The organism is Duganella sp. (assembly GCF_039595735.1).
In the GTDB taxonomy this organism is placed as follows: Bacteria; Pseudomonadota; Gammaproteobacteria; order Burkholderiales; family Burkholderiaceae_D; genus Rugamonas.
In genome coordinates this window covers 281,172-327,474 of the sequence record NZ_JBCNLB010000005.1, presented here as the reverse complement: position 1 = coordinate 327,474, position 46,303 = coordinate 281,172, and the positions used below count along the sequence as shown (strand labels likewise).

General features: G+C 63.8%; 39 protein-coding genes, 3 tRNA genes and 1 riboswitch (1 of these 43 running past the window's edge). Of the genes, 20 read left to right on the top strand and 22 right to left on the bottom strand.

Annotation, left to right across the window (positions count from 1 at the left end; translation table 11 throughout):
- The 4 genes from ABDW57_RS13025 to ABDW57_RS13010 form a co-directional block, all read right to left on the bottom strand.
- Positions 1-376 (bottom strand): GTP-binding protein (locus tag ABDW57_RS13025; RefSeq protein ID WP_343730615.1); only part of this gene is annotated, 376 nt, incomplete at its 3' end.
- A gap of 88 nt (positions 377-464) precedes the next feature.
- Positions 465-539 (bottom strand) — tRNA-Thr (locus ABDW57_RS13020).
- Between the two features lie 45 nt (positions 540-584).
- Positions 585-658, bottom strand: a tRNA-Gly gene (locus tag ABDW57_RS13015).
- Positions 659-717: 59 nt separating this feature from the next.
- Positions 718-802, bottom strand: a tRNA-Tyr gene (locus tag ABDW57_RS13010).
- 196 nt (positions 803-998) lie between these two features.
- On the opposite strand from ABDW57_RS13010, the gene ABDW57_RS13005 reads away from it, so the two are divergent.
- Entirely contained in the window at positions 999-4,259 is a 3,261-nt protein-coding gene (locus ABDW57_RS13005) for an EAL domain-containing protein (protein WP_343730614.1), read from the top strand.
- Between the two features lie 75 nt (positions 4,260-4,334).
- Here ABDW57_RS13005 and ABDW57_RS13000 read toward each other — a convergent pair whose 3' ends face one another.
- The 3 genes from ABDW57_RS13000 to ABDW57_RS12990 form a co-directional block, all read right to left on the bottom strand.
- On the bottom strand, positions 4,335-5,918 hold the full coding sequence (locus ABDW57_RS13000) for a DUF3369 domain-containing protein (protein ID WP_343730613.1): 1,584 nt from the start codon (positions 5,916-5,918) through the stop codon (positions 4,335-4,337).
- A 77-nt stretch (positions 5,919-5,995) separates the two neighbouring features.
- A complete protein-coding gene (locus ABDW57_RS12995) occupies positions 5,996-7,018 on the bottom strand; it encodes a J domain-containing protein (protein ID WP_343730612.1) in 1,023 nt (340 codons plus the stop codon).
- A gap of 106 nt (positions 7,019-7,124) precedes the next feature.
- A complete protein-coding gene (locus ABDW57_RS12990) occupies positions 7,125-8,267 on the bottom strand; it encodes an SAM-dependent methyltransferase (RefSeq protein WP_343730611.1) in 1,143 nt (380 codons plus the stop codon).
- Positions 8,268-8,294: 27 nt separating this feature from the next.
- On the opposite strand from ABDW57_RS12990, the gene ABDW57_RS12985 reads away from it, so the two are divergent.
- From ABDW57_RS12985 to ABDW57_RS12970, 4 genes are read left to right on the top strand one after another with little or no spacing between them, the layout of a single operon-like run.
- Positions 8,295-9,071 (top strand): SDR family oxidoreductase, encoded by a 777-nt coding sequence (locus ABDW57_RS12985; protein WP_343730625.1) that lies wholly within the window; start codon positions 8,295-8,297, stop codon positions 9,069-9,071.
- A gap of 24 nt (positions 9,072-9,095) precedes the next feature.
- The gene (locus tag ABDW57_RS12980; protein WP_343730610.1) at positions 9,096-9,494 is read left to right on the top strand and encodes a dihydroneopterin aldolase; all 399 of its coding nucleotides are present in this window, start codon (positions 9,096-9,098) and stop codon (positions 9,492-9,494) included.
- Positions 9,491-10,402: a tRNA 2-thiocytidine(32) synthetase TtcA gene (gene ttcA / locus ABDW57_RS12975; protein WP_343730609.1), complete on the top strand. Its 912-nt coding sequence runs from the start codon at positions 9,491-9,493 to the stop codon at positions 10,400-10,402. The genes ABDW57_RS12980 and ttcA overlap by 4 nt, the downstream gene beginning before the upstream one ends.
- 60 nt (positions 10,403-10,462) lie before the next feature.
- Positions 10,463-10,819, top strand: coding sequence for a hypothetical protein (locus ABDW57_RS12970; RefSeq protein WP_343730608.1), 357 nt, complete (start codon positions 10,463-10,465; stop codon positions 10,817-10,819).
- Here ABDW57_RS12970 and ABDW57_RS12965 read toward each other — a convergent pair.
- From ABDW57_RS12965 to ABDW57_RS12955, 3 genes are read right to left on the bottom strand one after another with little or no spacing between them, the layout of a single operon-like run.
- Complete coding sequence (locus tag ABDW57_RS12965) at positions 10,816-12,585, bottom strand: M14 family metallopeptidase (RefSeq protein ID WP_343730607.1); 1,770 nt, start codon at positions 12,583-12,585, stop codon at positions 10,816-10,818. The genes ABDW57_RS12970 and ABDW57_RS12965 overlap by 4 nt on opposite strands.
- 51 nt (positions 12,586-12,636) lie before the next feature.
- Positions 12,637-14,172, bottom strand: coding sequence for a S41 family peptidase (locus ABDW57_RS12960; RefSeq protein ID WP_343730606.1), 1,536 nt, complete (start codon positions 14,170-14,172; stop codon positions 12,637-12,639).
- 51 nt (positions 14,173-14,223) lie between these two features.
- A complete protein-coding gene (locus ABDW57_RS12955) occupies positions 14,224-15,141 on the bottom strand; it encodes a LysR family transcriptional regulator (RefSeq protein ID WP_343730605.1) in 918 nt (305 codons plus the stop codon).
- A gap of 100 nt (positions 15,142-15,241) precedes the next feature.
- Between ABDW57_RS12955 and ABDW57_RS12950 the strand changes: the two genes are divergently transcribed.
- On the top strand, positions 15,242-16,447 hold the full coding sequence (locus ABDW57_RS12950) for an MFS transporter (RefSeq protein WP_343730604.1): 1,206 nt from the start codon (positions 15,242-15,244) through the stop codon (positions 16,445-16,447).
- Here ABDW57_RS12950 and ABDW57_RS12945 read toward each other — a convergent pair.
- Positions 16,444-19,143: a TonB-dependent receptor gene (locus ABDW57_RS12945; protein ID WP_343730603.1), complete on the bottom strand. Its 2,700-nt coding sequence runs from the start codon at positions 19,141-19,143 to the stop codon at positions 16,444-16,446. The two genes, ABDW57_RS12950 and ABDW57_RS12945, sit on opposite strands and share 4 nt — an antisense overlap.
- A gap of 285 nt (positions 19,144-19,428) precedes the next feature.
- Here ABDW57_RS12945 and ABDW57_RS12940 point away from each other — a divergent pair, with 285 nt between their 5' ends.
- Positions 19,429-20,244, top strand: a complete 816-nt coding sequence (locus ABDW57_RS12940; protein WP_343730602.1) for a transposase — start codon at positions 19,429-19,431, stop codon at positions 20,242-20,244.
- Between the two features lie 52 nt (positions 20,245-20,296).
- On the opposite strand, the gene ABDW57_RS12935 is transcribed toward ABDW57_RS12940, so the two are convergent.
- Positions 20,297-23,863 carry an indolepyruvate ferredoxin oxidoreductase family protein gene (locus tag ABDW57_RS12935; RefSeq protein WP_343730601.1) on the bottom strand — a complete coding sequence of 1,189 codons (3,567 nt, stop codon included), beginning with the start codon at positions 23,861-23,863 and terminating at the stop codon, positions 20,297-20,299.
- Between the two features lie 160 nt (positions 23,864-24,023).
- On the opposite strand from ABDW57_RS12935, the gene ABDW57_RS12930 reads away from it, so the two are divergent.
- Positions 24,024-24,545, top strand: a complete 522-nt coding sequence (locus ABDW57_RS12930) for an Lrp/AsnC family transcriptional regulator (protein WP_155466326.1) — start codon at positions 24,024-24,026, stop codon at positions 24,543-24,545.
- Here the strand turns inward: ABDW57_RS12930 and ABDW57_RS12925 are convergent, their stop codons facing one another.
- The 4 genes from ABDW57_RS12925 to ABDW57_RS12910 are packed head-to-tail and all read right to left on the bottom strand — an operon-like array spanning position 24,546 to position 29,112.
- On the bottom strand, positions 24,546-25,148 hold the full coding sequence (locus ABDW57_RS12925) for a GNAT family N-acetyltransferase (RefSeq protein ID WP_343730600.1): 603 nt from the start codon (positions 25,146-25,148) through the stop codon (positions 24,546-24,548).
- A complete protein-coding gene (locus ABDW57_RS12920) occupies positions 25,145-26,395 on the bottom strand; it encodes a multifunctional CCA addition/repair protein (RefSeq protein WP_343730599.1) in 1,251 nt (416 codons plus the stop codon). The genes ABDW57_RS12925 and ABDW57_RS12920 overlap by 4 nt, the downstream gene beginning before the upstream one ends.
- 3 nt (positions 26,396-26,398) lie before the next feature.
- The gene (locus tag ABDW57_RS12915) at positions 26,399-27,118 is read right to left on the bottom strand and encodes a glutathione S-transferase family protein (protein WP_343730598.1); all 720 of its coding nucleotides are present in this window, start codon (positions 27,116-27,118) and stop codon (positions 26,399-26,401) included.
- A 26-nt stretch (positions 27,119-27,144) separates the two neighbouring features.
- On the bottom strand, positions 27,145-29,112 hold the full coding sequence (locus ABDW57_RS12910; RefSeq protein WP_343730597.1) for a transglycosylase SLT domain-containing protein: 1,968 nt from the start codon (positions 29,110-29,112) through the stop codon (positions 27,145-27,147).
- Between the two features lie 29 nt (positions 29,113-29,141).
- Between ABDW57_RS12910 and ABDW57_RS12905 the strand changes: the two genes are divergently transcribed.
- Positions 29,142-29,726 (top strand): 5-formyltetrahydrofolate cyclo-ligase, encoded by a 585-nt coding sequence (locus ABDW57_RS12905; protein ID WP_343730596.1) that lies wholly within the window; start codon positions 29,142-29,144, stop codon positions 29,724-29,726.
- Here the strand turns inward: ABDW57_RS12905 and metF are convergent.
- The 4 genes from metF to metK all read right to left on the bottom strand — a co-directional run bounded on the left by metF (position 29,723) and on the right by metK (position 33,697).
- The gene (metF, locus tag ABDW57_RS12900; protein ID WP_343730595.1) at positions 29,723-30,550 is read right to left on the bottom strand and encodes a methylenetetrahydrofolate reductase [NAD(P)H]; all 828 of its coding nucleotides are present in this window, start codon (positions 30,548-30,550) and stop codon (positions 29,723-29,725) included. The two genes, ABDW57_RS12905 and metF, sit on opposite strands and share 4 nt — an antisense overlap.
- Entirely contained in the window at positions 30,537-30,893 is a 357-nt protein-coding gene (locus ABDW57_RS12895; RefSeq protein ID WP_343730594.1) for a phage holin family protein, read from the bottom strand. Before ABDW57_RS12895 ends, metF begins: the two co-directional genes overlap by 14 nt.
- A 58-nt stretch (positions 30,894-30,951) precedes the next feature.
- Positions 30,952-32,379: an adenosylhomocysteinase gene (ahcY, locus tag ABDW57_RS12890; protein ID WP_343730593.1), complete on the bottom strand. Its 1,428-nt coding sequence runs from the start codon at positions 32,377-32,379 to the stop codon at positions 30,952-30,954.
- 28 nt (positions 32,380-32,407) lie between these two features.
- A riboswitch (S-adenosyl-L-homocysteine riboswitch) is annotated at positions 32,408-32,476 on the bottom strand.
- Positions 32,477-32,530: 54 nt separating this feature from the next.
- Positions 32,531-33,697 (bottom strand): methionine adenosyltransferase, encoded by a 1,167-nt coding sequence (gene metK, locus ABDW57_RS12885; protein ID WP_343730592.1) that lies wholly within the window; start codon positions 33,695-33,697, stop codon positions 32,531-32,533.
- Positions 33,698-33,872: 175 nt separating this feature from the next.
- On the opposite strand from metK, the gene ABDW57_RS12880 reads away from it, so the two are divergent.
- The 3 genes from ABDW57_RS12880 to dapF are packed head-to-tail and all read left to right on the top strand — an operon-like array spanning position 33,873 to position 36,479.
- Positions 33,873-34,733 (top strand): lysophospholipid acyltransferase family protein, encoded by an 861-nt coding sequence (locus ABDW57_RS12880; RefSeq protein ID WP_343730591.1) that lies wholly within the window; start codon positions 33,873-33,875, stop codon positions 34,731-34,733.
- Positions 34,730-35,608 carry a lipid A biosynthesis acyltransferase gene (locus tag ABDW57_RS12875; RefSeq protein WP_343730590.1) on the top strand — a complete coding sequence of 293 codons (879 nt, stop codon included), beginning with the start codon at positions 34,730-34,732 and terminating at the stop codon, positions 35,606-35,608. The genes ABDW57_RS12880 and ABDW57_RS12875 overlap by 4 nt, the downstream gene beginning before the upstream one ends.
- 7 nt (positions 35,609-35,615) lie before the next feature.
- On the top strand, positions 35,616-36,479 hold the full coding sequence (dapF, locus tag ABDW57_RS12870) for a diaminopimelate epimerase (RefSeq protein ID WP_343730589.1): 864 nt from the start codon (positions 35,616-35,618) through the stop codon (positions 36,477-36,479).
- Between the two features lie 10 nt (positions 36,480-36,489).
- On the opposite strand, the gene ABDW57_RS12865 is transcribed toward dapF, so the two are convergent.
- Entirely contained in the window at positions 36,490-38,043 is a 1,554-nt protein-coding gene (locus tag ABDW57_RS12865) for a hypothetical protein (protein ID WP_343730588.1), read from the bottom strand.
- 361 nt (positions 38,044-38,404) lie between these two features.
- Between ABDW57_RS12865 and ABDW57_RS12860 the strand changes: the two genes are divergently transcribed.
- From ABDW57_RS12860 to hslU, 8 genes are all read left to right on the top strand, one after another.
- Entirely contained in the window at positions 38,405-39,457 is a 1,053-nt protein-coding gene (locus ABDW57_RS12860; protein ID WP_343730587.1) for a porin, read from the top strand.
- Positions 39,458-39,573: 116 nt separating this feature from the next.
- Positions 39,574-40,242, top strand: coding sequence for a DUF484 family protein (locus ABDW57_RS12855; protein ID WP_343730586.1), 669 nt, complete (start codon positions 39,574-39,576; stop codon positions 40,240-40,242).
- Between the two features lie 11 nt (positions 40,243-40,253).
- Positions 40,254-41,189, top strand: coding sequence for a tyrosine recombinase XerC (gene xerC / locus ABDW57_RS12850; protein ID WP_343730585.1), 936 nt, complete (start codon positions 40,254-40,256; stop codon positions 41,187-41,189).
- 112 nt (positions 41,190-41,301) lie between these two features.
- On the top strand, positions 41,302-42,363 hold the full coding sequence (locus ABDW57_RS12845) for a GTP-binding protein (protein WP_343730584.1): 1,062 nt from the start codon (positions 41,302-41,304) through the stop codon (positions 42,361-42,363).
- 57 nt (positions 42,364-42,420) lie between these two features.
- A complete protein-coding gene (gene dksA, locus ABDW57_RS12840; RefSeq protein ID WP_176646018.1) occupies positions 42,421-42,867 on the top strand; it encodes an RNA polymerase-binding protein DksA in 447 nt (148 codons plus the stop codon).
- A gap of 71 nt (positions 42,868-42,938) precedes the next feature.
- The gene (locus ABDW57_RS12835) at positions 42,939-44,240 is read left to right on the top strand and encodes an STAS domain-containing protein (protein WP_343730583.1); all 1,302 of its coding nucleotides are present in this window, start codon (positions 42,939-42,941) and stop codon (positions 44,238-44,240) included.
- A gap of 69 nt (positions 44,241-44,309) precedes the next feature.
- Positions 44,310-44,852: an ATP-dependent protease subunit HslV gene (gene hslV / locus ABDW57_RS12830; protein WP_179675163.1), complete on the top strand. Its 543-nt coding sequence runs from the start codon at positions 44,310-44,312 to the stop codon at positions 44,850-44,852.
- Positions 44,849-46,183, top strand: coding sequence for an ATP-dependent protease ATPase subunit HslU (gene hslU / locus ABDW57_RS12825; protein WP_343730582.1), 1,335 nt, complete (start codon positions 44,849-44,851; stop codon positions 46,181-46,183). Before hslV ends, hslU begins: the two co-directional genes overlap by 4 nt.
- A 39-nt stretch (positions 46,184-46,222) precedes the next feature.
- Here hslU and ABDW57_RS12820 read toward each other — a convergent pair whose 3' ends face one another.
- A protein-coding gene (locus tag ABDW57_RS12820; RefSeq protein ID WP_343730581.1) for an outer membrane beta-barrel protein crosses the window boundary here: on the bottom strand, positions 46,223-46,303 show its 3' end. 495 nt of this gene lie beyond the right edge of the window; 81 of the gene's 576 nt are visible here — the last part of the coding sequence; its start codon lies beyond the right edge, outside the window — the gene reads right to left on this strand; the stop codon is at positions 46,223-46,225.

The following is a 46,303-nucleotide window of genomic DNA, read 5'->3' as shown; positions in this document are numbered from 1 at the left end:
CCTGACGGGCCAGCAGGATGTGCTCGCGGGTCTGTGGCATTGGGCCGTCAGCGGCGGAGCAAACCAGGATCGCGCCGTCCATCTGCGCGGCACCGGTAATCATGTTCTTGATGTAGTCGGCGTGGCCCGGGCAGTCAACGTGAGCGTAGTGACGGCCGGCGGTTTCGTATTCAACGTGCGCGGTGTTGATGGTAATGCCGCGTGCTTTTTCTTCTGGAGCAGCGTCGATCTGGTCGTAAGCTTTAGCTTCGCCGCCGAATTTTTTCGACAGAACGGTTGCGATCGCAGCGGTCAGGGTGGTCTTGCCGTGGTCGACGTGGCCGATGGTGCCGACGTTAACGTGCGGCTTGGTCCGCTCGAATTTCTCTTTTGCCATTTTAGACTCCTAACGATTTGGTGTGATTGGCAGGGAACCCTGCCCAACTGTCTTTGATAGTGCTGCCGTACTGCCGTATTGCGTATTCTGGTGCCCTTGACGTGGATTGAACACGTGGCCTCTCCCTTACCAAGGGAGTGCTCTACCACTGAGCTACAAGGGCTTGTTTTACTACCGTTGATGCCTGCGCATCGGATTGCAACAACACTGGAGCGGGTGAAGGGAATCGAACCCTCGTCATAAGCTTGGAAGGCTTCAGCTCTACCATTGAGCTACACCCGCGAGGTATTGGTTCAATTCAATTCATCGTTACTGCGCCACTCAGTCTTCTTGCAAAAACTTGGTGGAGGGGGCTGGATTCGAACCAGCGTACTCATAGAGAACGGATTTACAGTCCGTCGCCTTTAACCACTCGGCCACCCCTCCGCGAGGAACCGCAGAGTATGAAGCAATTTTTCTGACCTGTCAACTGGTTTTTCATCTTGTCGATGCGGCGTTGACAGTTCGTCTGCTTCGGGGCGAGATTTTAAACGCACCAACTGCAAAAGTGCAAGTGTTGTTTTTACGTTGCATGTTTTCCTATACAATCGTCCGCACCCACCGGACTTTTGGAGCCCTGCGTTTGAACAATCGAAGCGGTCGCTGGCAAACCTTCCTGCTCGCCAATCTGGCCCTGTGGGCCGTGTACGTTCTGGCCGGGCGCCTGGGCCTGCTGCTGGCCCTGCCGCCGGGCTACGCCTCCCCCATCTTCCTGCCGGCCGGCATCGCCCTGGCCGCCTGCGTGGTGGGCGGCGCCCGCCTGCTGCCGGCTGTCGCGCTGGGCTCGCTGACGGTCAACCTGGTGATGCCCTTCCTCAGCCATGACGGCATCACCCGCCTGGCCGTGCTGGGCGCCTGCGCCCCGGCCGTCGGCGCCGCGCTGCAGGCCTGGGTCGGCAGCACCCTGTTCAACCGCTACATCGACCAGGCCCTCGGCTCCGGCCGCGACGTGGTGCGCTTCATCCTGCTGGCCGCCAGCGTGACGCTGGTGTCGAGCACGGTGTCGCTGTCCGGCATGCTGCTGCTGGGCATCCTGCAGCGCGACACCCTGGCCAGCGACTGGCTGGCGTGGTGGATGGGCGACACCATCGGCATCCTGCTGGCGGCGCCGCTGAGCTGGATCGCGATCGGCCGCCCGCGCTCGCTGTGGGCGCGCCGCCGCACCCTGGTCGGCCTGCCGCTGGTGCTGTCGGCGGCCGCCTTCATTGCCATCTACCTGCAGGCCGACCGCTGGGAAAGCAGCCAGCAGCTGCAAACCTTCCGCCTTAAGGCGCAGCAGACCGGCGATTTGCTGCAAGCCCAGTTCAGCGAGCACGAGCGCTTCATCTACGCCATGGCCAAGGCCCTCAACGACCCGCGCCGCAGCATCTCCGCCGACGACTTTGGCAACCTGGCGCACGGCTATCTGGACCAGCGCCCCGAGCTGCTGTCGATGGGCTGGCTGATGCCGGTGGCCGGCAACGAGCGCGCCGCCTTCGAGGCGTGGGCCCGGCGCCAGGTCGATCCGCAGTTTGCCATCCGCGAGCGCAGCGGACCGGACGGGACGCTGCAGGTGGCCGGCCTGCGCCAGCACTACTTCGCGGTCACCTTTGTCGAGCCGACCGCCGCGCGCGACTACATCGGCCTGGACTTCCTGTCCGAGCAGCGCCGCCGCGACGCCCTGGAGCGCGCCATCCAGTCCGGCCAGCCGACCGCCACCGCGCCGCTGCAGTTTGCGCGCGCCCTGCCCGGCACCGGCCTGCTGCTGCTGCAGACCGTCCACCCCAGCAACAACCACCGGCAGGCCGTGGGCTCGCTGCTGATCGCCATGCAGTTCGAGGCCTACCTCAGCCAGGCGCTCAAGCGCTCCGAATTCCCGCATTTCCTGCTGCGCTTTGAAGACACCGACGACGACCAGCGCCGCGTGGTGCAGGACACGCTGCGCCGTCCGCCGCAGCCGGGCGACTTCCAGCGCCAGCTGCACTTTGGCGGCCGCATCTACGAGCTGACCCTGGCGCCGACCCCGGCCTATCTGCAGCAGCAGCGCGGCTGGCAGAGCTGGACCGTGCTGACCTGCGGCCTGCTGCTGACCGGCCTGCTGGGCACGCTGATGATGCTGATCTCGGGCGAGCGCGCCCGCATCCAGGCCGAGGTCAAGGATTCCACCTCGCGCCTGCGCCAGCGCGAAGCGCGCCTGCAGGCCATCCTCAACAAGGCGGCCGACGCCATCCTCACCATCGACAGCAATGGCGTGCTGATGTCGGCCAACGCCGCCGCCGGCCGCCTGTTCGGCTACGCGCCGGAAAAAATGAGCGCGCTGCCGCTCGACAAGCTGATCCCGGTGGGCGTGGGCGAAGCGGCCGGGCTGGACGCGGCCGGCCTGCTGCGCATGATCGCCTGCGGCGTCACCCACGAATACGAACTGCCCGGCTGGCGCAGCGACGGCAGCGAATTCCCGCTGGCGATGTCGGTGTCGGAAGTGGAGCTGCCGGACGAGCACCTGTTCGTGGCCATCCTGCACGACCTGACCGAGCAGCACCTGGCGCAGGAGCGCATCCACCGCCTGGCCCACCACGACACCCTGACCGGGCTGGCCAACCGCCTGTCGCTGAATCTGCGCCTGGAGCAATTGCTGGCGCAGACGCGCCGCGGCGGCGGCCACGCGGCCGTGCTGTTCATCGACCTCGACCACTTCAAGAAAATCAACGACACCCACGGCCACGCCACCGGCGACCTGCTGCTGGTGGCGGTGGCGCAGCGCCTGCAGGAACTGCTGCGCGAAGTGGACACCATCGCCCGCCTGGGCGGCGACGAATTCATCGTGGTGACCGACGGCGCGGTGACGCCGGACGATGCCTCCAACATTGCCGTGCGCATCGTCGACGCGCTGAGCGCACCCTACCACCTGCAGGGCAAGACCGTGCACAGCGGCGCCAGCGTGGGCGTGGCCATGTTCCCCGACGACGGCGAGGATGCCGGCACCCTGATGCGCCACGCCGACACCGCCATGTACGCGGCCAAGAGCCAGGGCCGCGGCAACTTCCAGTTCTTCTCGGAAGACATGAACACCGCCACCCACGAGCGCCTGATGCTGGAAAACCGCCTGTGGCAGGCGCTGGAGCAGAACGAGTTCGAGCTGTACCTGCAGCCGCAGGTCGAGCTGGCCACCCAGCGCATCATCGGCGCCGAGGCGCTGCTGCGCTGGCACCATCCGGAGCTGGGCATGGTCGGTCCGGACCGCTTCATCCCGATTGCCGAGGAATCCGGCCTGATCCTGCCGCTGGGCGACTGGGTACTGCAGCGCGCCTGCAGCCTGCTGCATTCCTGGCGCACGCCGGCGCTGGCGCATCTGCGGCTGGCGGTCAATCTGTCGGCGCGCCAGTGCCACGGTCCGGGCCTGCTGCCGCACCTGGACCGCATGCTGCACAGCCATGGCATCGATCCGGCCCTGCTGGAGCTGGAGATCACCGAATCGGCGGCGATGCAGGACCCGGAACGCAGCCGCGCGCTGCTGGTGGAACTGCGGTCGCGCGGCATCCAGGTGGCGATCGACGACTTCGGCACCGGCTATTCCTCGCTCAGCTACCTCAAGCTGTTCGAGCTCGACCGCATCAAGATCGACCGTGGTTTCGTCAAGGATATCGAGAGCGATCCGGACGATGCGGTGATCGTGGCGGCCACCATTGCGCTGGCCCACTCGCTGGGACTGGAAGTGATTGCGGAAGGGGTGGAAACCGAAGCGCAGCGCGACTTCCTGCGTTCCAAGCAGTGCGATGAAGCGCAGGGTTATCTGTTCGCGCGGCCGATGCCGGTGGCGCAGTTCGAGGCCATGGTGCGCAGCGCGAATGCCGCCGTTCCGGCGTAGGCGGACGGTCGGCCGCTGCGGCCTGTGGAACGCCAGCTCAGCATGGGTCCCGGCGGCGGCCGGGACGACGCTAGTCTAGTCGGGGGTGCGGCCGATCGACGGGTCGCGTTCGATCATGTCCAGCAAGGCTGCCACCACTTCCGGATCGAACTGCTTGCCGGCGCGGTCCTTGATGTAGGTCACCGCCTCGGTGTGCGGCCACGGCTCCTTGTACGGCCGCTCGTGCAGCAGCGAATCGAACACGTCGATCACCGCCACGATGCGCGCCGCAATCGGAATCTCGCGCCCCTTGAGCTGGTTCGGATAGCCGTTGCCATCCCAGTGCTCGTGGTGGCCGCCGGCGATCTGCGCGCCATAGGTCAGGTAGCTGACGCCATCGACCATATTGGCCGCGCGCTCCAGGATGGTCCGTCCCACCGCCGCATGCTGCTGCATCTCGGCGCGCTCTTCCGGCGTGTGGATGCCGGGCTTGAGCAGGATATGGTCCGGCGTCGCCACCTTGCCGACATCGTGCAGGATGGACGCCAGGCCGATCATCTCCAGCAGCTGCGGCGTCACCTCGTCCGGATAGGCGCCGCGCTCGTGCAGGCGCTGCGCCAGCGTCGACGACAGCAGCTGCACCCGGCGCACATGGCCGCCGGTGCCGCTGTCGCGGAACTCGGCCAGGTCGGCCAGCGCCACCACCGTGGCTTCCTGCGCCTTGCGCAGCTGGCCGAACATGTACAGGTTGTCAAACGCGGCGGCGATGCGCTGGCAGAACACTTCCAGCAGGTCGCGCTGGATTTGCGCCAGCGGCCACGGCGGCGTCACTGAAATCGCCACCTCGCGGTTTTCCTGGGTGTGGATGAACAGCACATTGGCCGGATGCTCGAACTGCGATTTCTTTTCGTGGAACGCCTTGACGATGGTCGGCCACAGCGGGTGGCTGGTCGGCATCAGTTCCGACTCGTTGAGCGCGGCGTAATTGCCGGTGGCCGCCACCACGGTGGTGACGCCGGTGTCGCCCTGCATCAGGCACAGCACGCCGTCCGAACCGACGTCCAGGATGGCGCTCACCTGGTTCAGCACGCCGGAGGCGAACTCGCGCAGCGAATGGATCTGGTACAGATTGGTGGCGCCGGCCAGGATCTTGCCGAGCCCGACCCGGCTGCGCTCCAGCATGTTCAGGCTCTCGTAGGCGCGCAGCGCCGAGATCACCGTGGTGAACAGCTTTTGCGTGGTCAGCTCGGTCTTGGCCTTGTAATCGTTGATGTCGTATTCGATGATGACGCGCTGCTCGGGCGCCTGGCCCGGCTGGCCGGTGCGCAGCACCACGCGCACGATGGCATTGTGGAGTTCCTCGCGGATGCGCCGCGCCAGCAGCAGGCCGGCGTCGTCGGTTTCCATCACCACGTCCAGCAGCACCAGCGCGATGTCGGGGGTGTCGCGCAGGATCTCATAGGCTTCGCGCCCGCTGTAGGCCGAGAACAGCTCCAGCTCGCGGCCCTTGAAGCTGACGTTGCGCAGCGCCAGCCGCGTGACGGCGTGGACATCGACATCGTCGTCCACGATCAACACCCGCCACAAGCGCTGGTCCGGCGCACCGAGGCCACTGGCGGGAAGCTCGTCTTCGTCTTCGTCGATCAGCCAGTTGTCGTCGGCCGCGTTGGAATCGGTCATACATCATCTCCTGTTGTTACCTTAGGATAATCAGATTCCCCCACTGTGACAACACTTATCGAAGATGCACCACAGCACTAGTTGTTGACGGGTGACGCCCCCAGTTCGGCGGCGGCGGTGGCCGTGCGGTTGGCTGCCGCGCAGGCGCCCGGATTGGCGCCCGCATCCAGGTTCTGGTAGCGGATTTCGTACTTGCCGTTGGTCAGTTTGTCGACCAGCAGCTTGTCGTGCGCCTGCACATAGGCGTAGCGCACATTGGCGCGCCGCTCCATGTCATACACCTTGATGAACACCGCCGAGCTATTGCCGGCGTTGTCCAGCGTCAGCTGCATATCGTCGCCGCGGTTGCCGATCGGGAAGCCCTCCATGTAGCCGGAACGCACCGGCCACGGCTCGCCGTTGGGCGCCAGCAGGGTCTGGGTCTGGGTTTCGCTGTCGCACTCGGCGCCGGCGCTGGGCAGCACCACCTGCGACATGGCCACCACCTTGATCGGCGCCGGCTTGACCGCGTGCGCCTCGCTCAGGCGCGCGGTGGCCCAGGCATCGCGCATTTCAGCGCGGGCCTCGGCGCGCGGATCGTGCAGGCCGGCGGGCGGCGGCGTGTCGGCGGTGGCCGCATTGGCGTTGATGCCCTTGCCGCCCCAGGCCGAACTGAGTATCGACGACACCAGCTGCGGCTCGGCCACCATGGTGGCGCCGCCGATCCAGCCCAGCGCCAGGCACACCGCCAGCCCGCCCCACACGCGCCAGTCGCGGCGGCGGCGCTGGCGCGCGCGCGGCGCCTCGTGCACGTGCTCGGGATGCCATTCGTGCTTGTGCTTGTCGACGCGGTGGCCGTCCTCGTTGCGGGTGCTTTCCAGCCACTCGATTTCCCACTCTTCCGAGGCGATCCACTCGTCATGCTCCTTGCGGCGCTGGGGATCGGACAGGGTCTCGTAGGCGCTGTTGAGAATGGCCATGATGCGCGCAGCCTTTTCATCACCCGGATTTTTGTCAGGGTGGTATTTTTGGCTGAGCGCCTTGTAGGCGGCTCGTATGACCTCCTGTGGCGCCATGCGCGACACCTTCAGGTTGTCATAGTGAGTGTGTATCTTTCCCATAGCACGAAATCGACGCAGAATCAGTCATCATAGCCCATCTTACCCCATCAAACCCGGCGCCCATGCAAGGAATTGACTTGCTTTTCTGGCTATTGTGTTTTTCTGTCTACAGCCGATGGCTGCGGTCCTGGGCGACGATGGGCTCCGGCAGCTCGACCGCCTTGCCCACCACCAGCACCTTGAACAACTCGCCCATCTCGGCCGGCGACACCAGCTTTTGCATGGCGCGGGCCTGCGGCAGGTAGGCGGCGGCATCGGCCGGATCGGTGCGCAGCAGCAGCGCGCCGATGCCGGCGCCCAGCAGGAAGCCGGACTGGTTCAGATAGCCCAGCACCTCGGCGCCGGCATCCTGGGCCGCCAGTGCCATCGCGGTGAAATCGACGTGGGCGGTGATGTCCTGCAGGCCCGGGTAATAAAACGGGTCCGGGTGGGCATGGTGGCGGTAGTGGCACATCAGGGTGCCGGCGGCGCGCTGGTCAAAATAATACTCGCGCGCCGGGAAGCCGTAATCGAACAGGAAAGCGGCGCCCTTGCCGATCATGCGCGCCAGCGTTGCCATGAAGCCGCAGGCCACGCCGTGCAGCTCGGTCACATAACCGACCGGCAGCAGCGCGTGTTCCGGGATCTGGCGCTCGACCTGGGCCAGCAGTTCCGCGCTGGCCGGCACCTCCAGGTACTGGAAGCGGCCTTCGCTGACGGTGACGTGCAAGGCCTGCCAGCCCTGCGGATTCTTGATCACCAGCTCCACCGGCATCGCATCCAGCACCTCGTTGCCGAATACCACGCCGTCAAACCTGTCCGGCATGGCGTCCAGCCACTCCACCTGCGGAAAATCGCGCAGCTTTTCCTGCTGGCGCTGGCGCAGCTCGCCCGACAGTTCGACAATGCTGTAGCGCGCCACCGCCACCCCGGCGGCGCGCAGCTCGGTCAGCAGGTCGAACGCCAGCTTGCCGGTGCCGGCGCCGAATTCGAGGATGTTCGGCGCGCTTTGGGCGATAATAGCGGCTGCAACCCGCGCCAGCGCGGCGCCGAACAGCGGCGACAGCTCGGGCGCGGTTGTAAAATCGCCATCTTTGCCTAATTTGGCGGAGCCGCCGCTGTAGTAGCCCAGACCGGGCGCATACAGGGCCAGCTCCATATAGCGGGCGAAGGAAATGGCACCTGCATGGCTTTCGATGTCGGCGGCGATCAGGTGTTGCAGGGCGTGGGACGCGGCCAGCGCGTCGCTAGAAGGTACGGGTAAGGACATCCCGGCATTATATCCAGTTCAAACATGATGACAGCTCAGGACAATACCGGCCCTCGCGTGGCCCTCGTTACCGGCGCCGGCCGCCGCCTCGGCCGCGCCATCGCGCTCGGCCTGGCGCAGGCCGGGTGGGACGTGGCCATCCATTACCGCGCCTCCGAAGCCGCGGCGCGCGAGGTGGCCGCCCAGATCACCGCCATGGGACGGCGCGCGGCGCTGCTGCCATGCGAACTGGCCGACGAAGCGGCCACGCGCCAGCTGCTGCCGCGCGCCATCGACGCGCTGGGCGCGCTGCACTGCGTGGTCAACAGCGCCTCGCTGTTCGAATACGACAGCGCCGACGCCTTTTCCCCCACCCTGCTGGAAGCCCACATGCGCGCCAACGTGGCGGCGCCGCTGCTGCTGGCGCAGGCGCTGCACGCGGCCACGCCGGCGGGCCAGCAGGCGGTGGTGATCAATCTGCTGGACCAGAAGCTGTACAATCTCAATCCCGATTTCTTGTCGTACACCCTGTCCAAGGCTGCGCTGCACACCGCCACCACCATGCTGGCGCAGCAGCTGGCGCCCAGGTTGCGGGTGGTCGGCATCGCGCCGGGACTCACCATGGTGTCCGGCGACCAGACCGAAGCCGGTTTCGCCAACGCGCACCAGCAAACGCCGCTGGGCCGTTCCAGCACCCCACAAGACATTGTCGACGCCGTGTTGTATGCGGCCAGCGCGCGCGCCGTCACCGGCACCACGCTGCTGGTCGACGGCGGCCAGCATTTGATGCCGCTGCCGCGCGACGTGATGTTTTTGGCTAAATAATTTATATCGAAAGAAGGTTCTTCCATGCTGTCCGCTTTGATACACCCGCAACTGAACGACTGCCGCCGCCTGTTCCTGCGCAACTACGAAGTCATGATCAACATCGGCGTCTACGAGTTCGAGAAAAAAGGCGAGCAGCGTCTGCTGATCAACGTCGACCTGTACATCCCGCTGGCGGTGTCGTCGCCGCAGCACGATCAGCTGGAAGAAGTGGTGGACTACGACTTCATCCGCAACACCATCGCCGCCCGCATGGCGCGCGGCCACGTGCAGCTGCAGGAAACCCTGTGCGACGACATCGTGCGTGAAATGCTGGCGCATCCAAGCGTGCGCGCGGTGCGCGTATCGACCATGAAGCCGGACGTGTATCCGGATTGCGAAGGCGTGGGCGTGGAAGTATTCAAAATCAAGGAAGCAGCATGAACGCGGTGATCGACAATGTGAAGGCGGCCGAGAAGATCGCCCACGAAAACAACAAACTGCACAAGCGCCTGTGCCGCCTGGTCGGCCAGGCCATCGGCGACTTCAACATGATTGAAGACGGCGACAAGGTGATGGTCTGCCTGTCCGGCGGCAAGGATTCCTATGCCCTGCTGGACATCCTGATGACGCTGCGCGAACGGGCGCCGATCAACTTCGAGATCGTCGCAGTGAATCTGGACCAGAAGCAGCCCAACTTCCCGGCCGACGTGCTGCCGGCCTACCTGGAAAAACTGGGCGTGCCGTTCCACATCGAAAACCAGGACACCTACAGCATCGTCAAGCGCCTGATCCCGGAAGGGAAGACCACCTGTTCGCTGTGCTCGCGCCTGCGCCGCGGCATCCTGTACCGCGTGGCCGATGAACTGGGCTGCAACAAGATCGCCCTCGGCCACCACCGTGACGACATCCTGGAGACCTTCTTCCTCAACATGTTCTTCGGCGGGAAAATCAAAGGCATGCCGGCCAAGCTGGTCTCGGACGACGGCAAGCACATGGTGATCCGTCCGCTGGCCTACGTCAAAGAGGAAGACACCGAGCGCTATGCGGAAGTAAAGCAGTTCCCCATCATCCCGTGCGACCTGTGCGGCTCGCAGGAAAACCTGCAGCGCAAGCAGATCAAGGCCATGATGCGCGACTGGGAAAAGAAATTCCCGGGCCGGGTGGAGAACATCTTCTCGTCGCTGTCGACCGTGGTGCCATCGCACCTGATGGACCGCGACCTGTTCGGCTTCAAGGACATCAAGGCCGACGGCATCGCCAACCCGCAGGGCGACATCGCCTTCGACGAAGAGCCCTGCTCCACGCCCGCCACCGTTCCGGGTATCATTCCGCTGCAGCGCGAAGAATGATGATCTTCCTTTGCCCCCGGCTAGGAAGAGACGTGACTAACCATGGGTAAAGGAATGCAGATGAAAATCGAAACGAAGGCGCTGAACGACTCGATGCTGGCCAGCTTCTCGCCAAAGAAGCATGGCGATGGCGGTGATTTTGGAGCGCTGCTGAATGTCGCGCAGACCAAACAGTCCGACGCGGCGGCCGAGCTGGAAAAGTATCTGAAGATGACGCCTGAACAGCGCGTCGCCATCGCCATGCGCAAGCAGCTTGGCATCTCGGAGGACGAATACGCCGCCATGTCGCCGGAACAGAAAAAAGCCGTCGACGCCAAGGTCGCGGAACTGCTCAAACAGAAAATGGATGAGCAGCTCGCGCAACAGCAGGCCAAGGCGACGGCGGCCGGCCTGAAAGCCGGCCTCGCGCCGCTTTAAAACTTCTGCGCGGTGCGCATCACCGGATAGAGGTTGTAACGCTCATCCCACGAGGCGTGGCGCCTGGCGAAGAACTCCAGGCGCTTCTCCGGGCTCTTGTTGAACTCCGCATCGCTGTCCAGCTTCTTGCGGAATTCCTCGCGCAGAGCCGGACTGGCTTCCAGCTGATCGCGCGCCACCTCCTCCGCCACATAATCCTCCATATACTCCTTGCGCTCAAAGGCGTTATTGAACTCGCCCCACGCCAGCAGGCCATCGGCGCCGCGCGGCTCCAGCATGGTCATCACCAGGCGCGCCTTCGGCTGCGCGATCGGCACGAACAGCGCGCCCTTGGCCACCGCGCGACGCTCGCGTCCCCAGTCGCCTTCCACCGCCAGCGACTGGTGGCCTTCAAACGACTGCTTGCCAAAGGTGGTCTTGGTGGCGCGGAAGGTCTCCACCTCGGCCGCCATCTGATCGGCGGCGATCACCTTGAAGCTGATGCCGTGCTGTTTCAGCTTGGCGCCGACCCAGCCGGCATCGGCCGCCGGCACGATGTAGCCGCCCAGCGGCGCCGCCACCTTGAAGTCGGGCACGATCTCGTCGCGCAGCGGCACAGTCCAGATCTGCGGCCTGGTCTCGTCATAGCGCGTCCACAGGCCGCCGGAAATCTCCGAATACTCGCGCGTGTACTGGTAACCGGGGAATTCGATGGTCTTGGCGTTGAAGGTGGTGCGATAGCTGAGCGGGAACTCGCTGCCGCCCATGTTCAGCGCGCGCGCATCAGCTTCCTGCGTCAGCTTCTGCCACTCCTTGCCGTGCTGCGCCACTTGCGACAGCAGCGACACGATGGTGTTGCGGGTGATGCGCACGCGGGTCGGATAATCCTTCCAGGAGTGGGTTTCCACCAGCATGGCAAAGCGGTTACGCATCGGGAAGTAGCCGGTCGAGAAGCGCGGCGCCGCCATGGCGTCGATGAAACCGGAGGCCGGGTCGTCTTCCTTGGCGAATGAAATATAGAACTGCTGCGGATCGGAACCCTGCGCCTTCAGATCGGCCATGACATTTTTCTGCAGCGCCGCGCCGGCCACTTTCAGGGCCTCGTCGCCGCCGTGCACCGGCTCCACCTGGATCGAGATATCGGGCTGGAACTTGGCGCCGTCGGTCACGTGCAGGTCAACGTAGGCCAGCGGGTCCCACGCGTTCACCAGCGCCAGCATGGCTTGCATCTCCGGCGCGTCGGCTTTCACGTAATCGCGATTCAGGTTGTAATTCTGCGCCGTGGTGCGCCAGCCCATTTCCACCGGGCCGCGCTGGTTCGGGCGATTGTTCTTGCCGAAGCGCTCGTGGCCATCGACATTGAACACCGGGACGAACAACAGCACCTGCTTGTCCAGCGCCCCCGGTGCCGCCTTGTTCTCCAGTGCCTCGCGCAGCGCCAGGAAGCCGGCGTCCTTGCCGTCGATTTCACCGGCGTGGATGCCGCCTTGCACCAGCAGCACCGGCACGCCCTTCTTCTTCGCCTGTTCGGCGCTCAGCGCGCCGGTGCGCGACACGGCCAGCGCCAGCATCGGGCGGCCCTCCGGCGTGCGCCCGAATTCAAAGCAGCGCACCTGTTTCGGATAAGCCTTCTGGAACTGCGCGCACAGCGCGATCACCTCATCATAACGGCCGGTGCTCTGGAAACCGGAACGTTCGGAGATAGTCGTCAACTGGGCTGCGGTGGGAGCGGCGTGGGCCAGCGTGGTGCTGGCGGCAAAAGCAAGCAGAATGGCGGAACGTATCATGAGGTCACTTCCAGCGTAAGATTGACGAAAAATTATAGACCGCTTTACGAATCAGCGATTACGTATCGATATTTCCTGCACCTCGTGACGCCATGGCGTCAATGGCCCCACAGCGGCGCCGCTGCGCAGCGCCTTGGGCGCCACAGGGCACATGCCGGTGCTGCGGTAACTGAGGGCCGCCGCCAGCATCCCTTCCGCAGGATCGCCCTGCGCATGCGTCAGATCGTCGCTGACACGGCAAGTCGGCGTGAAACCATCGGCGTAATCACCAAAGCCCTTATCATTGACGCCCTGCAGCTGGATCGCGAAGTAAGTGGTGCCGCAGTTGGCGGCCGGCGTAAAGGCATACGGCTTGCCGCAGGTCTCGCCGCCGATCAGGTTCACCGTCACGTCCACGCCGCGCAAGCTGTTGATGACCGACTCGCTGGCCGAGCAGGTGCCGGCCGACGTCAGCACTGTTACCTGTTTCAGGTTCAGGTACGGCAGCGAGGTGCCGGCCTTGATGGTGTTATCCGACTTGTAGCCCAGCGCCGCTGCCTGGAACATGAATGGCGCTTGCGGCGTGGTCTTGTCGTTGTAGATCGGCCGCTCGAAAACACGGCCGACGGTGGCTTGCGGGCCGGCGATCATGTAAGCCAGTTCGCTGGCAATGGTCAGCAGGCCGCCGCCGTTATAGCGCATGTCCAGCACCAGATCCTTGATGCCCGCATCCTTGAAGGACTGGATGGCCTTCACCAGCTGCCCCTCGGCCACCGCATTGTGTTCATTGAAATGCAGGTAACCGACCTTGCCGTCATCGGTATCCAGCACCTTGGCCATGCGCACCGGCGGGATGGCCAGGCTGCGTGCGGCCAGCGTGGCCTGCATCACCGTGCCGTTGCGGCGCCACGCCAGCACGTGCGTTTCGCCGGCCGCCTTGGGCGCCAGCGCCGCGTTGACCGCGGCCACCGAGCCGCTGCTGGTATCGGTGACAGAAATGCCGTCGGCCGACACCAGACTGTCGCCACGCTGCATGCCGGCCAGCGCGGCCGGCGAATCCGGCTCCACCATGCCGACCGTGAGGATGCGCGACAACGCGGCGTCGTTATTGCGCAGCCAGGTCAGGCCGTAACCCAGCGCCACGCCGGCGGAATTCAGCGCCTCCCAGGTGGCGGTGGGGTAAGTGAAATGGAAGCGGTCCTTGGGTCGGCCGGAGGCGGTAACGGCCGATGTCTTCAACTGCATGAAGTAATCGATGGCGGTGCTGTAGTTCGCCATATTCAGGTTGGCCGGAATCTCGCGATACCATAAATAAGTCGCATCGAAGAAGGAATGCAGCCAGCGCATCTCCTCGTTCAGCGTTCCCTGCACGTCCGGATAACCGGCGCCGCGCGGCGCCGCGCAGTGATTGAGCAGCGTATGCCACTCTGGCAGGTCCGGCGTCACCGGCGGCTCGGTCGGCGTGACGGGGGGCGTGACCACGGGCGGTTCCACCGGTGTGACTGGCGGCGTGACAGGCGTTTGCGCCGTCCCCGACGAGCCGCCGCCGCAGCCCGTCAGCAACGCGGCTGATACCGCCGCGCCAGACAAAAGAATGTGAAATTTCATCGAAGCATTATATGCGTGTGGCGGCCGCTGCTGCCAAGTTCGCAATATTTCTTACAATTTCGCCTGCAGGTCGGGATCGGCGCGCAACAGCGCGGCCAGCCAGTCGGCAAACACGCGCAGGCGCGGCGACGACATGCGCCCCTGCGGATACAGCAGCGAGATCGGCATCGGCGTCGGCGGCGTGGCGGCCAGCACCTCCACCAGCGCGCCGCTGGCCAGATGCTCGCGCACCTGGTAGCGCGCCACCTGCGCCAGGCCCATGCCCTGCAGCGCGCAGCTGGCATTGGCGTCAGCGTCGCTGACGGCGATGGCGCCGCGGATCTCGGTCGTCACCACGCTGCCATCGACCACAAAGTCCCAGTCATACGGCCGCCCGGTGCGGCCGGAAAAATGCAGCACGCCGCGATGCTCGCGCAACTCGCTCCAGGCCTGCGGCGTGCCGTGCGCCGCCAGATAGTCCGGGGCAGCGCAGGTGAGACAGTCCATGCCGCCGAGCGGCCGGGCGACCATCGCGGAATCCTGCAGCACGCCCACGCGCAACGAACAATCCAGCCCCTGCTCGGTCAGATCCTGAAAGCGCTCATTCAGGCTGAGCACCAGATCCAGCTCCGGGTAGGCGCGGCAAAAGCCGGCCAGATGCGGCACCACCACGCGGCGGCCAAACGTGCCGGGCAGCTCCACCCGCAGCTTGCCGCGCGGCTGACCGCCGCCCTGGCCGCGATACGTGCCCTCGGCGTCATCCACCGCCTGCAGAATCTCCAGACACTTGCGGAAGTAATCGGCGCCATCCGGCGTCAGCGACAGACGGCGCGTGGTCCGCTGCAGCAGCTGGGTGCCAAGAAAGGCTTCCAGCTTCTTGATGGTGGCAGTGAGCGCGGCGCGCGGCAGATCCAGCGTCTCGGCGGCCTTGGTAAAACTGTTGGCCTCGACGATGCGGACAAAGGTCTGCATGGCCTTGAGTCGGTCCATTGTTCATTTAATGTGAAAAGTATAGGTGCATTATGCCCTAATTATCTTGGCAAAGCTTTTCCCTACAATGGGCTCATCGATATTCCCACTGGAGTGAATCATGAGCAAACAAGAAGACATCAGCCCCGGCATGGTCATGCTGCTGGCCACTGCGACCGGCCTGATCGTGGCCAGCCTGTATTACGCGCAAACGCTGGTCGGCCCGATCAGCGCCTCCACCGGCCTGTCGCCCGAAGCGGCCGGCCTGATCGTGACGCTGACGCAGATCGGCTACTGTATCGGCCTGCTGTTCATCGTACCGCTGGGCGACCTGCTGGAAAACCGCCGCCTGATCTTCACCGGCCTGCTGTTCACCGCCGCCATGCTGGTGCTGGCCGCGATCAGCAGCAGCGCCTGGATGTTCCTGACGGCGGCGCTGGGCATCGGCCTGGGTTCGGTGGCGGCGCAGATCGTGGTGCCGTTTGCAGCCCACCTGTCGCAGGAAGCCACGCGTGGCGTGACGGTAGGTAAAGTGGTCAGCGGCCTGCTGCTGGGGATCATGCTGTCGCGTCCCGCGGCCAGCCTGATTGCCGACGCCACCAGCTGGCACGTGGTGTTTGGCGGCGCCGCCGTGGTGGTGACCATGGTGGCCTTCGTGCTGCGCGCCAAACTGCCGGTGCGCGTGCCAAACCACCACATCACCTATCCGAAACTGCTTGGCTCGCTGTGGCAGCTGTTCCTGCAAACGCCGGTGCTGCGCCGCCGTGCCGCTTACCACGCCGGCCTGTTTGGATCGTTCAGCCTGTTCTGGACCGTGACCCCGCTGATGCTGGCCGGCCCGACCTTCCACCTGTCGCAAACCGGCATCGCCATCTTCGCGCTGGTCGGCATGGCCGGTGCGGTGGCATCGCCGGTGGCCGGCAAACTGGCCGACAAAGGCCACACGCTGATGGCAACCGCCGCCGCGCTGGCACTGGGTGTGATTGGCTTTGCGCTGCCAATGATCGTGCCGGGCTCGCGCAACGTCGCGCTGGCGGTGCTGGTGATCGCATCGATCGTGCTGGATATGGGGGTGGCGGCCAATCTGGTGCTGGGCCAGCGCGCCATCTTCACCCTGGGCGCGGAAGTGCGCAGCCGCCTGAATGGCGTCTACTTTGCGCTGTTCTTTGCGGGTGGCGCCCTGGGTTCGGCGCTGGGTGGCTGGATGTTTGCCACCCACGGCTGGCATGCCGCGCTGCTGACCGGCATGGCCTTCAACGGCGCCGCGCTGCTGTACTGGGTGACCGAATACATCGGCCACACCAGTGAGCGGAAGGCGGTGGCTTAACCGCCGAAGTGGTAATTCAGCTCCAGCCAGGCCTGACGGCCTGCCGGGCTGTAATTACCGACCGGGTAGTAAGGCCAGCCGGCGCTGCTATCCGCCTTGACCTGATTGAACAGATTATTCACCGCCACCGACAAGGTGGCGCGTTCATTCAGGCGGTACACCACGCTGGCGTTGACCAGGGTGGTCGGCGTCAGATAGGCATCGCCGGCGGCGTTAGGCACCTTGCCGTAGCGCTGAAAGAACACCGTGTTCGACCATTTGCCGACATTCCAGGTCACACTGGCATTGAGCTTGTCGCGCCAGTCGTAATTGGTCAGGTCTTCCAGATCGTCATTGAGCGGATCGCCGGCAAACTGGCGCGAGTGCTTGTTGAGCGTCCTGGAGTAATTGGCCTTGGTGATGACATTGCCGTAGTCCCTGGTGCGGAACACCCACTTGCCCGAGATATCGACGCCATCCACGCTGGTGGTGGCCGCGTTGATCGGATTCACCAGGATCGACTTGATCTCGCCGGGGCGGTTCAGCGCATTGTCCGGGAAGCGGGTGATGCGTGAAATGGCGTCAGCGCAGGTCGGCGACGTCAGATCGCCGCGGATGCGGCAGTCCGCTTCATCACGCAGCAGATTATCGGCGCTCAGATTGGTCACCAGATCGCTGATCTTGATGTTCCAGTAATCCAGCGTCAGATCGAAGTCCGCGCTTGGCGACCACACGATGCCGACGCCGCTGGACCGCCCCTTCTCCGAACGCAGATCCTTGCTGCCGGTCTGCACATAATCCGCGCCTGGCGAATAGTTGGCGAACTCGCAGTCGGCCACCGGCTGGCCGGCCTTGGCGCAGCGGTAGTAATCCGTGGTGGACGAGTAATAGCCGGTGCCCTTCGCCTTGAAGATGTAATTCATGTCGGGCGCGCGGAAGCTGGTGGCGTAATTACCGCGCACCAGCAGCTGCTGGACCGGGCGCCATTCGATGCCGCCGTTGTAGGTGAACTTGCCATCATCGCGGCCGGCAAAGCTGTACTTGTCATAGCGGCCAGCCAGCGTTGCGTTGACCGACTTGATCACCGGGATATTGGTCTCCACGCCGACCGCGTAACGCTTGCGGGTGCCGGCGGTAACGTCAGCGCCGGTGGCGGCGTTGAAATAACCCTGGTTGATGCGCGCATCCGGCGTATTCGAAAAGCCCTGTTTGCCCAGCTCCGCCACCGCCGCCACCTTGACCGGGCCGGCCGGCAGCTCAAAGGCGTCGCCATTGGCGGTCAGGCTCAGGGTATTGGTCCACGACTTATCGTTGCTGACCGAATTAGCGGTGATGGAATCGAATTCCTGCGGCGTCAGGCGCCTGGTCAGGCGGGCCGGATCAGGCGCGTAGATCGCCACGCCGTTGTTGTCCACGCCCAGCTGCTGGCCGAGGAAAAAGCTGTCGATATTGGCCAGCGCGCGCGGACGATGGTCCTCGCTCTTGTACAGCGACGCGGTGTAGCCGGCTTCATAATTCCAGCTGGTGCCCGGAATGATGCCGCGCGCGCCGAAAGACAGCGAGCTGGCCTGATCATCCCAATAGCGGTTATAACGATCCACGCCGCCGATCTCCTCAGGCGAGATATAGCGGTTCCAGGCCTCATAGGCATTGGTATTCTGATTCCAGAAATAGCTATCGGTCAGCGAGCGCGAGGTCCAAGACGGGCCGCGGGTATTCTGCGTGCTGCGGTTCTGGCCATACAGCGCTTCCGCGTACAGCGTGGTGTCCGGCGACAGCTCGTAATTGGCGCTGCCGAACAGATTCTGGCTGCTGTTCTTGGTCTGCGTGGTCCAATAGGTCGGACCGACTTTCGGGCTGGCGCAATAGCTGCCCGCCTTGGCGGTGTACTTCACCGTGCTGCCGCCAAACAGATCGCTGAGCGACGAGCAGGCATCGCCCAGATCGACATACTTGCCGGTGCTGACGTTCTTGCGGCCGAGGACAGAGGTGGGCGCCACGCCGGTCCTGGACGCCATGAAATCGCGGTCGGCGCTCCACAGCGGCTCGCGTTCCAGCAGCTCCACGCTGAACAGGGTGTTGAGCTTATCGAAGCTCTTACCGCCGGTGAACTGCAGGCGCTGGTCTTGCGCGCCGCCGCGCGAAGTGCCGCCGGCCTTGAGGTTGACGTCGTAGCCGTCGACCTTTTTCTTGAGGATGATATTGACCACACCCGCAATCGCGTCCGAGCCGTAGACGGCGGAAGCGCCGCCGCTCAGAATCTCGATGCGATCGACCACGCTGGAAGGGATATTGGCCAGATTGGTGAAATTGACCGTGCCTTCATAGGCGACCGGAAAATCGGCCATGCGGCGGCCGTTGAGCAGCACCAGCGTGTGATTCGGCCCGAGGCCACGCAGGCTGATGGCGTTGGCGGACGGCGTAAACGTATTGCCGTAATCGGCGCCCTGCACGAAGCCGCTGTTCTGGGTCTGATTGGTGAGCGCGTCGAAGACATTGCGGTAGCCCTGCTTGGTGATGTCGTCGCCGGTGATCACGGTGACTGCCGAAGGGCCTTCGGTGCCGGCGCGCGGGATGCGCGAACCGGTGATGACGACAGCGGGCGGCGTGGTGGCCGCCACCGCATCCTGCGCCAGTGCCGCGGTCGGGCCGGCAGCGCCGCACAGCAGCGCGATAGCGCCTGCCGCCGGCGGGTTCAATTTAAATTTTATTTGCATTGAAGTGGTCCAGGTTTGAAAAGGCTGCCACCTTAACAAGGCGGACCACAATACTGAACGAATGTTTTCTTACTAGCTTATACATTTATGCACTATTTCGGTGCGCTCAACAATTCGGGGTCAGCTCTGACATTCGGACACTCACGAACGAAGTTTGAGAAATATCAATACGGTTCGCAAATCTCTTTTACTTGAATCTGATTGTGGCAGCGCAATTACGCGCAAAGTATCGGGGCATAAACTCACCAGATGAGTCGTCCATTACGCATCGAACACAGCGGAGCCTTGTACCACGTCACCGCGCGGGGGGACCGGCAGGACCATATCTACCGCTCAGATAACGACCGCCTGGTATGGCTGGCGATTTTGGGCGAAACCTGCGCGCGTTTCGATTTCGTGATTCACGCTTATTGCCAGATGACCAATCATTATCACCTGCTGGTGGAAACGGTCGCTGGCGGCCTGAATCGCGGAATGCGCTACCTCAATGGCAACTATTCCCAATATTTCAACCGCACGCACAATCTGGTAGGCCATGTCTACCAGGGCCGGTACGACGCCATTCTGTGCCAGCGCGAAAACTACATGCTGGAGCTGTCGCGATACATCGAGCTGAATCCGGTGCGTGCACGCATGCGGTCGTTGCCGGAAGAATGGCCGTGGAGCAGCTACCGCGCAAAGATGGGCATGCAAAATTCCCCGGTATGGCTAGGGCCTGAAGCCGTGCTGCTGTACCTCGCCAGCAACCAGGAAGAAGCGCGACAAGTTTATCGGCAATTTGTTCTGGCGGGGATGCATGGGCCAAATCCGCTTCGCGCAGTGAAAAACCAGATGTTCCTTGGCGACGAGGCGTTTTGCCAAAGTGCCGTTGATAAAGCCGTGCCAGGAGACTTGTTTGAAATAAAGCGCGACCAGCGAAAGGTGCTCGTCGCGCCGTTGCCGGAATACTTCCGCCAATACCGTGATCCTAAAGAAGCGATGGCACACGCTTACCTGTCCATGGGCTATACCATGCCGGAAATTGCCCAGTTTGCACGCGTTTCGGTCAAGACCGTCAGCCGCGCGGTAAAAAGCTTCGTCGACGGGCAGCGAGCATCTTGAGAAATATCAAAAGTGCTCGCTGCGTGTCCGAATGTCAGAGCTGACCCCGAATTCAGGCGGCGACGGTGCTGGCTTGCTTGCCGAATGCTGCCAGCAGGGCCGCTTCTTTTTGCTTGGCGGCTTGCAGGTGGCGCTCTTTGACGTGGCCGTAGCCGCGGATGTCTTCCGGGATGCTGGCGATGGCCACCGCTTGCGCCAGGTTGTCAGCGGTCAGCTTCGGCAGCAGGCTGCTGACGGTGTTGCGGTATTCACCGATCAGCGCACGCTCCATCTTGCGCTCTTCGGTGTAGCCGAATACGTCCAGCGCCGTACCGCGCAAGCCTTTGAATTTGGCCAGCACGCCAAACGCTTTCATCATCCACGGGCCGTATTCTTTTTTGATCAGGCGACCCTGCGCATCGTGCCTGGCCATCAGCGGCGGCGCCAGGTGGAATTTCAGCTTGATGTCGCCATCGAACATGCCGGCGATTTTCTGCTGGAAGGCGCCGTCGCTGTACAGGCGCGCGACTTCGTATTCGTCCTTGTACGCCATCAGCTTGTAGTAGTAGCGCGCCACGGCTTCGGTCAGGCGGGTGGCCTTGCCCAGCTTGGCCTCTTCCGCACGGACCATGTCGACAAACGATTTATACTGTTTAGCATAATTCGCATCCTGATACACCGTCAGCAGTTCCATGCGCCTGGCGATGACGTCGTCCAGCGTCTGGATGCGCTTGAATTCGATGACCTTGGCCGGCGTGGTCAGTTTGGTGACCGAACCCAGGTCATGCGCGGCCGTGCGCCCCCAGTGGAACGCGGCTTTGTTGAAGCCGACCGAGACGCCGTTCAGTTCAATCGCTTTCACCAGCGCCGCTTCGCTCAGCGGCACGTGGCCTTTCTGGAAGGCGTAGCCCAGCATGAACATATTGGTCGCAATCGAGTCGCCCATCAGCGCGGTGGCGATCTGGCCGGCATCGATGAAGTCGACGTTGTCGTTGCCGCAGGCGCGGAGGATTTCGTTGCGCGAGCCGGCATCCGGGAATTGCCAGTCGGGGTTTTTGACGAAGGCCGCGGTGGTGGCGTTGCTGGAGTTGATCATGGCGTGCGTGCGGCCTTCACCCATGCGCGACAAGGCGTCGCGCGAGGCGGTCACGATCAGGTCGCAGCCGATCACCAGATCGGCGCTGCCGGTGCCGACGCGGGTCGAGTGCAGGTCGCTCTGCTTGTCCGCCAGCCGCACGTGCGACATCACCGGGCCGCCCTTTTGCGCCAGACCGCTCATGTCCAGCACCACCGCGCCTTTGTTTTCAACGTGCGCGGCCATGGCCAGGATCTGGCCCACGGTCACCACGCCGGTGCCGCCAATGCCGGTGATCAGGATGCCGAACGGTGTCGCGGTCGATGGCAGCACCGGCGCCGGCAGCACGGCTTGTGGCCCGTCGCCGACCGCTGCTTTTTTCGGCTTCTTCAGCGCGCCGCCTTCCACCGTCACGAAGCTCGGACAGAAGCCGGTGGTGCAGGAGAAGTCCTTGTTGCACGAGGATTGGTTGATCTGGCGCTTGCGGCCCAGATCCGTCTCCAGCGGCTCCACCGACAGGCAGTTGGACTGCACCGAGCAGTCGCCGCAGCCTTCGCACACGGCTTCGTTGATCACGGCGCGCTTGGCGGGGTCCGGATACTCGTTGCGTTTGCGGCGGCGGCGTTTTTCGGATGCGCAGGTCTGGTCGTAGATCATGGCCGATACGCCCGGCTTGTCGCGCAATTCTCGCTGCACGTCCATCAATTCGCTGCGATGGCGCACGGTGACGCCCGGCGCCCAGTTGTAGTCCGCCGGGTATTTATCCGGTTCGTCGGTCACCACGATGATCGGCGTCACGCCCTCCGCTGCGATCTGGCGCGAGATCATGCCCGGGTCGAGCGGACCGTCAAACGTCTGGCCGCCAGTCATGGCCACCGCATCGTTGAACAGGATTTTGTAGGTGATGTTGACTTTGGCCGCAACCGCCGCGCGGATCGCCAGTATCCCCGAGTGGAAGTAGGTGCCGTCGCCAAGGTTGGTGAAGACGTGCTTTTCGTTGGTGAACGGCGCCTGCCCTACCCAGGTCACGCCTTCCGCGCCCATGTGGGTGAAGGTGGAGGTTTCGCGGTCCATCCATAGCACCATGTAGTGGCAGCCGATGCCGGCCAGCGCGCGCGAACCTTCAGGCACTTTGGTCGAGGTATTGTGCGGGCAGCCGGAGCAGAAGAACGGCGTGCGGTCGGTCTGCGGATTGGATTTCACAGGCAGGGTTTTCAGCGCCGCCTCTTTCGCTTCCAGGTATGCGACGCGCTCCTGCACCCGCCTGGCCACAGGATGACCGTCGCAGTAGTGCGCAATGCGCGAGGCGATGGCGCGCGCGATCTGCGCCGGATTCAGTTCATAAGTCGCCGGCAGCAGCCAGTCGCCGTGGCCGGTCTTGCCATGGTTGCTCCACTCGCCGGTGTCGTCGAATTTGCCGACCACGCGCGGACGCTGGCCGTCCGGCAGGTTGTACAGTTCTTCCTTGAGCGCGTATTCGAGAATCTGGCGTTTCTCTTCCACCACCAGGATCTCGTCCAGGCCTTTGGCGAATGCCTGCACGCCCTCCGCTTCCAGCGGCCAGGTCATGCCGATCTTGTACAGGCGGATGCCGATGTCGGCGGCGGCTTGCTCGTCGATGCCCAGGTCGGCCAGCGCCTGGCGCGTGTCGAGATACGATTTGCCGGCGGTGATGATGCCGATCTTTGGTTTCGGCGAATCCCAGATAATCTTGTTCAGCTTATTCGCACGGCAGTAGGCCAGCGCGGCGTACCATTTGTAGCTGTTCATGCGGACTTCCATGTCCAGCACGGTGTCCGGCCAGCGGATATTCAGGCCGCCTTCCGGCAGTTCGAAGTCGGTCGGCAGTTCGATCTGCACGCGGTCCGGGTCGAAGTCCACCACGGCGCCCGATTCGATAATATCGGTCACGCATTTCATCGACACCCACAAGCCGGTGTAACGGCTCATGGCCCACGCGTGCAGACCGTAGTCGATATACTCCTGCACCGACGAGGGATACAGCACCGGGATGCCGCAGGCATTCAGGATGTGGTCCGACTGGTGCGCGGTCGAGGAAGATTTGGCCGCGTGGTCGTCGCCAGCCAGCACCAGCACGCCGCCGTGTTTCGCGGAGCCGGCGTTGTTGGCGTGCTTGAAGACGTCGCCGCAGCGGTCCACGCCCGGGCCTTTGCCATACCACATGGCGAATACGCCGTCGTACTTCGCGTCCTTGAACAGATTGGTTTGCTGCGTCCCCCAGACGGCGGTCGCCGCCAGATCCTCGTTCATCCCGGGGTGGAATTTGACGTGATGCTGGTCGAGGTACTTCCTGGCTTTCATGGCCGTCATGTCGACGCTGGTGACCGGCGAACCACGGTAGCCGGTGATGTAGCCGGCGGTGTTCAGGCCTGCTTTCAGGTCGCGCTCACGCTGCATCATCGGCAGGCGGATCAGCGCCTGGGTGCCGGTCATGAAGGCGCGGCCGCGCTCCAGCGTCCATTTGTCGTCGAGGGTGATCTCATCCGGCGCAGTGGTCAACTGGTTGGCCGGATCTAGCTGCGTACCTTTGTGAGGTGCATTCATTTTGTCTCCAATATTCTGTGCCGGCGCTCGGTCTGTCGCTTTGCTGCCGTTCTTCGGCACAGTATAGACCTGCACCGGCGGCAGAAAATTGCAAACAATTCGCATGCGCGCGCAATTTGAGCAATAATATTGCCCTCAACACCGAATTCCCGAGGTATTTATGACCAAGATCGCGCTGGATAAAACCGATCGTAAAATTCTGTCCATATTGCAGTCCGACGGCCGCCTGTCGAATCAGGACGTGGCCGAGCTGGTCGCCCTGTCGCCGTCGCCCTGCCTGCGCCGCATCAAGCGGCTGGAAGAAGCTGGCGTGATCCGTCAATACGTCGCGCTGCTGGACCCGGACAAGATCGGCCTGGGCCTGCTGGCGTATGTGAACGTGCGGCTGGAAAAGCACAATGAAGCCTCGGCCCACAGCACCGCGCGTGTGCTGGGCGCCGCCAACACACAGCCGTCGCCGCGTGCCGATTTTGCGGAATCGGTGGCACAGTGGCCTGAAGTGGTGGCCTGCTATGCAATGACCGGCGAGATGGATTACCTGCTGCGCGTGCACGTGGAAGACATGGAGCACTTCTCGCGCTTCATGATGGCGACGCTGCTGCGCCACCCGGCCGTGCTGGACGTGAAATCCTCGTTCGCCCTGCAGCGCGTCAAGGACACCACGGCGCTGCCGCTGGTCTGATTATTTGCGGCCCAGCAGGCGGTTGAGCCATTTGCTGGCGATGCGCTTGTTGGCCTTGAGGGTGTAGTCCAGCACCGCGATCTGTTCGTGCAGGGCTTCCTGCAGCACGCTGGCCGGGTCGGCCGGCAGCAGTTTGAGGTAGGCGTCGGCCTCGCCGTAGTCGCGGTGGATTTCCATGCCGGCCTTTTTCGCGATGTGCATCATGGTCTTGTTGGACGACAGGCAGTGCATGTACAGCGTGTCGACGTCGTTGTTGCGGCAGGAGATGGCGGCGCGTTCGAACAGTTTTGAGCCGATGCCCAGCCCGCGCGCCGAACGGCTGACCGAGAGGCCGAATTCCGCCACCCCCTCTTTTTCGGTGACGCTGCTGTGCTCATCACGCGGTGCGAACGCCAGGTGCCCCACCGCCACCAGCTTGAACATGCGGTTGTAGACGCCAAACACCATGTCACGCGAGAAGTCGATGCGGTTGACGTAGTTGGTCACCTGCTCATCCGGCAGCACGGAACCAAAACGCAGCAGACGGTCGCTGTGTTCCAGTCCAAGGAAATGCTTGAGCATGCGGCGACGGTCACGCTGGCGCAGTTCCTTCACCAGTATCATTCTCCCTCTTCCTCTTCGGGGACGTTCAGCGCCAGCTTGACGGCCTTGACGCGCGCGCTGTGCACGCGCTCTGGGATGCGCTGCGGATTGTCGGCGCAGGACGCGGCGATTTCGCCGGCGTTGACGCCGCGCGCCGCCGCCAGCGCTCTCTCCAGATGTTCCAGTTGCGGAAACGGCGCGTCGGCATAGCTGGCGTCCGGCCCGATGCGGCCGCGCGCATCGCATTCAGTCGCCAGCAGCATTTGCGTGAAGCGCGCCGGCTTGCGGAAGGCGTCGCAACGTTCAAACAAGGTGACGATGGTGTTGGCGCGCAGTTGTAAAGCACGGCCGACGTTGCCGTGTTCACGTGCGGTCATCACGGCCAGGTCGCGGCATTCGGTCGGCACCTTGAGGCGTTTGCTCACTTGCTCCACCAGCTTGACGCCGAGGCCTTCATGGCCGTGGTGCGCAGGCCAGTTCTCCGATGGGGTGGCGCCCTTGCCCAGATCGTGCATCAGGCAGGCGAAGCGGGTCGGCAAGTCGCGCTCCAGTTGCGCCGCACAGTCGATCACCTGCAGCACGTGGATGCCGGTGTCGATTTCGGGGTGCCATTTCTCCGGCTGCGGCACGCCCCACAACGCGTCCAGCTCCGGCAGGATGCGCGCCAGCGCACCACAATCGCGCAGCACTTCCAGCATGCGCGATGGCTTCTGCTCCATCAGCCCGCGCGACAGTTCCTGCCACACGCGCTCCGGCACCAGCGCATCGACTTCGCCCTGCTCCACCATCTGCCGCATCAGCGCATTGGTTTCGGGCGCGACGCGGAAGTCGGCAAAGCGCGCGGCAAAGCGCGCCACGCGCAGGATGCGTACCGGGTCTTCGGCAAACGCTGCCGATACATGGCGGAAGATGCGCTGCTCGATGTCGCGCTGGCCGCCGTATGGGTCGGTCAGCGTGCCGTCTTCGGCGCGCGCGATGGCGTTGATGGTCAGGTCGCGCCGGATCAGGTCATCTTCCAGCGTGACGTCCGGCGAGGTGTGGAACACAAAGCCTTTGTAGCCGGGCGCGGTTTTGCGCTCGGTGCGGGCCAGTGCATATTCTTCCTGCGTTTGCGGATGCAGGAATACCGGGAAATCCTTGCCGACCGGGCGGAAGCCCCTGGCCACCATCTCGTCCGGCGTGGCGCCGACCACCACGTGGTCGTGGTCTTTGACCGGCAAGCCAAGCAGCGCATCGCGGACCGCGCCGCCTACGACGTAAGTCTGCATGATTTAGTCCGGCATTTCCGCGTCGTGCTTGGGCGCCGTTTCGGTTTCGGCCAGGGCTTCGTCCACCCAGCGCGCGACGGCGGGATGAGCCAGCACGCGCTGGCAGTAGGCGTCCAGCGCCGGCGCCAACGCCACGCCATAGGTGCGGAAGCGGCACACCACCGGTGCGAAGTAGGCGTCCGCAATCGAGAACTCGCCAAACAGGAACTGGTGATGGCCAAAGCGCGACAGGCACTCTTCCCAGATTTCGCTGATGCGGCCGATGTCGGCCTGCGTGCCGGGCGTGCGGCCCTTGCCCGGATAGCTGGCGCGGATGTTCATCGACATCGAGTTGCGCAGGTCGCTGAAGCCGGCGTGCATTTCGGCGCACACGGAACGCGCCATGGCGCGCGCGGCCACGTCCTGCGGCCACAGGTGCAGCTCAGGGAACTGCTCGGCCAGATATTCGCAAATCGCCAGGCTGTCCCAGATGGTCATCTCTTCGCCGGCCAGCAGCACCGGCACCCGGCCCGAGGCCGAGTAGCTGCAGATGCGGTTGGCGGTGTCGTCCTGATCCAGCAGCACGCGCACTTCCTGGAACGGGATGCCGAAGGCGGTCATCGCCACCCATGGGCGCATCGACCACGACGAGTAGTTCTTGTTGCCGATGACGAGGGTCAGGCCGGGCGAACGCGCGGCGGCCAGGGTTTGCGACAAGCTGGGATCAAGTTGGGTAGTCTGCATGATGGTACGTGTCCTGTATTGAGGGATCAGCGTGGAACGAAGCTGGTTTCCTGTTCCTCGGCTTCGGTATAGCCTTTCGGCGCCACGCTGCCGAGGCGCGCTTTCAGCGATTGCGGCCGTCCTTCAAACAGCGCCGCGTAGTAGGTGGCATTCGACATCACGTTTTTGACGTAGGTGCGCGTCTCGACGTACGGAATCGATTCGATGAAGACGGTGCTGTCCATCGGTTTGGTCAGCGTGGCGCGCCAGGTGCGCAGGCGCCCCGGCCCGGCGTTGTAGGCGGCGGTGGCCAGCACCTGCGAGCCGTCCATATTCCCCAGCACCATGTTGAGGTAATTCGTCCCCAGCAGGATGTTGGTGCGCACGTCGCTCAGCATCTCCTGCGCAAAATCGGTGAGGCCGATTTTCTTGGCGATCCAGCGGCCGGTGGATGGCATCACCTGCATCAGGCCGGAAGCGCCAGCATGCGATTGCGCGTCCATGATGAAGCGCGACTCCTGCCGTATCAGGCCGTACACCCATGCCTTGTCGAGGCCCAGCGTTTGTGTCGCCGGATGCATGACGTCGTTGTGCGGCGACGGGAAGCGTTGCGTGTAGTCGACCTGGATGCGGGTCCGCTCCGAGGTGTTGACCATGCGGTCAAGGATATTGTTCTGGCGCGCGAATTCGGCGGCGGCCAGATGTTCGCGTTCGCTCAGGCCGCGCAAGCCCCAGTTCCATTCGCGCGTGCCTTCAAAGCGCAGGCGCATGCTGAAGAATTTCAGCGCGCGCTGGAAGTTGGGGTTGGCCGCTATCGGCACGATCTCGGCCTGCGAGATCGGTGCGCCGGCAGTCGGGATGGTGATCAGGCGGCCGGTTTCTTCCAGCGCCAGCTGGCCGTAGTAGTTCGACTGGTCAGAGATGCTGCGGAACAGTTGCAGCGCTTCGCCGGTCGGCTGGCTGGTCACGCCGTCGCGCGCCATCAGCGCGCGTCCCAGCCAGTAGACCCAGGCCGGTTCGCCGCGCAGCGCGGCCGGCATGGCGCGGATGGTGTTTTCGACCAGGCGCCAGTCGCCATTGCGCAGCGCGATGCGCGCCTTCCATTGCGCCTGATCGATCGACAGCGGCGCGCCGTTGGAGCGCTTCCAGTAGTCGGTGGTCTCCGGCGCCAGCGTGTACGACGATTGCAGCGCGATCGCCGCCCAGCCCTGCTGCTGCTCTTGCGGCGTCATTTTCGGCAGCGCCTTGTTCAGCGCCAGCGTCGCCAGCTTGATGCTGGTCTTGGCCAGGCGGCCGATGGCGACGATGTAGATCTGGTGTTCGACCTTGCTCGGCCCCATGCCCTTGGCCACCGCCACCGTCGGCAAATCCACCGCTTGCACGGCTTTCTTCTCCGGGCCGTCCAGCAGCGCGACGATGCGGCGCGCCTGGCCGGTGGCGTTGTACTCGCCGGACAGGCGCAGTTGCGCGTACAGGTCTTCGGTGCTGAACTGGCCGTTCTGGTACAGGGTGGCGATCAGGCCGGCGCAGGGTTCGCCGTAGACGCTGGGCGCGGTCAGCAAGGCGCGCGCTTCGTCCGCGACTTTCTGGCCTTTGAGCGCGCGCGAGGTCAGCGCGTAGCATTTGACCTGCGTGTCATCGTTCAGGACAAACAACGGATACTGCTCGTCGAAGGTGGCCCAGTCGCGTTTGCGGCCGAGATCCAGCAGCCAGTCATTGCGCAGGCGGTCGACGATGGCCTGGCCGTCGTAGCGTTGGAAGAAGTCGCGGATTTCGGACTGCGGGACGTCCTTCAGGCGTGATTTCAGCCGATAATAATCGACGTAGGATGGAATGGAGTAGTTGGTCAGGCGCGCCGCGTAGAAATCCGCTTTGGACGCATCGTCCTGGCGCACCGCGTCGCGCAGCAGCAGGAAGGAATCGTCATCCCTGCGGCTATCGGCGTCGTCGGCGTGGGCAAACGAGGTTAAGGCAACGACGAGGGCGCCGGCTATCCATTTCGAAGCAGAAATCAATGTGCAACTCTCTTAAGACTTGAATCAATATGACCAGCATTCCTAGAATACCACGCAGCGACGCCGGATCACCAGTAGGTAAGGCGGATTTAAGGAAGCAGCTGCTGGCCGCGCGGCGCGCGCTCGATAGCGGCACACGCGCCGCGTGGGATCGCGCGATCGGAGAACAGGTGGTGGCCTGGTGGAAGGCGGAACAGCCGGCCGCGCTGGGGGTGTATTGGCCGCTGCGCGATGAGCCGGACCTGCACGCAGCCTACGCCGAACTGGCGCGCCTTGGCGCGCGCCTGCTGCTGCCGGTGGTGGTGCAGAAGGATGCGGCGCTGGAGTTTGCCGAATGGTCCCTGGGCGAGGAAATGGTGAAGGATAAGATGGGCGTGGCGGTGCCGGCCGCATTACGCCTGCAGACGGCGTATCCGCCGGCGCTGCTGGTGCCTTGCCTGGGTTTCAACCCGCAAGGTTATCGGCTGGGCTATGGCGGCGGTTTTTACGACCGCACGCTGGCGCGCCATACACCGCGCCCGCAGACACTGGGAATCGCTTACCAGTGCCTGCAGGTGCCGTTTGCCAGCGATGATCATGATGTGGCGCTGGACCACATCATTACCGAGGCTTAAACCAGTCGTTGCCACAGCGCGGTGGTGGCCGCTGCCTGGTTCATGCTGTAGAAGTGCAGGCCCGGTGCGCCGCCTTGCAGCAGGCGCTCGCCCAATGCCGCCACCACGTCCAGGCCGAAGGCTTTGATCGATGCAGTGTCGTCGCCAAAGCTGGCCAGCTTGAGCCGTACCCAGCGCGGGATCTCGGCGCCGCACATGTCGGAGAAGCGCATCAGCTGCGTGTAGTTCGTGATCGGCATGATGCCCGGCACGATCGGTACATTGATGCCCAGCTTCTGCGTCTGCTCGACGAAGTTGAAGTAGGCGTCGGCGTTGTAGAAGTACTGGGTGATGGCCGCATTGGCGCCGGCCTTCACCTTGCGCTCGAACGCCAGCAGGTCATCCTGCGGCGACCTGGCTTGCGGATGCACTTCCGGATAGGCCGCCACCTCGATATGGAACCAGTCGCCGGTCTCCTGGCGGATGAATTCCACCAGCTCATTCGCATAACGGAATTCGCCGGCCGCGCCGTAGCCGCTCGGCAGGTCGCCGCGCAGCGCGACGATGCGCTTGATGTTGTGCGACTTGAATTCGGCCAGGATGTCGCGGATCGACTCGCGCGTGCCGCCAACGCAGGACAGGTGCGGTGCGGCGTCCTCGCCGGCATTGAGGATCTCGACCACGGTGTCCAGCGTGCCGCGCTGGGTGCTGCCGCCGGCGCCAAAGGTCACGGAAAAATATTTCGGCTTGAGTTCGGACAGCCTGGCGCGCGTGGCGCGCAGCTTCTCCGCACCTTCCGCCGTTTTCGGCGGGAAGAATTCGATACTGAAGTTAGGATTGTCCATCTGGGGTCTTCAAAAGTAAGGTCGACAAAGCCCAGGAAATCACGCTGTACAACACTGCGCCGCCAACCGCCGACAGGAAGCTGTCGACATGGAAGCCATCCACCCATTGCGCCACCAGCCAGAACATGAAGCCGTTGACGATGAAGATGAACAGGCCCAGTGACACCAGCGTCACCGGTAAGGTCAGCAACAGCAGGACCGGACGTATCAGCGTATTCACCAGGCCCAGTACAAGAGCCGCGACGAGGGCTGCGCCTATGCTTGTGACATCGACGGAATGCATCAGGTAAGGCACTGCCAGCAAGGCAACGGCATTGATTAACCAGGTAAGGACCAAACGCATAAGAAGTTCTCGCTGCAGAAGCTGTCATTCCGGCGTACGCCGGAATGACGCGGTGGTTTTAGTAACGATAGTGGTCTGGCTTGTACGGACCTTCCTGCGTCACGCCGATGTAGGCCGCTTGCTCGGGGGTCAGCACGGTCAGTTGCGCGTTCAGTTTTTTCAGCTGCAGGCGCGCCACTTTTTCGTCCAGGTGCTTCGGCAGCACGTACACGCCGACCGGGTACTTGGCGGTGTTGGCGAACAGCTCGATCTGGGCAATGGTCTGGTTGGCGAACGACGACGACATCACGTACGAAGGGTGGCCGGTGCCGCAACCCAGGTTCACCAGACGGCCTTCTGCCAGCAGGATGATGCGCTTACCGTTCGGGAAGATCACGTGATCCACTTGCGGCTTGATGTTCTCCCAGGTGTACTTCTTCAGCGCGGCGACGTCGATCTCGTTGTCGAAGTGGCCGATGTTGCAGACGATGGCCTGGTCCTTCATCTTGAGCATGTGCTCTTCGGTCAGGATGTGGTAGTTGCCGGTGCAGGTGACGAAGATGTCGCCGTGCTCGGCGGCGTAGTCCATGGTCACCACGCGGTAGCCTTCCATCGCCGCTTGCAGGGCGCAGATCGGATCGATCTCGGTCACCCACACTTGCGCCGACAGGGCGCGCATGGCCTGGGCCGAGCCCTTGCCGACGTCACCGTAGCCGGCGATCACGGCGATCTTACCGGCGATCATGACGTCGGTGGCGCGCTTGATGCCGTCCACCAGCGATTCGCGGCAGCCGTACAGGTTGTCGAACTTGGACTTGGTGACCGAGTCGTTGACGTTGATGGCCGGGAAGGCCAGCTTGCCTTCCTTGTGCATCTGGTACAGGCGGTGCACGCCGGTGGTGGTTTCCTCGGTCACGCCGAGGATGTGCGGCAGGCGCTTGGAGTACCAGCTCGGGTCTTTGGCCAGGTGGGCCTTGATGGCGTTGAACAGGCAGATTTCCTCTTCCGATCCTGGCGCGGCCAGCACCGAGATATCTTTTTCAGCGCGCGCGCCCAGGTGCAGCAGCAGGGTGGCGTCGCCGCCGTCGTCCAGGATCATGTTCGAATAGACCGGGTTGCCGGCGGCGTCGTTCGGCCATTCGAAGATGCGGTGGGTGTAGTCCCAGTATTCGTCCAGGGTTTCGCCCTTGATGGCGAACACCGGGGTGCCGTTGGCGGCGATGGCGGCCGCCGCGTGGTCCTGGGTCGAGTAGATGTTGCACGAGGCCCAGCGCACCTGCGCGCCCAGCGCTTCCAGGGTCTGGATCAGCACGGCGGTCTGGATGGTCATGTGCAGCGAACCAGTGATGCGCGCGCCCTTCAGCGGCTGGGCGGCGGCGAATTCCTCACGGATCGCCATCAGGCCAGGCATTTCGGTTTCAGCAATCTTGATTTCTTTGTTACCCCACGGTGCCAGGGAAATGTCGGCAACCAGGTAATCTTGTGCGGATTTGAGTACGGCGTTCATCACGCCCTCCTTTCATGAGTTGAAAAAAGTAACGTGAGCGCGGTTGGAGATCTCCGAGCCTGGCGAATGAACATTCGTCGCAGCGCTCCTCGGAGCGAGGATTTTAGCAAAAAAAAACGCCCCGCAGGGCGTTTTTGTTGAGGCGGCGCGCTTACTTCAGGCCAGCGGCGGCGCGCAGGATGGCGGCTTTGTCGGTACGCTCCCAGCTGAATTCCGGCTCTTCGCGGCCGAAGTGGCCGTAGGCGGCGGTTTTGCCGTAGATCGGACGCAGCAGGTCCAGCATCTGCACGATGCCTTTCGGACGCAGGTCGAAGTGTTCCATCACCAGCTGGGCGATTTTCTCGTCCGGGATCACGCCGGTGCCTTCGGTGTAGACCGTGATGTTGATCGGACGGGCCACGCCAATCGCGTACGACACCTGCACCTGGCACTGGCGCGCCAGACCGGCCGCCACCACGTTCTTGGCCACGTAACGCGCGGCATACGCTGCCGAACGGTCCACCTTGGACGGGTCCTTGCCCGAGAACGCGCCGCCGCCGTGCGGCGAAGCGCCGCCGTAGGTGTCGACGATGATCTTGCGGCCGGTCAGGCCGCAGTCGCCCTGCGGACCGCCAATCACGAAGCGGCCGGTCGGGTTGACCAGGTATTTGGTGTCCTGCAGCCACTCTTTCGGCAGCACCGGCTTGATGATCTCTTCGATGACGGCTTCTTCAATCGCCTTGTGCTGCATTTCCGGCGCGTGCTGGGTCGACAGCACCACGGTGTCCACCGCCACCGGACGGCCGTTGACATAACGCAGCGTGACTTGCGATTTGGCATCCGGACGCAGCCACGGCAGGCGGCCATCCTTGCGCAGTTGCGACTGACGCTCGACCAGGCGGTGCGCGTAGTGGATGGCAGCCGGCATCAGCTCGGCGGTTTCGTCGCAGGCGTAGCCGAACATCAGGCCCTGGTCGCCGGCGCCCTGGTCCAGATCGATACCGGCGCCTTCATCCACGCCCTGGGCGATGTCCGGCGATTGCTTGTCGTAAGCGACCAGCACCGCGCAACCACGGTAGTCGATACCGTAGTCGGTGTTGTCGTAACCGATGCGCTTGATGGTTTCACGCGCGACTTGAATATAATCAACGTTGGCGTGGGTGGTGATTTCACCGGCCAGCACAACCAGACCGGTATTGCACAGCGTTTCGGCGGCAACACGGGCTTTCGGGTCCTGGGCCAGAATCGCGTCGAGAATGGCGTCGGAAATTTGGTCAGCGACCTTGTCCGGGTGACCTTCCGAGACGGATTCAGAGGTGAAAAGATAATCATTCGACATCGCAAGCTCCTGATATGGTTTAAAAACGGTCGCATACCAACACGGCTTGCGACGCTTTAGCGACATTTATATCCCGCATCGCAAGTTGTCATTAACTCAGCGGTTACTGCTACTACTCATGGTATTTTACGCTTTTTTGAAAAAACTTGCTCCCTAACACAGGTAGAAACACCACATGCTGGTCACCCTTTTCCGCTTTTTATCGATTTTTCCCTTGCCGTTCTTGCACGCCGCGGGTGCCGCGCTGGGCTGGGTAGTGTACTGGGCCTCGCCATCCTACCGCCGCCGCATGCGCGACAATATGCGTCAGGCCGGGGTGGCGCAGCACCTGCCGGCCGCCGTGGCCGAAGCCGGCAAGAGCATCATCGAGCTGCCGTTCATCTGGTGCGCCGACCCGGCCCGGGTGTCGCGCCACGCCACGCTGGAGAACTGGGAACTGGTACAAAGCCAGCTGGACGCCGGCCGCGGCATTGTGTTCATGACGCCACACCTGGGCTGCTTTGAAATCGTGGCGCAGGAAATCGCCCTGCGCACCGAACTGATGGTAATGTACCGCCCGCCGAAAAAAGCCGCGCTGAAACCGCTGATCGAAGGTGCGCGCGCGCGCAAGAACCTGCTGCTGGCGCCGGCCAATATGTCGGGCGTGCGCATGCTGGCCAAGTTCCTCAAGAAAGGCCAGCCGGTCGGCGTGCTGCCCGACCAGGTGCCGCAGGAAGGCGAAGGCGTGTGGGCCAAATTCTTCGGCCGCGACGCCTACACCATGACCCTGCCGGCCAAGCTGGCCCTGCTGGGCGATGCCACCATCATCATCACCTACGCCGAACGCCTGCCGGGCGGACGCGGCTATGTGGTACGCTTCGTGCCCTTTGACGGAACCCTGGACGGCGACAGCGCCGCCCAGGCGCAGGCCATCAATAGCGCCATGGAGCGCCTGATCGTCCGCAGCCCGTCGCAATACTACTGGAGCTACAACCGCTACAAGGTGCCGCACGGAATCGCGGCCCCCGCGGCGGACGCGGCCAAGGAAAACGCATGAAATTGATGTTGGGATTTATGTGGCTGCTGCACTGGCTGCCGCTGCCGCTGCTGGGCCGCTTTGGCGACGCCATCGGCAGCTTGCTGTTCATGGTGCTGCGCTCGCGCCGTCACATCGCGCTGACCAATCTGCGCCTGTGCATGCCGGAGCTGACCGAGGCGCAGCGCGTCGACATCGCGCACCGCCACTTCCAGGCGTATTCGCGCAGTGTATGGGAACGCGCCGTGCTGTGGTGGGCGCCGGAATCGCGCCTGAAGCGCCTGATCACCATCGATCCCGATGGCGTGATCCCGGTTGCCGAGATGACCGGGCAGCCGACCATCCTGCTGTGCCCGCACTTCGTCTGCCTGGACGTGGCCGGCGCCGCGATCGCCATGGAAGCATCGGCCTCGTCGATGTACGTGACGCAAAAGAATGCCGCCTTCGACCAGGTGCTGCGCGCCGGCCGCGCGCGCTTCAAGCCGGTCAAGCTGTTCACCCGCCAGGACGGCATCAAGCCCATCCTGCGCGCGCTGCGCGACAAGCTGCCCTACTTCATGCTGCCGGACATGGATTTCGGCGAGAAGGACGCCGAGTTCGTGCCCTTTTTCGGCATCCAGGCCGCCACCCTGACCGCCACCGCCCGCATTGCCGCCACCACCGGCGCGCAAGTGATGCCGGTGATCGCCACCTTCCTGCCCAATTACCGCGGCTGGCGTGTGAAATTCTACCCAGTGTGGGACAATTACCCGGGTGAAGACATGGTGGCCGCCACCCGCCGCATGAACCAGTTCATCGAGGAACGCGTGCGCGAGGCGCCGGCCGAATATTTCTGGACCCACAAACGCTTCAAGACGCGCCCGAACGGCGAGCCTTCGCTGTACAGCAAACACTAAACCGCCCATGAAACTGAAATTCACCAAAATGCACGGCGCCGGCAATGACTTCGTCGTGATCGACGGCGTCAACCAGCACATCGATTTCACGCCAGCGCAGTGGAAGCTGCTGGGCGACCGCCGCTTCGGCGTCGGCGCCGACCAGATCCTGCTGGTGGAAAAGCCGACCGAAGACGGTTGCGATTTCCGTTACCGCATCTTCAACGCCGACGGCGGCGAGGTCGAGCAGTGCGGCAACGGTTCGCGCGCGTTCGTGAAATTCGTTTCGGAAAAAGGCCTGACCGACAAGCACAGCATCAGCGTGCAGACCAAGGCCGGCGTGATCGCGCCGCGTCTGGAAGCGGACGGCAGCATCACGGTGGACATGGGGGCGCCGATCCTGGAACCGGGCCGCGTGCCGTTTGACGCCGACGGCTTGCACGGCGAGCAGCAAGGCCGCGACACGCTGTGGCCGCTGGTGCTGGAACTGGGCGGCGCGCGCGAGAGCGTGCTGATCTCAGCGGTCTCGATGGGCAATCCGCACGCGGTGCAGGTGGTGGACGATGTGGAAACCGCGCCGGTGGAGCTGACCGGCCCGCTGATCGAGCATCATGTGCGCTTCCCGAATCGCGTCAATGCCGGCTTCATGCAGATCATCAACCGTCAGCACGTGAAGCTGCGCGTGTTCGAGCGCGGCGTCGGTGAAACGCTGGCCTGCGGCACCGGCGCCTGCGCGGCGGCGGTGGCCGGCATCCGCCGCGGCTTGCTGGACAGCCCGGTGCGCGTCGATGCACGCGGCGGTCAGCTGTCGATCGCCTGGGGCGGCGAAGGCCAGCCGGTCTGGCTGACCGGCCCGGCCGTCACCGTGTACGAAGGCGAGATCGAGATTTAAAGCGCGAAAACTAAGCCGCCAGCAAGTCGTCGCCGCCGACATTCGGCAGCCAGGTCTTGAGGCGGTACAGGCGCTGGCGGTAATTGCCTTCCAGCCCGTCCGGACCGCTGTCGATGGCCTCGAACAGGCGCACGATGCGGTCCAGCGCCTGGCGTTCGCGCGCCGTGCGCAGCAGCACCAGGCGGCGCTTGCTGCGGCCGTAGCTGGCGCGGATATCCACCACCAGGCAATGGCCCTGGTCGGCCGCTTTCACATCCAGCAGCAAGGCTTCCGCCCGGCTCAGGCCGAACAGCGCGGCCAGTTCCAGCCGCGCCGCCAGCAGCGGCTGGCTTTCCAGCAATTCGCGCGTCAGACAGGTCACGATGCTGGTCATCCAGCCGGCTTCCTTGGGCGCGGCCGCCACCCGCGCCAGTGCCGCTTCGGCTTCCTGACAGCCTTGCGCCGCGGCTTTCTGCAGCCAGAAGGCGGCGCGCACATCGCTCTGTTCGTCGGTGCGGCGGTTGCGCCAGGCGTACATGCCGCACTCCAGTTGCGCGCCGCAGTGGCCCATTTCAGCCGCGCGCTCCAGATAGCTTTGCGCCTCCGCCACGCAGCGCTGCGAGAATTCCGGTTTCAGGTAAATGCGTGACAGCGCGAACCAGGCTTCCGCCAGACCCTGTTCGCCGGCCAGCGTCAGCCAGCGGATGGCGCGCTTGAAGTTGACGGCGGCAATGCCGTTGCTCTGGCGCTTGCCGTCGCCGTCCATGCGCGCAAACCACAGGCCCAGCGCCAGCTGGGCGTTGCGCTCGCCGCCATAGGCCGCCAGTTCGCGGCACTGCTGCAATTCAGCATCGGTAGCGGACGGCGACAGCAACTCGGCGCAGCGTGCCAGCAACAGCAGTTGCGACGGGCCGGGCAGCCAGTCGGCCGCGCGCGCCGCTTCGGCGTCGGCCGGGGCGCTGGCCAGCAGGCGGCGCAGCAGCGGCCGCGCCTGGTCCAGGAACAGCGTGTGGTCTTGTTGCCACAGCAGTTCCAGCCGCGCGTAATCTTCGGCCGGGATCAGCTGCCCGGCGTTGTCCGCACGCCACGCCGGGCGCGCGGCGCGGCGTGCGGCGGCCTGGCGCGCCTGCCGTTGCACCGGCGGCGCCACAGTCAGCGGCCGGCCGCCGGCGCGTTGCGCCAGCAGCCACTGGGCTTGCGGCAGGCCGGCATCGGCGGCCGCCTCCAGCGCCTGCCGCGCCTTGTGGGTCAGTGCCGTGTTGTCGCGGCCGCCGCCATGCTGAAACACCAGTTGCGCCAGCGCCAGGCCGGCGGCTTGTATGCCGGCGTCGTGGGCGCGTTCGTACCAGCGCAGCACGTCCGGCAGCGCGTGTTGTGCGATCTCGGAGGGGATGTGGCGGCCGATCAGGCGCCATGCTTCGTCCAGTCCCTGCTGCGCCGCGCGGCCCAGCCAGTGCAACGCGGTCGGGATGTTGAGCGGCAGGCCGGCGCCGCCGAACAAGTACAACTTGCCCAGCGCCAGTTGGCAATCCGCGTCTCCGGCGCGGGCGCCGCGTATGATCCCTAACTCTTCTCGATTAGCCATCGTCTCTGTGTTATCTACGGACCCATATGAATCTAAGTGTAGCGTGCCATCCGCGCCACACCCTAGACAATATGCGTTCCGGTTTGATCTGGCACAAGCGCCTCCCCCCTGTCCCGCCTGTACGCTAGAGCTGTTTTGATGCCCGAATGAAAGCAAAACGGGCATCAAACGGGGGTAAATAACGCGGCTGGCAAGCGTTTCAAAAATACAACAAGAAGCCCGGGTTCCGCGGCTTTCGACCAAAACAAGCCGTCACAATCGACCATTCCAGCGCAATTGAACCGGCGACCAATTAAGGTGCTTAGCAACCGGCGGTCACGCAGCGGCGGGGATGAGAATTACACTTATAAAGGAATAACAAATGAAGAAATCATTGTTGGCTCTGGCACTCATGGGCGCATTTTCCGTCGCTCAGGCACAATCGTCCGTCACCATCTATGGCACGCTGGACGCGGGTGTTTCCCGCCGCACCGATACCGACGTGACCGCGGTGGGCAAGCGCGACAACAACAAGCTGGGCTTTCGCGGCGTGGAAGATCTCGGCAGCGGCCTGAAAGCCTTGTTCCAACTGGAAATTCGCTACGAGCCGGACACTGGCGCCATCGAAAGCACCGTGCGCCCGCTGTTCCAGGGCCAGAGCCGGGTTGGCCTGCAGGGTGATTTCGGTACCATCCGTCTCGGCCGTGGCCTGACCGCGTTCCAGGAGACCAGCACCGCCTACGAACCCTGGTCGGGCATGCCGGCGGTGGCTGGCTACCAGACCGACCTGCAAGTGGCCGGCTACACCTCGGACCCGATGAGCGTGGCCGGCAACTCGGCCAACCGCTTCTCCAACGCCGTGTTCTACAACACTCCGGTGATCGGCGGCATCTTCCAGCTGAACGTCACGGTGGCCACCAAGGACGCCAACAACAACCCGGCCATCATCGGCCGCGGCACCGCCGCCGCACCGCAATTCCCGGCCAACAGCATGGCGCCGGTCAACCCGTATTCGGTCAGCGCCACCGCCACCCAGGGTCCGTTCTCGGCCTATGCCGCCTACGAGCGCAATGCCGTGTCCACCAAGCTGTGGTCGGTGGGCGCCTCGTTCAAGCCGATTCCCGACCTCAAGCTGATGGGTTCCTACCAGCGCCAGGACCAGAATTACAGCGTGCCGATCAACCCGGTCACCAAAGCCTGGCTGATCGGCGCCAACTACACCGTGGGCGCCGGCCTGATCCGCGCGGGCTTCGGCCACAAGACCCCGGACAACGCGCTCAACGTGCCGACCATCGCCAAGACCAAGCAATTCTCGCTGGGCTACGACTACAACCTGTCGCCGCGCACCTACGTGTACATCGACGGCACGCGCCGCAAGGCCACCGCAGCCGCCACCTTCAACTTCTACAGCGTCGGTATCCACCACAACTTCTAAACGGCGCAGTCGGCAAGAACTGCCAGCGTGAGTTGGGGAATGACGGGCATGGGACACCATGTCCGTTTTTTTTCGTTTAAAATTGCACACCAACCTACGCTAGCTAAAGTATTTCGATGACCGCCCCACTGGATTCCACACTCGTCGCACAATTCCTGACCGACAATCCGCACTTCTTCGAGGAGCATGCCGATTTGCTGGGTGAGATCAAACTGGCCAGCCCGCTGACGGGCCGTGCCGTTTCGCTGCAGGAACGCCAGATGGAAGTGTTGCGCGACAAATACAAAACGCTGGAACTACGCATGAGCAACCTGATGCGTCTGGCGTCGGAAAACGAAGCCATCGCCAACAAGTTCCACCGCTGGACCCAGATCCTGCTGCAGTCGGAAGATGTGGGCTCGATGCCGCACGCCGTCACCAACGGCTTGAAGACGGCGTTCGACGTGCCGCAAGTGACGGTGCGCATCTGGAACACCGCGCCGGACTACCTGGATGAGTGGTTCGTCAAGGGCGTGTCGGAAGATGCGCGCATCTTCGCCAACAGCCTGCTGGCCCCCTACTGCGGCGCCAACAAGGACTTCGAGGCGGTGCGCTGGCTGGACGATCCGTCGGCGGTGGTGTCGACCGTCATCATCCCGCTGCGCAAGCCGGGCGACAAGCAAGCCTTCGGCCTGCTGATCATGGGTTCGCAGGACGCCAACCGCTTCACCTCGCTGATGGCCACCGACTTCCTGGTCCACATCGGCGAAACCACCAGCACCGCGCTGGCCTGGCTGCTGGCCTGAGGCCCGATGCCATGAGCGACGCTCCAGACAGCAAGCTGGCCTGGATCGACGCCTACCTCGCCCATCTGCGCGGCGTGCGCCAGTTGTCGCCGCATACCACTGCCGCCTACGCGCGCGACCTGCAGGAACTGGCGGCGCTGTCCGGCGCGCTGGACTGGGGCCAGCTGGACCAGCACGCCATCCGCCGCCTGACCGCCAAACTGCACGCGCAGCAACTTGATCCGCGTTCGATTGCGCGCAAGCTGTCCAGCTGGCGCGGCTTCTTCAAATGGCTGAGCGAGCAAACCCCGCTGGCCGCCAATCCGGTGCAAGGCGTGCGCGCGCCCAAGCGCAGCAAAAGCCTGCCGCGGGCACTGTCCGTGGATGACGCCGTGCAACTGGTGGCGCCCGCCCGCCCCAGCGCCGGCAGCACCCCGGAACCGTCCGAACTGTGCAACCGCGCCATGTTTGAGCTGCTGTATTCCAGCGGCCTGCGGGTGTCCGAGCTGGCCGGGCTGGACCTGACGCCAGGCAAAGACAGCCTGGGCTGGGTGGAAACCGGCAACCGCGAAGTCACCGTCACCGGCAAGGGCAACAAGCGCCGCACGGTGCCGGTCGGCCGCGCTGCGCTGGACGCGCTGCACGCCTGGCTGGCGGTGCGCCCGGCCCCCAGCGACGGCAGCAACGCCCTGTTCCTGAGCGCGCGCGGCACCCGCGTGTCGCCGCGCGTGGTGCAGCAGCGGCTGCAGGCCCACGGCGTGGCGCACGGCGCGCCGGTGCACGTGCATCCGCACATGCTGCGCCACTCGTTTGCCTCGCACGTGCTGCAATCGTCGGGCGATTTGCGGGCGGTGCAGGAAATGCTGGGCCATTCCAGCATCAGCTCGACCCAGGTGTACACCGCGCTGGACTTCCAGCACCTGGCCGCGGTTTATGACAAAGCCCATCCACGCGCTAAACTGAAATAAAGCGCGACCGCGCGTACTGATATTGCTCAATCAGACGAATTGCTAGCGCCGGAAAAATTCCGGCATAATCGCCCGATTGCATTTACGCACTTTGAGATTACCCACTACCACCATGGCTATGATTCCTACCACCATCCTGACTGGCTTCCTCGGCGCCGGCAAGACCACCCTGCTCAACCGCATTCTGCAGGAAGAGCACGGCATGCGCATCGCTGTCATTGAAAATGAATTCGGCCAGGAAAATATCGACAACGAAATCCTGGTGCAGGACACCGGCGAGCAAATCGTGGAGATGAACAACGGCTGCATCTGCTGCACCGTGCGCGGCGACCTGATTGTCGCCCTCGGCAACCTGGCGCAAAAGCGCGAGGCCGGCGAGATCCAGTTCGACCGCGTGGTGATCGAGACCACCGGCCTGGCCAATCCCGGCCCGGTGGCGCAGACCTTCTTCGTTGACGAGGAAGTGGGCGCTCACTACATGCTGGACGCGGTGGTCACCGTGGTGGATGCCCGCCATGCCATGGACCAGCTGGACCAGCACGAGGAAGCCCAGCGCCAGGTCGGCTTTGCCGACAAGCTGCTGCTGTCCAAGACCGACCTGGTGAGCCAGGAGCAGCTGGCCGCCCTGACCGCGCGCCTGAGCCGCATCAACCCGCGCGCGCCGATCAGCAAATCCGACTTCGGCCGCGCGCCGATCAGCGAGGTGCTGGACCTGAAAGGCTTCAACCTCAACGACAAGCTGGAGCTGGACCCGGACTTCCTGCTGACCGAGCAGGCGCACGAGGAAGGCCATGTGCACGACGAGCACTGCGGCCACGGTCATCACCACCACCATGATCACCACGACCATCACGACCACCATCACGGCCACCACACTGACGATATCGCCGCGTTTGTATTCAAAAGCAACCGCCCGTTCGACACCGCCAAGCTGGATGAGTTCCTGGGCGGCCTGGTCAATGTGTACGGTCCTCGCATGCTGCGCTATAAAGGCGTATTGTTCATGCAGGACGCCGACCGCAAGGTGGTGTTCCAGGGCGTGCACCAGATCATGGGCAGCGACCTCGGCGCAAAATGGGGAGAAAACGACGTTCGTGGCAGCAAAATGGTATTTATTGGGAAAAATCTTCCCAAAGACATCTTTATTAGCGGTTTAGAACAATGTCTGGTATAAACTATCCGGGTTTTGTATGTTGATGACAACTCTGTCGTATCGAAGGTAAGCGAAGTTATGACCAAAACTAATAAATCGACCCCCGCAGCGCCTGAACGCATCCTGACCGAAGAAGAAATTCTGGCCATGGATGACAAGGATTATATGAATCCGGCGCAAATGGCTTTCTTCAAGGCAAAGTTGCAAGCGCTCGAAAAAGAGCTGCTGAAGAATGCCGGTGAAACCACCGAACACCTGCGCGAAACCGTGCTGGTGCCGGACCCGGCCGACCGCGCCACCATCGAGGAAGAACACGCGCTGGAACTGCGTACCCGCGACCGCGAGCGCAAGCTGCTGAAGAAGGTACAGCAGTCGATCGTGGCCATCGACAACAACGATTACGGCTGGTGCGAGGAAACCGGCGAACCGATCGGCATCCCGCGCCTGATCGCCCGTCCGACCGCGACCCTGTCGCTGGAAGCCCAGCAGCGCCGCGAGCTGAAGCAAAAGCTGTACGGCGACTGATCCGCTCCGCCGCCGCCAAAAAAGCACGCGCCTCACACCGCGTGCTTTTTTTACGGCTACACTATGCTGCTATGGGATTGTTCTCTATCTTCAAGAAAGCCGAGACCCTGCCGCCGCTCACCGACGATGAGCAAGCGCGGCTGGCCGCCAATAGCGAAGCGGAACGCCAGAGCCAGGCGGCGCGCCAGCGCGAGATCGCGCGCGCCACCGCCATGAAGATCGACGCCATTGAATCGGCCATGGCGGCCGACATTTTCAACCTGCCGGAACCGGCCTGGGGCAGCCAGCGGCCGCCGCGCCCGCCCCGCCCCGCCAGTGACAACGACGAACTGGGCGACATTCCCACCACCCTGTTGCTGGGCGACGACGAATTGCCGCTGGCCGCGGCCGACGCGCACACGCCGGTGGTGGAGGAAATCGCCATCCTGTACGCCAACGGCCAGGCCGCCGTGGCCCAGCAGATGCTGCAAGCGGCCGTGGCCGAAGCCAAGCACATCAACAGTGAGCGCACCGCGTGGTGGATGTTGTTCGACCTGTACCAGGTCACCGGCCAGCAGGACGCCTTCGACAACCTGTCGATCGATTACGCCAGCACCTTTGAAACCTCGCCGCCCGCGTGGCAGGCGCCGGCCGCGCTGGCCGCCGCCTCGCCGGACTGGGCCGGCCTGACGCCGACCGAATCCTTCAGCGGCGTGCTGGGCCCGCACATCGCGCCGCAGCTGGAGCGGCTGCGCCAGCTGGCCGCCAGCCATCCGGTGCTGCGGCTGGAATTTACCCGGGTGGCGGTGGTGCATGCCGACGGCGCCGCCCTGCTGCTGGACACCCTGCGCCAGCTGCAGCAACAGCAGCGCGAACTGATCCTGGTGGGCGCGGCCGCGCTGACCGCCCACCTGCGCGCCAACCTTGTCACCGGCCGCCGCGACGACGGCGAGGCCGTGTGGCTGTTGTTGCTGGAGCTGCTGCAACTGCAACAGCGCGAGAAGGAATTCGAGCAGATCAGCATGGATTACTGCGTGACATTTGAAGTCTCGCCGCCCTCGTTCACGCCGCCGCACAAGGTGGCGATGGCGCCGGCGCAACACGTGTCGGCCTCGCCCGACCGCTTCATGTTGCCGCCGGTCATAGAAAACCAGCTGGGCGCCCTGCTGCCGGCGATCCAGCGCTATGCTGAGCAGTATCCGGCGCTGGTGTTCGACTGCTCGCGCCTGACGCGCATCGACTACGCCAGCGCCATCCAGCTGCACACGGCGCTGCGGGAACTGGCCGGCGAAGGCCGCAACATCGCCTTCCGCGACGTCAACCATCTGGTCACCGCGCTGTTAAGATTGCTGGGCTACGCCAGCCTGGCGCGCATTTATCCCCACAAGTACTAACTTGCAATTCCGGTTTCCAGCCCCACTTTTCAGCCTTGAGGCAGTCTGCATCATTACTTTGAGGTAACTATGGAACAATTTCACGGCACCACCATCCTGTGCGTGCGTCGCGGCAAGCAGGTAGCGCTGGGCGGCGACGGCCAGGTCACGCTGGGCAATATCGTCATGAAGGGCACCGCGCGCAAGGTGCGCAAGGTGTATCAGGGCAAGGTCCTGGTCGGCTTTGCCGGCGGCACCGCGGACGCCTTCACCCTGCTCGACCGCTTTGAAGGCAAGCTGGAAAAGCACCAGGGCAACCTGCTGCGCGCCTCGGTGGAACTGGCCAAGGACTGGCGCACCGACCGCGTGCTGCGCCGCCTGGAAGCCATGCTGCTGGTGGCTGACGCCGACTCCACGCTGGTCATCACCGGCAACGGCGACGTGCTGGAACCGGAAGATGGGGTGGGCGCCATCGGCTCCGGCGGCACCTACGCGCAATCGGCGGCCAAGGCCCTGGTGGAGAACACGGAACTGTCGCCGGCGGACGTGGTCAAAAAATCGCTGACCATCGCCGGGGAGCTGTGCATCTACACCAACCTGAACCACATCATTGAGACACTGGACCCAGCATGAACATGACCCCGCAGGAAATCGTTGGCGAACTCGACAAACACGTGGTTGGCCAGGCCAAGGCCAAGAAGGCGGTCGCCATCGCGCTGCGCAACCGCTGGCGCCGTCAGCAGGTGGAAGAACCGCTGCGCCATGAAATCACGCCGAAAAACATCCTGATGATCGGCCCGACCGGCGTCGGCAAGACCGAGATCGCGCGCCGCCTGGCCAAGCTGGCCGACGCGCCGTTCATCAAGATTGAAGCCACCAAGTTCACCGAGGTGGGCTACGTCGGCCGCGATGTGGACACCATCATCCGCGACCTGATCGACATCGGCGTCAAGCAGACGCGCCAGTCGGAAATGGCCAAGGTGCGCACCCGCGCCGAAGATGCGGCCGAAGACCGCGTGCTCGACATCCTGCTGCCGCCGGCGCGCGACTTCGGCTTCACGCCGTCGGGCGCGGAAGCGCCCAAGGATGACGCCACCCGCCAGACCTTCCGCAAGCGCCTGCGTCAGGGCGAGCTGGACGACAAGGAAATCGAGATCGAGCTGGCCGAGGCCGGTCCGCAGATGGAAATCATGGCGCCGCCCGGCATGGAAGAAATGACCGAGCAGATCAAGTCGATGTTCTCCGGCATCGGCGCGCAGCGCAAGAAGGCGCGCAAGGTCAAGATCAAGGACGCCATGAAGGTGCTGATCGACGAGGAAGCCGCCAAGCTGGTCAACGAAGACGAGATGAAGCAGAAGGCCATCCAGAACGTCGAGCAGAACGGCATTGTGTTCCTCGACGAGATCGACAAGATCGCCTCGCGTTCGGAAGTGGGCGGCGCCGATGTCTCGCGCGCCGGCGTGCAGCGCGACCTGCTGCCGCTGGTGGAAGGCACCACCGTCAACACCAAGTACGGCATGATCAAGACCGACCACATCCTGTTCATTGCCTCGGGCGCCTTCCATCTGGCCAAGCCGTCGGACCTGATTCCTGAACTGCAGGGCCGCTTCCCGATCCGGGTGGAACTGGAATCGCTGTCGATCGCCGACTTTGAGCGCATCCTGACCAGCACCGACGCCTGCCTGACCAAGCAGTACGAAGCGCTGCTGGCGACCGAAGACGTCAAGCTGGGGTTTGCGCCGGAGGGCATCAACCGCCTGGCGGAGATTGCCTACTCGGTTAACGAGCGCACCGAAAACATCGGCGCCCGCCGTCTGTACACGGTGATGGAAAAGCTGCTGGAAGAACTGTCCTTCACGGCCAGCGAAGACAGCGGCAAGACCATCGTGGTGGATGCCGCGTATGTGAATGCGCGCCTGGATGCGCTGGCGGTCAACGAAGACCTGTCGCGCTACGTGTTGTAACACCCTCGGCGGGCGCCGGTGGTGGCGCCCGCTCTCAGGTTAAAAGTCGTAGCGCAAGCCGGTGCCCAGCGTCGGCTTGGTATTTTTCTCGACGCGGTTCAAGCGGATCGGCATGTAACT

Excerpts from the sequence above, each read along its gene's own strand:
- ABDW57_RS13000 (WP_343730613.1), bottom strand. The coding sequence starts at position 5,918 with ATGACCGATTCCAACGCGGCCGACGACAACTGGCTGATCGACGAAGAC.
- ABDW57_RS12995 (WP_343730612.1), bottom strand. The coding sequence starts at position 7,018 with ATGGGAAAGATACACACTCACTATGACAACCTGAAGGTGTCGCGCATG.
- ABDW57_RS12990 (WP_343730611.1), bottom strand. The coding sequence starts at position 8,267 with ATGTCCTTACCCGTACCTTCTAGCGACGCGCTGGCCGCGTCCCACGCC.
- ABDW57_RS12985 (WP_343730625.1), top strand. The coding sequence starts at position 8,295 with ATGACAGCTCAGGACAATACCGGCCCTCGCGTGGCCCTCGTTACCGGC.
- ABDW57_RS12980 (WP_343730610.1), top strand. The coding sequence starts at position 9,096 with ATGCTGTCCGCTTTGATACACCCGCAACTGAACGACTGCCGCCGCCTG.
- ttcA (WP_343730609.1), top strand. The coding sequence starts at position 9,491 with ATGAACGCGGTGATCGACAATGTGAAGGCGGCCGAGAAGATCGCCCAC.
- ABDW57_RS12970 (WP_343730608.1), top strand. The coding sequence starts at position 10,463 with ATGAAAATCGAAACGAAGGCGCTGAACGACTCGATGCTGGCCAGCTTC.
- ABDW57_RS12965 (WP_343730607.1), bottom strand. The coding sequence starts at position 12,585 with ATGATACGTTCCGCCATTCTGCTTGCTTTTGCCGCCAGCACCACGCTG.
- ABDW57_RS12960 (WP_343730606.1), bottom strand. The coding sequence starts at position 14,172 with ATGAAATTTCACATTCTTTTGTCTGGCGCGGCGGTATCAGCCGCGTTG.
- ABDW57_RS12955 (WP_343730605.1), bottom strand. The coding sequence starts at position 15,141 with ATGGACCGACTCAAGGCCATGCAGACCTTTGTCCGCATCGTCGAGGCC.
- ABDW57_RS12950 (WP_343730604.1), top strand. The coding sequence starts at position 15,242 with ATGAGCAAACAAGAAGACATCAGCCCCGGCATGGTCATGCTGCTGGCC.
- ABDW57_RS12945 (WP_343730603.1), bottom strand. The coding sequence starts at position 19,143 with ATGCAAATAAAATTTAAATTGAACCCGCCGGCGGCAGGCGCTATCGCG.
- ABDW57_RS12935 (WP_343730601.1), bottom strand. The coding sequence starts at position 23,863 with ATGAATGCACCTCACAAAGGTACGCAGCTAGATCCGGCCAACCAGTTG.
- ABDW57_RS12930 (WP_155466326.1), top strand. The coding sequence starts at position 24,024 with ATGACCAAGATCGCGCTGGATAAAACCGATCGTAAAATTCTGTCCATA.
- ABDW57_RS12925 (WP_343730600.1), bottom strand. The coding sequence starts at position 25,148 with ATGATACTGGTGAAGGAACTGCGCCAGCGTGACCGTCGCCGCATGCTC.
- ABDW57_RS12920 (WP_343730599.1), bottom strand. The coding sequence starts at position 26,395 with ATGCAGACTTACGTCGTAGGCGGCGCGGTCCGCGATGCGCTGCTTGGC.
- ABDW57_RS12915 (WP_343730598.1), bottom strand. The coding sequence starts at position 27,118 with ATGCAGACTACCCAACTTGATCCCAGCTTGTCGCAAACCCTGGCCGCC.
- ABDW57_RS12905 (WP_343730596.1), top strand. The coding sequence starts at position 29,142 with ATGACCAGCATTCCTAGAATACCACGCAGCGACGCCGGATCACCAGTA.
- metF (WP_343730595.1), bottom strand. The coding sequence starts at position 30,550 with ATGGACAATCCTAACTTCAGTATCGAATTCTTCCCGCCGAAAACGGCG.
- ABDW57_RS12895 (WP_343730594.1), bottom strand. The coding sequence starts at position 30,893 with ATGCGTTTGGTCCTTACCTGGTTAATCAATGCCGTTGCCTTGCTGGCA.
- ahcY (WP_343730593.1), bottom strand. The coding sequence starts at position 32,379 with ATGAACGCCGTACTCAAATCCGCACAAGATTACCTGGTTGCCGACATT.
- metK (WP_343730592.1), bottom strand. The coding sequence starts at position 33,697 with ATGTCGAATGATTATCTTTTCACCTCTGAATCCGTCTCGGAAGGTCAC.
- ABDW57_RS12880 (WP_343730591.1), top strand. The coding sequence starts at position 33,873 with ATGCTGGTCACCCTTTTCCGCTTTTTATCGATTTTTCCCTTGCCGTTC.
- ABDW57_RS12875 (WP_343730590.1), top strand. The coding sequence starts at position 34,730 with ATGAAATTGATGTTGGGATTTATGTGGCTGCTGCACTGGCTGCCGCTG.
- dapF (WP_343730589.1), top strand. The coding sequence starts at position 35,616 with ATGAAACTGAAATTCACCAAAATGCACGGCGCCGGCAATGACTTCGTC.
- ABDW57_RS12865 (WP_343730588.1), bottom strand. The coding sequence starts at position 38,043 with ATGGCTAATCGAGAAGAGTTAGGGATCATACGCGGCGCCCGCGCCGGA.
- ABDW57_RS12860 (WP_343730587.1), top strand. The coding sequence starts at position 38,405 with ATGAAGAAATCATTGTTGGCTCTGGCACTCATGGGCGCATTTTCCGTC.
- ABDW57_RS12855 (WP_343730586.1), top strand. The coding sequence starts at position 39,574 with ATGACCGCCCCACTGGATTCCACACTCGTCGCACAATTCCTGACCGAC.
- xerC (WP_343730585.1), top strand. The coding sequence starts at position 40,254 with ATGAGCGACGCTCCAGACAGCAAGCTGGCCTGGATCGACGCCTACCTC.
- ABDW57_RS12845 (WP_343730584.1), top strand. The coding sequence starts at position 41,302 with ATGGCTATGATTCCTACCACCATCCTGACTGGCTTCCTCGGCGCCGGC.
- dksA (WP_176646018.1), top strand. The coding sequence starts at position 42,421 with ATGACCAAAACTAATAAATCGACCCCCGCAGCGCCTGAACGCATCCTG.
- ABDW57_RS12835 (WP_343730583.1), top strand. The coding sequence starts at position 42,939 with ATGGGATTGTTCTCTATCTTCAAGAAAGCCGAGACCCTGCCGCCGCTC.
- hslV (WP_179675163.1), top strand. The coding sequence starts at position 44,310 with ATGGAACAATTTCACGGCACCACCATCCTGTGCGTGCGTCGCGGCAAG.
- hslU (WP_343730582.1), top strand. The coding sequence starts at position 44,849 with ATGAACATGACCCCGCAGGAAATCGTTGGCGAACTCGACAAACACGTG.